At 72.1% G+C, this 56480-nt stretch carries 53 protein-coding genes (2 of these 53 only partly in view); 36 read left to right on the top strand and 17 right to left on the bottom strand.

What is annotated here, in order from left to right:
• The 4 genes from AB0H37_RS19580 to AB0H37_RS19565 form a co-directional block, all read right to left on the bottom strand.
• Positions 1–2791, bottom strand: partial view of a BTAD domain-containing putative transcriptional regulator gene (locus AB0H37_RS19580; RefSeq protein WP_360614152.1) — the 5' portion only. 380 nt of this gene lie to the left of the window's left edge; the window shows 2791 of its 3171 coding nt (coding positions 1–2791); the start codon lies at positions 2789–2791; its stop codon lies off the left edge, out of view.
• A gap of 89 nt (positions 2792–2880) precedes the next feature.
• On the bottom strand, positions 2881–3771 hold the full coding sequence (locus tag AB0H37_RS19575) for an HAD-IB family hydrolase (RefSeq protein WP_179837815.1): 891 nt from the start codon (positions 3769–3771) through the stop codon (positions 2881–2883).
• A 10-nt stretch (positions 3772–3781) separates the two neighbouring features.
• Entirely contained in the window at positions 3782–3970 is a 189-nt protein-coding gene (locus tag AB0H37_RS19570) for a hypothetical protein (RefSeq protein ID WP_179837814.1), read from the bottom strand.
• A 184-nt stretch (positions 3971–4154) separates the two neighbouring features.
• Positions 4155–4832, bottom strand: coding sequence for a sigma-70 family RNA polymerase sigma factor (locus tag AB0H37_RS19565; RefSeq protein WP_179837813.1), 678 nt, complete (start codon positions 4830–4832; stop codon positions 4155–4157).
• A gap of 134 nt (positions 4833–4966) precedes the next feature.
• Between AB0H37_RS19565 and AB0H37_RS19560 the strand changes: the two genes are divergently transcribed.
• From AB0H37_RS19560 to AB0H37_RS19525, 8 genes are all read left to right on the top strand, one after another.
• Positions 4967–6298 (top strand): antibiotic biosynthesis monooxygenase, encoded by a 1332-nt coding sequence (locus AB0H37_RS19560; protein WP_360614149.1) that lies wholly within the window; start codon positions 4967–4969, stop codon positions 6296–6298.
• A gap of 1 nt (position 6299) precedes the next feature.
• Positions 6300–6551: a glutaredoxin family protein gene (locus AB0H37_RS19555; protein ID WP_329084942.1), complete on the top strand. Its 252-nt coding sequence runs from the start codon at positions 6300–6302 to the stop codon at positions 6549–6551.
• 236 nt (positions 6552–6787) lie between these two features.
• The gene (locus tag AB0H37_RS19550; protein WP_179837810.1) at positions 6788–7528 is read left to right on the top strand and encodes a redox-sensing transcriptional repressor Rex; all 741 of its coding nucleotides are present in this window, start codon (positions 6788–6790) and stop codon (positions 7526–7528) included.
• A 148-nt stretch (positions 7529–7676) separates the two neighbouring features.
• Positions 7677–9242 carry a glutamyl-tRNA reductase gene (locus AB0H37_RS19545; RefSeq protein ID WP_360614146.1) on the top strand — a complete coding sequence of 522 codons (1566 nt, stop codon included), beginning with the start codon at positions 7677–7679 and terminating at the stop codon, positions 9240–9242.
• Positions 9239–10159 carry a hydroxymethylbilane synthase gene (hemC, locus tag AB0H37_RS19540; RefSeq protein ID WP_179837809.1) on the top strand — a complete coding sequence of 307 codons (921 nt, stop codon included), beginning with the start codon at positions 9239–9241 and terminating at the stop codon, positions 10157–10159. The genes AB0H37_RS19545 and hemC overlap by 4 nt, the downstream gene beginning before the upstream one ends.
• Positions 10160–10365: 206 nt before the next feature.
• On the top strand, positions 10366–11895 hold the full coding sequence (locus tag AB0H37_RS19535; protein ID WP_329098514.1) for a bifunctional uroporphyrinogen-III C-methyltransferase/uroporphyrinogen-III synthase: 1530 nt from the start codon (positions 10366–10368) through the stop codon (positions 11893–11895).
• 31 nt (positions 11896–11926) lie between these two features.
• The gene (hemB, locus tag AB0H37_RS19530; protein ID WP_179837808.1) at positions 11927–12910 is read left to right on the top strand and encodes a porphobilinogen synthase; all 984 of its coding nucleotides are present in this window, start codon (positions 11927–11929) and stop codon (positions 12908–12910) included.
• 132 nt (positions 12911–13042) lie between these two features.
• On the top strand, positions 13043–13687 hold the full coding sequence (locus tag AB0H37_RS19525; protein ID WP_329098516.1) for a bifunctional DNA primase/polymerase: 645 nt from the start codon (positions 13043–13045) through the stop codon (positions 13685–13687).
• A gap of 67 nt (positions 13688–13754) precedes the next feature.
• Here AB0H37_RS19525 and AB0H37_RS19520 read toward each other — a convergent pair whose 3' ends face one another.
• Positions 13755–15458 carry a serine/threonine-protein kinase gene (locus tag AB0H37_RS19520; RefSeq protein ID WP_360614143.1) on the bottom strand — a complete coding sequence of 568 codons (1704 nt, stop codon included), beginning with the start codon at positions 15456–15458 and terminating at the stop codon, positions 13755–13757.
• A gap of 87 nt (positions 15459–15545) precedes the next feature.
• Here AB0H37_RS19520 and hemL point away from each other — a divergent pair, with 87 nt between their 5' ends.
• Positions 15546–16844 carry a glutamate-1-semialdehyde 2,1-aminomutase gene (gene hemL / locus AB0H37_RS19515; protein ID WP_360614141.1) on the top strand — a complete coding sequence of 433 codons (1299 nt, stop codon included), beginning with the start codon at positions 15546–15548 and terminating at the stop codon, positions 16842–16844.
• On the opposite strand, the gene AB0H37_RS19510 is transcribed toward hemL, so the two are convergent.
• Complete coding sequence (locus AB0H37_RS19510; protein WP_179837805.1) at positions 16841–17713, bottom strand: dihydrodipicolinate synthase family protein; 873 nt, start codon at positions 17711–17713, stop codon at positions 16841–16843. The two genes, hemL and AB0H37_RS19510, sit on opposite strands and share 4 nt — an antisense overlap.
• A gap of 5 nt (positions 17714–17718) precedes the next feature.
• Positions 17719–18651 carry an EamA family transporter gene (locus tag AB0H37_RS19505; protein WP_360614139.1) on the bottom strand — a complete coding sequence of 311 codons (933 nt, stop codon included), beginning with the start codon at positions 18649–18651 and terminating at the stop codon, positions 17719–17721.
• Positions 18652–18723: 72 nt separating this feature from the next.
• Between AB0H37_RS19505 and AB0H37_RS19500 the strand changes: the two genes are divergently transcribed.
• The 8 genes from AB0H37_RS19500 to AB0H37_RS19465 all read left to right on the top strand — a co-directional run bounded on the left by AB0H37_RS19500 (position 18724) and on the right by AB0H37_RS19465 (position 25856).
• Positions 18724–19653: a LysR substrate-binding domain-containing protein gene (locus AB0H37_RS19500; protein WP_329084955.1), complete on the top strand. Its 930-nt coding sequence runs from the start codon at positions 18724–18726 to the stop codon at positions 19651–19653.
• 7 nt (positions 19654–19660) lie between these two features.
• Positions 19661–20299 carry a histidine phosphatase family protein gene (locus AB0H37_RS19495; RefSeq protein ID WP_329084957.1) on the top strand — a complete coding sequence of 213 codons (639 nt, stop codon included), beginning with the start codon at positions 19661–19663 and terminating at the stop codon, positions 20297–20299.
• An 80-nt stretch (positions 20300–20379) separates the two neighbouring features.
• On the top strand, positions 20380–20982 hold the full coding sequence (locus AB0H37_RS19490) for a TlpA disulfide reductase family protein (protein ID WP_329084959.1): 603 nt from the start codon (positions 20380–20382) through the stop codon (positions 20980–20982).
• Positions 20979–21722, top strand: a complete 744-nt coding sequence (locus AB0H37_RS19485; protein ID WP_179837801.1) for a cytochrome c biogenesis protein CcdA — start codon at positions 20979–20981, stop codon at positions 21720–21722. The genes AB0H37_RS19490 and AB0H37_RS19485 overlap by 4 nt, the downstream gene beginning before the upstream one ends.
• Position 21723: 1 nt before the next feature.
• Entirely contained in the window at positions 21724–23415 is a 1692-nt protein-coding gene (locus AB0H37_RS19480; protein WP_329084961.1) for a cytochrome c biogenesis protein ResB, read from the top strand.
• Positions 23416–23419: 4 nt separating this feature from the next.
• Entirely contained in the window at positions 23420–24427 is a 1008-nt protein-coding gene (gene ccsB, locus AB0H37_RS19475) for a c-type cytochrome biogenesis protein CcsB (RefSeq protein ID WP_329084963.1), read from the top strand.
• Between the two features lie 137 nt (positions 24428–24564).
• Entirely contained in the window at positions 24565–25536 is a 972-nt protein-coding gene (locus tag AB0H37_RS19470) for a hypothetical protein (RefSeq protein WP_179837798.1), read from the top strand.
• Positions 25537–25586: 50 nt separating this feature from the next.
• Positions 25587–25856 (top strand): hypothetical protein, encoded by a 270-nt coding sequence (locus AB0H37_RS19465; protein WP_360614135.1) that lies wholly within the window; start codon positions 25587–25589, stop codon positions 25854–25856.
• A gap of 215 nt (positions 25857–26071) precedes the next feature.
• Here AB0H37_RS19465 and AB0H37_RS19460 read toward each other — a convergent pair whose 3' ends face one another.
• Positions 26072–26275 (bottom strand): BldC family transcriptional regulator, encoded by a 204-nt coding sequence (locus tag AB0H37_RS19460; protein WP_141580358.1) that lies wholly within the window; start codon positions 26273–26275, stop codon positions 26072–26074.
• 236 nt (positions 26276–26511) lie between these two features.
• Between AB0H37_RS19460 and AB0H37_RS19455 the strand changes: the two genes are divergently transcribed.
• From AB0H37_RS19455 to AB0H37_RS19365, 19 genes are all read left to right on the top strand, one after another.
• Positions 26512–27525 (top strand): threonine/serine dehydratase, encoded by a 1014-nt coding sequence (locus AB0H37_RS19455; RefSeq protein ID WP_360614133.1) that lies wholly within the window; start codon positions 26512–26514, stop codon positions 27523–27525.
• A gap of 12 nt (positions 27526–27537) precedes the next feature.
• Positions 27538–27795, top strand: coding sequence for a DUF4229 domain-containing protein (locus AB0H37_RS19450; protein WP_179837795.1), 258 nt, complete (start codon positions 27538–27540; stop codon positions 27793–27795).
• A gap of 70 nt (positions 27796–27865) precedes the next feature.
• Positions 27866–28579, top strand: a complete 714-nt coding sequence (locus tag AB0H37_RS19445) for a demethylmenaquinone methyltransferase (protein WP_258944556.1) — start codon at positions 27866–27868, stop codon at positions 28577–28579.
• A gap of 135 nt (positions 28580–28714) precedes the next feature.
• Positions 28715–29971, top strand: coding sequence for a geranylgeranyl reductase family protein (locus tag AB0H37_RS19440; RefSeq protein ID WP_179837793.1), 1257 nt, complete (start codon positions 28715–28717; stop codon positions 29969–29971).
• 157 nt (positions 29972–30128) lie between these two features.
• Positions 30129–30488 carry an NADH-quinone oxidoreductase subunit A gene (locus AB0H37_RS19435; RefSeq protein WP_089315506.1) on the top strand — a complete coding sequence of 120 codons (360 nt, stop codon included), beginning with the start codon at positions 30129–30131 and terminating at the stop codon, positions 30486–30488.
• A 1-nt stretch (position 30489) separates the two neighbouring features.
• Positions 30490–31035 (top strand): NADH-quinone oxidoreductase subunit B, encoded by a 546-nt coding sequence (locus tag AB0H37_RS19430; RefSeq protein ID WP_179837792.1) that lies wholly within the window; start codon positions 30490–30492, stop codon positions 31033–31035.
• Between the two features lies 1 nt (position 31036).
• Complete coding sequence (locus tag AB0H37_RS19425; RefSeq protein ID WP_179837791.1) at positions 31037–31783, top strand: NADH-quinone oxidoreductase subunit C; 747 nt, start codon at positions 31037–31039, stop codon at positions 31781–31783.
• Positions 31780–33126, top strand: a complete 1347-nt coding sequence (locus AB0H37_RS19420; RefSeq protein ID WP_179837790.1) for an NADH-quinone oxidoreductase subunit D — start codon at positions 31780–31782, stop codon at positions 33124–33126. Before AB0H37_RS19425 ends, AB0H37_RS19420 begins: the two co-directional genes overlap by 4 nt.
• Complete coding sequence (gene nuoE / locus AB0H37_RS19415; RefSeq protein ID WP_179837789.1) at positions 33123–33902, top strand: NADH-quinone oxidoreductase subunit NuoE; 780 nt, start codon at positions 33123–33125, stop codon at positions 33900–33902. The genes AB0H37_RS19420 and nuoE overlap by 4 nt, the downstream gene beginning before the upstream one ends.
• Entirely contained in the window at positions 33899–35197 is a 1299-nt protein-coding gene (gene nuoF, locus AB0H37_RS19410) for an NADH-quinone oxidoreductase subunit NuoF (protein WP_329084981.1), read from the top strand. Before nuoE ends, nuoF begins: the two co-directional genes overlap by 4 nt.
• Positions 35194–37695: an NADH-quinone oxidoreductase subunit G gene (locus AB0H37_RS19405; RefSeq protein ID WP_360614127.1), complete on the top strand. Its 2502-nt coding sequence runs from the start codon at positions 35194–35196 to the stop codon at positions 37693–37695. The genes nuoF and AB0H37_RS19405 overlap by 4 nt, the downstream gene beginning before the upstream one ends.
• Positions 37692–39032, top strand: coding sequence for an NADH-quinone oxidoreductase subunit NuoH (gene nuoH / locus AB0H37_RS19400; RefSeq protein WP_329084985.1), 1341 nt, complete (start codon positions 37692–37694; stop codon positions 39030–39032). The genes AB0H37_RS19405 and nuoH overlap by 4 nt, the downstream gene beginning before the upstream one ends.
• A gap of 43 nt (positions 39033–39075) precedes the next feature.
• Positions 39076–39669 (top strand): NADH-quinone oxidoreductase subunit NuoI, encoded by a 594-nt coding sequence (gene nuoI / locus AB0H37_RS19395; RefSeq protein WP_360614197.1) that lies wholly within the window; start codon positions 39076–39078, stop codon positions 39667–39669.
• Positions 39666–40586 carry an NADH-quinone oxidoreductase subunit J gene (locus AB0H37_RS19390; RefSeq protein ID WP_360614125.1) on the top strand — a complete coding sequence of 307 codons (921 nt, stop codon included), beginning with the start codon at positions 39666–39668 and terminating at the stop codon, positions 40584–40586. Before nuoI ends, AB0H37_RS19390 begins: the two co-directional genes overlap by 4 nt.
• Positions 40583–40882 carry an NADH-quinone oxidoreductase subunit NuoK gene (nuoK, locus tag AB0H37_RS19385; RefSeq protein WP_021593191.1) on the top strand — a complete coding sequence of 100 codons (300 nt, stop codon included), beginning with the start codon at positions 40583–40585 and terminating at the stop codon, positions 40880–40882. Before AB0H37_RS19390 ends, nuoK begins: the two co-directional genes overlap by 4 nt.
• A 10-nt stretch (positions 40883–40892) precedes the next feature.
• On the top strand, positions 40893–42809 hold the full coding sequence (gene nuoL / locus AB0H37_RS19380; RefSeq protein WP_360614122.1) for an NADH-quinone oxidoreductase subunit L: 1917 nt from the start codon (positions 40893–40895) through the stop codon (positions 42807–42809).
• Positions 42806–44422 carry an NADH-quinone oxidoreductase subunit M gene (locus AB0H37_RS19375; RefSeq protein WP_179837782.1) on the top strand — a complete coding sequence of 539 codons (1617 nt, stop codon included), beginning with the start codon at positions 42806–42808 and terminating at the stop codon, positions 44420–44422. The genes nuoL and AB0H37_RS19375 overlap by 4 nt, the downstream gene beginning before the upstream one ends.
• Positions 44419–46005 carry an NADH-quinone oxidoreductase subunit NuoN gene (nuoN, locus tag AB0H37_RS19370; RefSeq protein ID WP_329084994.1) on the top strand — a complete coding sequence of 529 codons (1587 nt, stop codon included), beginning with the start codon at positions 44419–44421 and terminating at the stop codon, positions 46003–46005. The genes AB0H37_RS19375 and nuoN overlap by 4 nt, the downstream gene beginning before the upstream one ends.
• 49 nt (positions 46006–46054) lie before the next feature.
• Positions 46055–47056 carry a polyprenyl synthetase family protein gene (locus tag AB0H37_RS19365; RefSeq protein WP_360614195.1) on the top strand — a complete coding sequence of 334 codons (1002 nt, stop codon included), beginning with the start codon at positions 46055–46057 and terminating at the stop codon, positions 47054–47056.
• 308 nt (positions 47057–47364) lie between these two features.
• Here AB0H37_RS19365 and AB0H37_RS19360 read toward each other — a convergent pair whose 3' ends face one another.
• From AB0H37_RS19360 to rarD, 9 genes are all read right to left on the bottom strand, one after another.
• A complete protein-coding gene (locus tag AB0H37_RS19360) occupies positions 47365–47979 on the bottom strand; it encodes an ATP/GTP-binding protein (RefSeq protein WP_179837780.1) in 615 nt (204 codons plus the stop codon).
• The gene (locus AB0H37_RS19355; protein ID WP_179837779.1) at positions 47960–48388 is read right to left on the bottom strand and encodes a DUF742 domain-containing protein; all 429 of its coding nucleotides are present in this window, start codon (positions 48386–48388) and stop codon (positions 47960–47962) included. Before AB0H37_RS19355 ends, AB0H37_RS19360 begins: the two co-directional genes overlap by 20 nt.
• A complete protein-coding gene (locus tag AB0H37_RS19350; protein ID WP_179837778.1) occupies positions 48385–48810 on the bottom strand; it encodes a roadblock/LC7 domain-containing protein in 426 nt (141 codons plus the stop codon). Before AB0H37_RS19350 ends, AB0H37_RS19355 begins: the two co-directional genes overlap by 4 nt.
• Complete coding sequence (locus tag AB0H37_RS19345) at positions 48807–51242, bottom strand: nitrate- and nitrite sensing domain-containing protein (RefSeq protein WP_329085000.1); 2436 nt, start codon at positions 51240–51242, stop codon at positions 48807–48809. Before AB0H37_RS19345 ends, AB0H37_RS19350 begins: the two co-directional genes overlap by 4 nt.
• A 209-nt stretch (positions 51243–51451) precedes the next feature.
• On the bottom strand, positions 51452–53206 hold the full coding sequence (locus AB0H37_RS19340) for a prenyltransferase/squalene oxidase repeat-containing protein (RefSeq protein ID WP_360614119.1): 1755 nt from the start codon (positions 53204–53206) through the stop codon (positions 51452–51454).
• Positions 53203–54123: a terpene synthase family protein gene (locus tag AB0H37_RS19335; RefSeq protein ID WP_360614118.1), complete on the bottom strand. Its 921-nt coding sequence runs from the start codon at positions 54121–54123 to the stop codon at positions 53203–53205. Before AB0H37_RS19335 ends, AB0H37_RS19340 begins: the two co-directional genes overlap by 4 nt.
• Positions 54120–55490: a cytochrome P450 gene (locus AB0H37_RS19330; RefSeq protein ID WP_329085007.1), complete on the bottom strand. Its 1371-nt coding sequence runs from the start codon at positions 55488–55490 to the stop codon at positions 54120–54122. Before AB0H37_RS19330 ends, AB0H37_RS19335 begins: the two co-directional genes overlap by 4 nt.
• A gap of 380 nt (positions 55491–55870) precedes the next feature.
• The gene (locus tag AB0H37_RS19325; RefSeq protein WP_179837774.1) at positions 55871–56230 is read right to left on the bottom strand and encodes a hypothetical protein; all 360 of its coding nucleotides are present in this window, start codon (positions 56228–56230) and stop codon (positions 55871–55873) included.
• A 37-nt stretch (positions 56231–56267) separates the two neighbouring features.
• Positions 56268–56480: the end of an EamA family transporter RarD gene (gene rarD / locus AB0H37_RS19320; protein WP_360614115.1), read on the bottom strand. Its footprint extends 678 nt past the window's final position; the window shows 213 of its 891 coding nt (coding positions 679–891); the start codon falls outside the window, past its right edge — the gene reads right to left on this strand; the stop codon is at positions 56268–56270.

The raw sequence follows: 56480 nt of genomic DNA, 5'->3' as shown, positions 1-56480 counted from the left end.
CGACGCGGCCGTGCCGGGCGTGCGCGACGGTGGTGACGCACTGGGCCTCCAGCGTCCACGGGTCGAGGCCGGTGTGCGGCATCGGGCCGTCCTCGGCGGCGAGCCGCTCCACAGCCTCCCGCCAGAGGCGCAGGCCGGTGTCGACGTCACCGCGACCGAGGGCGATCTCCGCGCGCGCTCCGAGATTGAAGGCGGCCGTGCCGAAGGACTCGTCCGGCCCGTGGACCAGTGACTGGTCGAGCCACTGCTCGGCCTCGTCGTACTCGCCGAGCGACAGGTGGCCTGACGCGAGCGCCCACATCAGCCCGAACATGTCGGGCCACTGGTACCGCTCCAGCAGCCCCAGCGATATCCGCAGATGGTGCAGGGCCCGGTCGTGCTGGTCGAGCTGGATCAGCAGTTCGCTCAGGCGCGAGTGGGCGAGCAGCCGGCACCACGGGATGTCCGGCGCGCCGGACATCCCGATCATCGACTCGGTCGCCGCGAGCGCCCCCGCCACGTCGCCGTCGCGTTCGCGCAGGTATCCGGTGACGCAGTTCGCGATGGCGGCGACGAGCGGTTCGTCGCGGGCGCACAGCTCGTCCAGGGAGGAGCCGCCGGGGGCGAGGATCTCCGGCAGGGCGGCCAGGACCGTCGCCATCGCCGGGACGAGACCGTCCGGCGGCGCGGGCGGGAGGCGGCGCAGCGCGACGAGCGCGCGGGTCGCCTGCGGCCCCTGGAAAAGGCTGGTCGCGAGCACGCTGAGGGCCAGTGCGGTCCGCGTGGTCTCGACGTCCCCGGGACCGGGGCGGTGGCGGCTCAGGAGCCCGGCGGTCTCCTCCGCCAGGGCGAGCAGCCGGCTGTAGGCCGCCTCCAGCGTCCACACCCCGCCGAGGACGGCGGTCACCGCCGCGACGGCCGGGCCGTCGCGGCGGGCGAGGCCGTGGCGGAGCGCCTGCTGGAGGTTGTCCTGCTCGACCCGCACGCGCTCCACGGGAGCGAACGGCTCGGCGCCGAACAGCGCCTCGTGGTGCGCCGCGCCGAACTCCCGCGCCCAGGCGAGCAGGCCGCCCACCGCGCGGTCCGTCTCGCCCTCGGCCTCCCGGTGGGCCGCGCTGAACTCGCGGACGCTCTCCAGCATCCGGAAGCGGGTCCCGGGGCCGCCCTCCGCGGGTTCCAGGAGGGACTGGTCGACGAGGTCCTCCAGGATCTCCAGCGCGTCGCCGCGCTGGACGCCGTCGCCCAGGACGTGGCGTGCCGCGTCCGCGGTGAAACCCGCCGGGAAGACCGACAGCGACCGCATGGCCGCCCGGCCGGACGGGGAGAGCAGGTTCCAGCTCCAGTCCACGACCGCGTGCATGGTCCGGTGCCGGGACGGCGCGTCGCGCGCGTTCCCGCGCAGCAGGGCGAACCGGTCGTCGAGGCCGCGGGCGATCTCGGGCACGGACATGACGCGGACGCGCGCCGCCGCCAGCTCGATCGCGAGCGGCAGCCCGTCCAGGTGGCGGCACAGCTCCTCCACCGCGCCGGGGGGCAGGCCGGCGCCGGGACGCGCCGCCTGCGCCCGCTGGCGGAACAGCTCGGCCGACGTCGGCAGGTCCAGCGCGGGCAGCGGGTACACCGACTCCGACGACAGCCCGAGCGGCGCGCGGCTCGTGGTCAGGATCCGCAGGTCGCGGGTCATCGACACCAGCGCGCCGGCGAGGCCGGCGGCGCCCTCGACGACGTGCTCGCAGTTGTCCAGCACGAGCAGGACGGAGCCGGGCCCGAGCACCTCCGCGATCGCCGAGACGAGGTCGGCGGGCCCGCCGACGCGTCCGTGGACGCGCGACGACTCGCCGACCCCGAGGACGGACGCGACCTCGCCCGCCACGTCCTTGTCCCGCGCGACGCCGGCGAGGGGGACGTAGTGCACCGCCCGCTGCGGCGCCTCCCGCGCGACGGTGTTCGCGAGCCGCGTCTTGCCCAGCCCGCCCGCGCCGACGATCGAGGTGACGCGGGACGTGCGCAGCAGGTCGAGGACGGCGGCGAGGTCCCCGGTCCGGCCGAGCAGCGGGTTCGGCTCGTGCGCCACGCCGCGCCGGACCACCGGCGCCTCGTCCTGGAGCAGCTCCTGCTGGACGCGCTGGAGCGCGCCTCCCGGATCGGTGCCCAGCTCGTCGCGCAGCGAGCGCCGGTAGGACTCGTACCGCGCCAGCGCCGCCGACGGCCCGGCAGTCGCGGCCTCGCACCGCAGCAGCTCCGCGAGCACCTCCTCGTCGCGCGGGTACTCCCGCGCGGCGCGGGTGAGCGCCTCGCGGCCCTCCGCGTGCCGGCCGAGCCGCGAAAGGGCCAGGGCGCGGGCTCGCGTCAGCGTCCAGTAGGTCGGGATCCGGTCCGCGCGCAGGGCGGCCACCGGATCGTCCGCGCCGTCCGGTTCGGGCGGCCCGTCCCAGAGCGCCAGTCCCGCCTCGGCGTGCGAGAGGGCGCCCGCGTGGTCGCCGTCGCGGGAGCAGCGCGCGCTCGCCGAGGCGGCGAGCACCACCGCGGAGGCGTCGACCGCGGACTCGTCCAGGCCGATGCGGTACCCGGTCGGTGTGCTGGCGACGACGTCCGCGCCCAGTTGCGACCTCGCCCGGGACACGACCACCTGGAGCGCCTTGGCGGGGTTCTCCGGGCGCTCCTCGGGCCAGAGCCCCTCCACCAGCCGGACGACGGACACGCCCGCCCGCGGCTCGCCCGCGAGGAGCGCGAGGAGGCCGCGCAGGCGCGGGCTCGTGACGTCCCGCCCGCGGCAGGCGACCCCGGACAGCACCCTCAGCTCGACGGTCACGGGGACAGGGTAGGACGTGTCCCGGCAAACGCGATAGGTCGCGTTTGCCGGACGGCGGTCCGGAGGGCGGCGGTCCGGAGGGGCGGCGGTCAGTTCGCCCGGTAGTGGCGGCGCAGCGCGATGCCCGCCGCGACACCGCCCGCGAGGGCCCCGGCGCCCGCGGCGGCGGGCAGCGCGACCATCGTGACCTTGCGGCCCGTGCGGAAGTCGTGGATCGGCCAGCCGTGGTCCCGGGCGTGGGCCCGCAGCTCGGCGTCCGGGTTCACGGCGTGCGGGTGGCCGACGACGGTCAGCATCGGCAGGTCGTTGATCGAGTCGCTGTAGGCCGAGCAGCGCGCGAGGTCGAGCCCCTCGCGCTGCGCCAGGGCCCGCACGGCCTCCGCCTTCGCCGGTCCGTGCAGCAGGTTCCCGACGAGCCGTCCGGTGTAGACGCCCTCACGGGTCTCGGCGACCGTGCCGAGCGCGCCGGTGAGGCCGAGCCGGTGCGCGATCGTCCGGGCGACCTCGACGGGCGTGGCGGTGACGAGCCACACCTGCTGCCCGGAGTCGAGGTGCTGGAGGGCGAGGGTGCGGGTGCCGTGCCAGATGCGGTCGGCCATCACCTCGTCGTAGATCTCCTCGCTCAGCTTGACGATCCCGCTGACCTTCTGCCCGGCGACGAAGGCGAGCGCGGCCTCCTTGGCGCTGCCGATGTGCTCGGAGTTCTCGCTGCCGCGCAGCCGGAACGCGGCCTGCCCCCAGGCGAACATGGCGAGGTCGCGCATGGTGAACAGTTTGCGGGCCGCGAGCCCGCGCGCGAAGTAGTAGATCGACGCGCCGCGCATCATCGTGTTGTCGACGTCGAAGAACGCCGCCGCGGCGGGGTCGGGGGTCGGGAGCGGCGCGAACTCGGCCGCCGCGGCCGCGGCCACCTGGCCCGCGCTCTTGTGGTCCTCGTCCCTGCCGCGTCCCCAGAATTCGGACTGCCAGAATCGCCGCATGAGGCGAAGCCTAGTCAACCGCCTCCCCGCCGCCGTCCTCACGGCCGTGATTGCGACAGTCCTCACTCCTGTCGCTCGCGGCCGCCATCAGCCGCTCGCGCAGCACCGCGCGGAACCGCGGGTCCGGCCCCGCCGCGCTCTCCCGCAGCCGGGCCAGCGCGTTCCCCTGCTCTGCGATCTTCTCTCGCCTCGTCAACACCGGGCTCTCACTGGCCGCTCCCTTGCGGACTCGTGGCGCGGACGCCCTCCTGCCCGCTTGAACGATCGGAAGGTGGGCCGGGTTACGGCCCGAAAGTTCATTAATAAACTATCCAACGGGCTCGTGGCGCCGTCGACCGGCGCGGCGGGGTGGTTCGGCGGCAGGGTGATCGGTCGCGGCTCGGTCAGCCGCGCAGGTCGTCCGGGAGCATACGGGCCAGCGAGCGGACCGCTCGATACTGCAGCGCCTTGATCGCGCCCGGCTTCTTGTCCATGATCAGCGCGGTCTCGGCGACCGACAGCCCGTGCAGGAAGCGCAGCACGACGCATTCCTGCTGCTCGGAGTTCAGCCGCTGGACGGCCCGCAGCAGGGTCCGGTTGGTCATCGCGTCCAGGACGGCCCGCTCCGGCCCCTCCTGCGGGCGGTCCGGCTCGACCAGCTCGGCGGTGCAGACCTCCAGCCGGTAGCGGCCGGACTTGAAGTGGTCGGCGACCAGGTTGCGGGCGATCGTCACCAGCCAGGCCCCGAAGTCCTTGCCCTGCCAGTGGAAGTCGCACATGCGGCGGAGGGCCCGCAGGAACGTCTCGCTGGTGAGGTCCTCGGTGAGCGGGTGCGTCCCGACCCGGTAGTAGACGTACCGGTAGACGAGCTCGACGTAGTGGTCGTAGAGGGATCCGAACGCCTCGGCGTCGCCGTCCCGCGCCCGCAGCACCAGCGCCTTGAGCATCTCGGCCCGCTCGGAGGCCTGGTCGGCGGCGCGGTCGGAGGTACGGTCCCCGGCGCGGCCGCCCGGACGTGCGAGAGGGCCTCGGGAATGGCGAGGAAGCGGGACGAGCCCGGCATCGAGGGTCAAGCTGCTCATGCAGTTCTCCTCGGGGCGTACGCGACCTCCGACGTGAAGTGCCACCTTAGATAACGAAAGGTGCGCGAGGCAATGGTGCGTTCCTCGGCCGCGGTTACCCGTCGGCCCCCCGGATCGGGCACCATGGGTGCGCGATGGTCGATGCTCTTCTCGCGTTGCTGGCGACCCTTGGTGCCCTGGCGGCCACCGGGTTGCTGGTTCAGCGCGCCTACAAGGACCGGCTGCTCTATCTGATCGCCTGGTCGTTCACGCAGGTCGGACTCACGCTCGCGCTGCTGTCCATGAGCCTCGCCTTCATGATGGGGTTCAACGGCGCGTTCTTCCGCGTCATGGAACTCGGCGCCGCGCTGATCGGGCCGGTCTGGCTCGCGCTCGGCATGATCGAACTGATCGCGCGGTACGTGCAGGTCCGGTTCGGCGCCTGGCTGTTCACGATCTCCTACACGGTCGTCGCGATCGTGATCCTGATCCTGGACCCGCTGAAGGGCTCGCTCGGCAAGAGCCTGCCGAAGCCGAGCGCCACCTACGACGCGCTGCCGCTGCTGCTGATCGACGGCGCGCACGTCGTCGCCGTGCTCGCGCTGGCGGGGTGCACCGGCGTGACCGCGTGGCTGGCCAGCAAGCGCGACCAGGAGGCCGCCGAGCTGCTCATCCCGGTGGCGCTGGTCGCCCTCGCGGGCGTCCTGGTGGTCAGCGGGACCCGCGGGTTCCTGCCCGCGCCGCTCGCGGTGATCGCGCTCGGCGCCGCCGCCGGCCTCGTCTGGTACGGCTCGATGCGCACGATCCCCGTGTACGACGAGGACGGCGAGGGCTACGACGAGTACGGGGACGAACCCGCGACGGGGTACGAGGAGCAGGGCTACGCGAAGGCCGCCAAGGCCGAGCCCGTCCCGGCGCCGACTCCGCCCGGAGACTCCCGGCGCGGCGAACTGCGCTTCCCCGAGCCGGCCTCCGAGGAACTGCGCTACCCCGAGAACACCAGCATCCCGGAGCGGCCCGCCTACCCCGCACCCGCCGACCCGGCCGGGCCCACGACGGTGGACGGTCCGCTCGGCGGCCCGCTCGACCGGTCCCCGCTCGACCGGTCCCCGCTCGCCGGCCTCGCCAAGCCGGGCGCGCTCGGCGGCGAACTGGCGAGGGCGTGCGGCCAGATCACCGTCTACACGCTGCTGGACGGACGTGAGGACGCCTTCGACCGGCTCGCCGCCGACCTGGTGAAGGCCGCGCTGGCGACCGAGCCCGAGACGCTGATCTTCGCCTGCCACGAGGTGGTCGGCGCCCCCACGCAGCGCATCTTCTACCAGCTGTTCCGGGACGAGGCCGCGTTCGCCGCGCACCGCCGCCAGCCGCACCTCCAGCGCTTCCTGGGCGAGTCGCGCACCCACGTGATCAGCACGAACGTGATCGAGCTGAAGCTCGGCCCCGCCAAGGTGCCGCTCCCGGCGCCGGAGTTCCCCGGGAGGTGACATGGCGCGCGACATCATGATCACGCTGCTCGGCAAGCCCGGCTGCCACCTGTGCGAGGACGCCCGCGCGGTGATCGAGCGCGTCGCCCGCGACCTGGACGTGCCGTGGGAGGAGCGCGACATCACGCGGTCCGAGCAGGACACCGAGCAGTACTGGGAGCAGATCCCCGTCACGTTGATCAACGGGGTCCAGCACGACTTCTGGCGCGTCGACGAGGACCGCCTGCGCGCGGCCATCGCGGACCTGCGCTAGCCGCCCGCACCGGACCGGCCCTCCGCCGTCGGTCCGGCCGCCTGCCAGGGCATGTCTGGTCGGTCACACCCTGACCGCTCCCTAGCACTTCGCCCATATGCTGAAAAGCCCTTGATGGACGCCCTTTCGGGACATCATCCGGAGCGCGCGCGATCCGCCGAACCGGGGGGCGACTTTGTGCGCGTATTCACAAGGGCTTAACCTGGGGGACACACCGTCGAGCCGAAGAGCAGGCCGTGACACCTCGACAGAACCGCCACCGCGATCGCGCGGGCCGCGGCATCCCCGAAGCCACCGTGGCGCGGCTCCCGGTCTACCTGCGAGCCCTCACCGGGCTCCAGGAGCGCGGCGTCGCGACCGTCTCCTCCGAGGAGCTCGCGGCCGCGGCCGGCGTCAACTCGGCCAAGCTCCGCAAGGACCTGTCCCACCTCGGCTCCTACGGGACCCGCGGCGTCGGCTACGAGGTGGAGTACCTCGTCTACCAGATCTCCCGCGAGCTCGGCCTCACCCAGGACTGGGTCGTCGCCATCATCGGCGTCGGCAACCTCGGCCGGGCCCTGGCCGGCTACGGCGGTTTCGCGTCCCGCGGCTTCCGCGTGGCGGGCCTGCTCGACGCCGACGAGTCCATCGTCGGGCAGGAGATCTCCGGCATGACGGTGGAGCACACCGACCGCCTGGAGGACATGATCGCCGGGCACGGGGTGTCCATCGCCGTGATCGCGACTCCGGCCGGCGCCGCCCAGGGGGTGTGCGACCGCGTGGTGGCCGCCGGTGTGACGAGCGTGCTGAACTTCGCACCCGTGGTGCTGTCGGTGCCCGACGGGGTGGACGTTCGCAAGGTCGATCTGTCCATCGAGCTGCAGATTCTCGCGTTCCACGAGCAGCGCAAGGCGGGCGGGCCGGACGGCTTCGCCCCGCTGGCGGCCGCCGATGCGCCGGCCGGCGCTGCGCAGTACGTGGAAACGGTGGAAGCATGAGGGGGACAATTCGGGGGGCGTGGAGGATCGCCCCCTTTCCAACGACCGGCATGAGTGGAGCGGACCAAGGGGCAGTGGACGGCCCCTTCTCGGCAGGAGCTCGCACGGCGCGGGTGGGCGGAGACTCGGAAGATGCTGGAGACGGCAAATGAGCATTCTGGTCGTAGGCCTCAGCCACCGAAGCGCGCCCGTGGCGGTGCTGGAGAGGGCCGCGGTCGCCGGTGACGATCTCGTCAAACTGCTGCACGCCGTGCACGCGTCCCCGAACGTCGCCGAGGCCGCCATCGTCTCGACCTGCAACCGGGTCGAGATCTACGCGGTCGTCGGCAAGTTCCACGGCGGCGTCTCGGCGATCTCGGAGCTGCTGGCCCTGCACTCCGGCGTCCCGATGGACGACCTGTCGCGGCACCTGTACGTCCACTACGAGGAGCGGGCCGTCCAGCACGTGTTCGCGGTGGCGTGCGGGCTGGAGTCGATGGTCGTCGGCGAGGGGCAGATCCTCGGGCAGATCCGGCAGGCGTTCCGGCTGGCCCAGGAGGAGGGCACGCTCGGCCGCGACCTGCACGACGTCCTGCAGCAGTCGCTGCGGGTCGGCAAGCGCGCCCACCACGAGACGGGGATCGACAAGGCCGGCGCGTCGCTGGTCAGCGTGGGCCTGGAGGTCGCCGCCCGGCACCTCGGCCCCCTGCGGGACGCCCGCGCGCTGGTGGTCGGCGCCGGCTCGATGAGCTCGCTGGCCGCCGCGACGCTGAGCCGCGCCGGGGCGCGCGAGATCGTGGTCGCCAACCGGACCCCCGCGCGGGCGGCGCGCCTCGCCGAGTCGCTGGACGTCCCGTCCCGCGCGGTCGGGCTGTCCGAGCTGGACGCGGCCCTCGGCGAGGCGGACCTCGTGGTGTCGTGCACCGGCGCCACCGGCCTGGTGATCACCGCCGAGCAGCTCGCGGCCCAGGGGATCGGGACGGACGGACGGCGCCGCTTCCTCCTCGACCTGGCGCTCCCGCACGACGTGGAGCGCGCCGTCCGGAACCTGCCGGACGTCGAGCTGGCCGGTCTGGACGACCTGCGGACCGCGCAGGAGGCCGCGCAGGCCATCGGCCCGGAGGCGGTCGAGGCCGCGCGGCGGATCGTGTGCACGGAGGTCGAGGCGTTCCTCGGCGCCGCCCGCGCCGCCGCCGTCGCGCCCACCGTCGTCGCGCTGCGCAGCAAGGCGGCCGGGGTGGTGGAGGCCGAGCTGACCCGGCTGAGCGGGCGGATGCCGCAGATGGACGTCCGGGCCCGCAAGGAGATCGAGCAGACCGTGCGGCGCGTGGTGGACAAGCTGCTCCACGCGCCGACCGTCAAGGTCAAGGAGCTGGCGGCGGCGCCGGGCGGCGACTCCTACGCCGACGCGCTGCGCGAGCTCTTCGACCTGGACCCGAAGGCCCCCGAGGCGGTGGCCCGCGCGGACATGGGAGACGCCGACGTCCGCGACGGCGCCGCCTGGGATCCGAGCCCGGAATGCGCGGAGGCCGACTGCGTCAGCCCCGCGTCAGGGCAGGGGCAGGACGCGGTGTCCGACGCCATGTCCGAGGCGATGTCCGACGCCATGTCCGAGGCGATGTCCGAGCCGCCGTCGGACGGCGTGAACGTCGAGACGGTGAACGCGCGGGCCGCGAGCGTGCGGGCGGTCAGCGCCCGCGACGCCGTCCCGGCGCACGAAGGAGACGAAGCGTGAGTACCGGGAGCAGGGGCCCGCTCCGGCTGGGCACCCGCAAGAGCCTGATGGCGACGACCCAGTCGCAGGGCGTCGCCGACGCGTTGTCGCGGCTCACGGGGCATGCGGTGGAGCTTGTCGGGGTAACGACGCAGGGTGATGTCTCCAAGGCCCTGCTCGCCCAGATCGGCGGGACGGGCGTGTTCGTCAACGCGCTCCGCGACAGGGTGCTGTCCGGCGAGGTGGACTTCGCGGTGCACTCGCTGAAGGACCTGCCGACGTCCGAGACGCCCGGGATCGCCCTCGCGGCCACCCCGGCCCGCGACGACGCCCGCGACGCCCTGTGCGGCCCCGCGAAACTCGCCGACCTGCCGCGCGGCGCCCGGATCGGCACCGGCTCGCCGCGCCGCGTCGCGCAGTTGCGCGCGCTCCGCCCGGACCTGGAGATCGTCCCCATCCGCGGCAACGCCGACACCCGGCTGCGCAAGGTCACCGACGGTGAGCTGGACGCCGTGGTCCTGGCGCACGCGGGTCTGAGGAGGATCGGCCGGCTGGACGCGGTGAGCGAGGTCTTCGACCCCGACCAGATGCTGCCCGCCCCCGGGCAGGGTTCGCTCGCGCTCGAATGCCGCGCCGACCGCGACGATCTGCGCGCCCTGCTCGGGACGATCGACGACGCCCCGACCCGGCGCGCCGTCACCGCCGAGCGGACGGTGCTGGCGGTGCTGGAGGCGGGCTGCTCCGCGCCCGTGGGAACATACGCTGCCGAAGTAGATGAAAGGTTGCATCTGACGGCTGCCGTCGCGGCGTACGACGGCAGCAGGCAGGTGCGGCTGTCCGCAAGCGGCCACCCGGATGCCGCGGAGCAGCTCGGACGCGATCTCGCGAACCGGCTGCTCGCGCAGGGGGCCGACCAGTTGATGGGGGAACGCGAGTGAGCCCCGCCGCGAAGAGCGCCACAGCGAAGACCGATCCGACCGCCGCCGACGAGCCCGCCGCCGACGAGACCACCCACGAGACCACGGCCGACGAGGCCACCGCCGACACGACCGTCAGGTCCGTGAAGGCCGCGAAGAGCGGCGGGCCCGCCAGGAGCGCGGCTCGCGCCGCGCCGCGCCGGACGGCCGGGCCGGGGACGGTCGCGATCGTCGGGATGGGGCCGGGCGACCCCGGCCTGCTGACCCTGCGTGCCGCCGCCGAGTTGGAGCGCGCCGACACCGTCGTCGTGAGCCGCGCCCACTGCCCGGCCGAGATCCTGACCCACTGCCGCCCGGACGCCGAGATCCTCGACACGGCGGACGGCGACCCGGTGAAGCTCGCCGCGCGGGCCGCCAAGGCGGGGCGCCGGGTCGTCCGGCTGTTCCGCGGCGACCCGGGGGTGGCCTGCAACTACGCCGCCGAGGGCGGTGCGCTGGCCAAGGCGGGCGTCCCGTTCGAGGTGGTGCCCGGCGTGTCCTCCGTGACCGCCGTGCCCGGCTACGCGGGCATCCCGCTGACCGACGCCGCGAACCGCGAGATCCGCGTCGTCGACGCCTCCGAGGGCGGCGTCGACTGGGAGCGGTTCGCCGCCCCGGACACCACCCTGGTCGTCCTCGGCGCCGAGGGCGCGGTCGCCGAGGTGGCCAAGGGCCTGGTCGCGGCGGGACGGCCCGACTCCACCCCCGCCGCGATGACGAGCCTCGGCACCACCACCGAGCAGGAGACCGTCGTCTCCACGCTGAGCAGGCTGGCGTCCGACACCAAGGGCATGGACGCGCCCGCCCTGATCATCGTCGGGGACGTGGTGAACTGGCGCGACAGGCTCTCCTGGTTCGAGACCAAGGCGCTGTTCGGCTGGCGGGTCCTCGTGCCGCGCACCAAGGAGCAGGCCGCCTCGCTGTCGGACCAGCTCCGGGGGTACGGGGCCGTCCCGGACGAGGTCCCGACGATCTCCGTCGAGCCGCCGCGCACGCCCCAGCAGATGGAGCGGGCCGTGAAGGGCCTGGTCACCGGCCGGTACGAGTGGGTGGTGTTCACCTCCACGAACGCGGTGAAGGCGATCCGGGAGAAGTTCACCGACTACGGCCTGGACGCCCGCGCGTTCGCCGGGCTGAAGGTCGCCGCCGTCGGCGAGCAGACCACCGCCGCGCTGGTGGAGTTCGGCGTCCACCCGGACCTGACCCCGTCCGGGGAGCAGTCCGGCGAGGGCCTGGCCCAGGAGTGGCCGCCCTACGACGAGGACCTCGACCCCATCAACCGGGTCCTGCTGCCGCGCGCCGACATCGCCACCGACGTGCTCATCGCCCGGCTCACCGAGCTCGGCTGGGAGTGCGAGGACGTGACCGCCTACCGGACGGTCCGGGCCGCGCCGCCGCCCGCGCCGATCCGCGAGGCGATCAAGGGCGGCGGGTTCGACGCCGTGCTGTTCACCTCGTCCTCCACGGTCAAGAACCTGATCGGGATCGCGGGCAAGCCCCACAACGTGACCGTGATCGCCGTGATCGGGCCGCAGACCGCCAAGACGGCCGAGGAGTACGGGCTGCGCGTCGACGTCATGGCGGAGAAGCCCTCGGTATCGGCTCTCGCGGAGGCTCTCGCGGAGTACGGTGCGAAGCGGAGGGCGGCCCAGATCGAGGCGGGCGACCCGCTCCGCAAGCCCAGCCAGATGCGCCGGGGCGCCCGGCGCCGGAAGTAGACCCGCACCCGGAAACACACACCGAGGGATCATGTCTGCACAGTTTCCCGCCGCACGCCCGCGGCGGTTGCGGCGCACCCCCGCGCTGCGCCGGCTCGTCGCCGAGACCCGGCTCAGCCCCGCGGAGCTGGTGCTGCCCGTGTTCGTCAAGGAGGGCATCTCCGAGGCGCAGCCGATCGCGTCCATGCCGGGCGTGTTCCAGCACACCCGCGACAGCCTGCGCAAGGCCGCCCACGAGGCGGCCGAGGCCGGCGTCGGCGGCCTCATCCTGTTCGGCATCCCGGCCGTGAAGGACGGCGTGGGTTCCGCCGCCGACGCCCCGGACGGCATCGTCCAGCAGGCGCTCGGCGACCTCAGGTCGGACCTGGGCGACGCGATCGTGGTCATGAGCGACCTGTGCCTGGACGAGTACACCGACCACGGGCACTGCGGCATCCTCACCGCGTCCGGCGAGATCGACAACGACGCCACGCTGGAGCGGTACGCCTCCATCGCCCTCGCCCAGGCCGAGGCGGGCTCGGCGGTCGTCGGCCCGTCCGGGATGATGGACGGCCAGGTCGGCGCGATCCGCGAGGCCCTGGACGGCGCGGGCCACTCCGACATCGCGATCATGGGGTACTCGGTGAAGTACGCCTCCGCCTACTACGGCCCGTTCCGCGACGCCGCCGAGTGCGCCCCGCAGTTCGGCGACCGGTCCACCCACCAGCAGGACCCGGCCAACGCCGACGAGTCGCTCCGCGAGGTCTTCCTCGACCTCGACGAGGGCGCCGACATGGTCATGGTCAAGCCGGCGGGCGCCTACCTCGACATCGTGCGCCGCGTCCGCGACGCCGTCGACGTCCCCGTGGTCGCCTACCAGGTGAGCGGTGAGTACGCGATGATCGAGGCCGCGGCCGAGAAGGGCTGGCTCGACCGCGAGCGCACGATCATGGAGTCGCTGGTGGCGATCCGCCGCGCCGGCGCCGACATCGTCCTCACCTACTGGGCCACCGAGGTCGCCCGCCGACTGGCCTAGTTCGCCTTCGACCACCCCGCCCTCTAGTCACTTAGGGTCGTTTTCCCGGGGTTGCCGTGTCCGGGGTTCATCCCGGCGGGCATCATCGTTAACCAGGAACCCATGTGCGACCTTGGGTATTGGGGGGCGGAGATGCTGGCGGTCTCGGGGAGCAGACGGCAGCGGGCGGCGCGCGACCGGATGGCCGCGGCGGCGCGGGAGTACGCCGATCTGGGGTGGCCCTGCTATCCCGGAGCCCACCCCCCGTCGGGCGGTGACCGGGCGTGTTCGTGCGACCGGCTCGGCTGTCCCGACCCGGGCGCGCATCCGGTGTCGGCGGCCTGGGCGCACCAGGCGAGCGTCGACGCGGCCGTGATCAAACGCTGGTGGGCCGAGCGGCCGCAGGCCAACATCATCCTGCCGACGGGCCGGGTGTTCGACGTGTTCGACGTACCGGCCGCGGCCGGGACGATCGCCCTCGACCGGATCGCACGGGACGACCTCCCCGTCGGTCCGGTCGCGTCTTTCGGGGGCGACCGGCACCTGTTCTTCGTCGCCACGCGCGGCGCGCCCGTCGACGAGGACGAGTGGTGGTCCTGCCAACTGGACTGCTCCCCGGAGGACGTCGCCGAGACGCCGGGCATGCGGTGGCACTGCCGCGACAGCTACGTCGTCGCACCGCCGTCCGTCCTGCCGAACGGCCGCGAGGCGGCCTGGCTGCGCCCGCCGTCCCGCGGCCCGTTGCCCGACCCGCTGCGCCTCCTGGAGGTCCTCTCGGACGCCTGTGAGAGCGCCTAGCCGCTCGGGCGGATGCCTCCGGTGAGCGGGGCACCCCTCAGCGGGGCGCCCCTCAGCGGGGCACCCCTCAGTGGGGCGCCTTGATGGGGGCCTTGCGGCCCCAGCCGCTGTAGGAGCCGCGCTGCATCTGGTTGCGGCCCTTCTCGGGCCCGGCGCGCACCCAGAACTTCACGGGCCGGTAGCCGGCGTCGAGCCTGACGGCGAACGCGATCTGCTGCGCGCCCGTGGCCTGCGCCATCTGCGCGTACAGCGGGCCGACGCCGGGCGCCTGGGCCAGTTTCGCGGCGGGCGCCTCGCCCTCGTAGATCGCTCCAGATCTGCTGAGCTTCGTCGCCGACCGCAGCAGCGTCGTCAGGTTCGCGACCGAGCCGCCCTGGCGCACCTGGTCGCCGGCGGCCGGGTAGCCGCGGCCTCCGAGCGGCGACTGCCGCCACTTCTTGCCCGCGCGGACGTACAGGCGGTCCTGGACGATGACGGCCCGGACCGGCTTGCGCGCCCCGCCCGTCCCCGCCAGCGTCAGGGCGTAGGACGGCGTCGCGCCCTGCACCAGCCCGATCGTCCCCTGGCCGGTGGCGGTGAAGCCGCAGCAGCCGGTCTGGCGGTAGCTGAACGCGGCGCCGGGCGTCCTGGCGACGGCCTGGTCGATGCGGGCGACGAGCGGCGCGGGGTCGACGCCGCCGACGGGCAGCGTCGGCTGCGGGCTGCTGCTCTGCGCGGGCTTCGGCTCGGGCGGCTGCTTGTCACCGCCGAGCGAGGTGCCGCCCTTGAGCAGGACCGCCGCGCCCGCCCCGGCGGCGACGAGCACGACGGCGACGGCGACGGCCACCCAGCGCATCCGGGACCGCCCGCCGCCCTTCGGGCCGGCGACGACCGGCGTGCGGCCGCTGCTGCGGGACGGCTTCGCCTTCGGCGGCTCGGGCTGCTGCGCGGCCTGCGTGGCGAGCTCGGTGAGGCGGCCGCGGCCCTGCGCCTCCCAGGACGGCCCGTAGGCGGAGACGGCGGCGTCCTCCAGCGCGCCGAGGAAGTCGGCGGCGGACTTCGGGCGCTTCTCCGGCTCCTTGGCCAGGCCCTGGTGGATCAGGTCGCGCAGCGGCCCCGGGACCTCCTCGGCGGGGATCGGCGCCTCGCGGTGCTGCCGCGCCATGTTGCGGCCCGCGTACGGGGGCCGCCCGGTGAGGCACTCGTAGAAGATCGCGGTGGCGGCGTACAGGTCGGTGGCGACGGTGGCGGGCGCGCCGTCCCACAGCTCGGGCGCCGCGTACGGCGGGCCGTGCTGCGCCTCGGTGCCCGCGGGCGCCGTCGCGAAGTCGGTGAGGCGGGCGTTGCCCTCGGCGTCGACCAGGACGTTCGCCGGGCGCATCGAGCCGTGGACGAGGTCGTGGTCGTGCGCGGCGGCGAGGCCGAGGAGCGTCCCGCCGAGCATCGACAGGGCCGCGAGGGGGCCGCTCGGGCCCTGCGCCGCGAGCATCCGCCGCAGGCTCACGCCCTCGACGTGCTGCATCACGATCGCGGTGCCGTCGGCGGTCTCCACGAAGTCGTAGAGGTCGACCACGTTCGGGTCTTCCATCTGGGACAGGCCTCGTGACGCCACGCGGTAGCGCGCGAGAAACGCCTCGTCGGCGCCGAGCGCCGGGTCGAGGTATTTGATCGCGACCCGCGTGCCGGTCATGTCGTCGACCGCCAGCACTACCCGGCCCGAGGTTCCGCCGCCCAGTTCGCGTTCATGGGTGAACCCCGGGACCGTCCAGCCGTTGACCACGGTGAAAGCCATCCCTCCGATGTCGTACTTGGTGGAATATCGGCCCATACGCCACCGGGTCAAGGCAAGTCGCCGAACTGCAACTGAGAGACTGCAACCGTGACTGACTTCGATCGCTCCCGGCAGTTGTTCGACCGTTCCGCCGCCGTTGTTCCCGGCGGCGTCAACTCCCCGGTCCGGGCCTTCGGCGCCGTAGGCGGGACGCCCCGTTTCATGGCGTCCGGGCGTGGTCCGTACCTTACCGACGTCGACGGGACCTCATACGTCGACCTCGTGTGCTCGTGGGGCCCAATGATCCTCGGGCACGCGCATCCGGCCGTGGTGGAGGCGGTGCGGGACGCGGCCGGACGCGGCACGTCCTACGGCGCGCCGACCCAGGGCGAGGTGGAGCTCGCCGAGGAGATCGTGTCCCGCACGGCGGCGGCGAAGGTCCGGCTGGTCAACTCGGGGACCGAGGCGACGATGTCGGCGATCCGGCTGGCCCGCGGGTTCACCGGCCGCACCAAGATCGTGAAGTTCGCGGGCTGCTACCACGGGCACGTGGACTCGCTGCTCGCCGCGGCGGGCTCCGGCGTCGCCACGTTCGGGCTCCCCGACACGCCGGGCGTGACCGGCGCGACCACCGCCGACACGCTGATCCTGCCGTACAACGACGTCGCGGCCGTGGAGACGGCCTTCCACGACCACGGCAACGACATCGCCTGCTTGATCACCGAGGCGGTGCCGTGCAACATGGGCGTGGTCCCGCCGCTGGCCGGGTTCAACGCGCTGCTCAAGCGGCTGTGCGAGCGGTACGGCGCGCTGCTGGTGATCGACGAGGTGCTCACCGGGTTCCGGGCGTCGCGGTCCGGGTGGTTCGGGATCGAGGGCGTGCCGGGCGACCTGATGACGTTCGGCAAGGTGATGGGCGGCGGGCTGCCCGCCGCCGCGTTCGGCGGGCGCGCCGACGTCATGGACCACCTCGCCCCCGCCGGGCCCGTCTACCAGGCCGGGACCCTCTCGGGGAACCCGCTGGCCACCGCCGCCGGGCTCGCCACGCTGCGCGGCGCCACGGACGAGGTGTACGCCGCGATCGACCGCTCGGCGCAGATCGTGTCGAAGGCCGCGTCCGAGGCGCTGGAGCGCGAGGGCGTCCCGCACTCGCTGCAGACCGCCGGGAACCTCTTCTCGATCTTCTTCATCGACGGCGTGGTGGGCGACTTCACCGCGGCGCAGCGCCAGGACCCCAAGGCGTACGCGGCCTTCTTCCACGCCGCGCTGGAGCGTGGCGTGTACCTGCCGCCTTCGGCGTACGAGGTGTGGTTCCTGTCCGCCGCGCACGACGACGAGGCTCTGGGACGCGTCCTGGAGGCCCTCCCGCACGCCGCCCGCGCCGCCGCGCGCGCGGCGGAGTCCTAGAACGGCAGAGCGCGGAACGCCCTCAGGGCGGCGACGACCGGTTCGTGGCGCGGTGCGTGCAGGGGAGCGCGCACCGCGGGGTCGTCGATCAGCCCCTCGTCGGCCAGGCACGCCTTGAGGACGGCCGGGGAAGGTTCGCTGAACAGCGCCTCCGCCATCGGCAGCAGGGCGTTGTGGAACGTCAGCGCCCGCGCCGCGTTGCCCTCCCGTGTAGCCCGCGCCATGGCGGCGTAGGCGGCCGGGGCGAGGCACGCGCACGCGGCGACGCCGCCCGCCGCGCCGAGCTGGAGCATGGGGTAGATGAAGGCGTCGTCCCCGGACAGGATCGCCTTGCCGGGGTTGGCCGCGAGCATGGCGAGGGTGTCCTGGTCGACGGCGCCCGCGCAGTGCTTCATGCCGGCGACGCAGTCGAGCGCGAGGATCGCCAGGAGGGCGTCGGCGGACAGGGGCCTGGCCGTCCGGTACGGCACGTTGTACGGGATCAGCGGGACGTCCACGGCCGCGCCGACGGCGGCGAAGTGGTCGATGACGCCCTCCTCCGACGGCCGCAGGTAGTACGGGACGACGACGAGCAGCGCGTCGGCGAGCGGGGCGCGCTCGCGGGCCTGCCGGATCGAGTCCTCGGTGCCCATCGTCCCGGCGCCCACCGTCAGCGGCGTCCCGTGCTCGATCGAGACGGCCCGGCACACCTCCAGCACCGTCCGCTGCTCGGCGGCGCTCAGCAGCGCGGCCTCGCCGGTGGTGCCGAGCGCGACCAGGCCGTCCGCGCCGTTCTCCAGGCAGTGCCGGGCGAGGCGTTCGAGGGACTTGGCGTCCACCTCGCCGGAGCCGCTGAACGGCGTGACGAGCGACGCGTGGATTCCGTGCATGGATCTCATCTCGTTCGGGCGGCCGGCGCGGCGGGCGCGGGCGGTGCGGGCAGGCTGCGGGTGCGGGACCGCGGCCGGACGCTGCCGGCGGCGACCCCCGCGATGATCAGCGCGGCGCCGGCGAGCCGGACCGCGTCCACGTGCTCGCCCAGCAGCAGGGCCGCCGAGACGAGCCCGAACGGCGGGACGAGCAGCGAGTACATGGCGACCGTGCCGACCTCGTACCGGCGGATCAGCCACGCCCATCCGCCGAAGCAGAACAGCGTGGCGACGTAGGCGATGAACGCCACCGAGGCCACCCCGGCGAGCGAGAGGTGGTGCGCCGCCTCCGGCAGGGCCCCCGGCCCCTCGAAGATCAGCGACAGGGCGAGCAGGGGGAGCGGCGGCACCAGCGACATCCACACCATGAACGCGAACGCGTCGACCGGCTCCTCGGTGGACCGGTTCATCCCCCGCATGGCGACGTTCGCCAGACCCCAGGCGGCCGCGCCGCCGAGGCAGACCAGGAACGCCCCCACCGGGCTCCCGCCCTCGCCCTGCGCGACGCCGAGCAGCGTGATCCCGGCGAACGCGACGGCCATCCCGGCGATCTGGCGGCCTCCGACGCGCTCGCCCAGCAGCAGGCCCGCGAACAGCGCCGTGAAGACCGCCTGCACCTGGAGCACGACCGACGCCAGGCCGGCGGGCATGCCCATGCTCATGCCGAGGAACAGCAGGCCGAACTGCCCCACGCCGAGCGGGACGCCGACCAGGACGAACCAGCGCGCGGCGACCGGCGGGCGGCGGACGAGGAAGACCGCGGGCACCGCCGCGGCCGTGAACCGCAGCGCGGCCATCAGCAGCGGCGGGAAGTCGTCCAGGGCCACCTTGATGGGCACGAAGTTGAAGCCCCACAGCGCGGCGATCAGGGTGGCCAGCAGGACGTGGCGCGATCTCATGCCTCGATGGTGAGGAAACACTTGCTTTAGGACAAGCGAGAACTTCTTGACACCTCGCTTTAGTATTGCTTCATGCTTGATCTGGAACGGCTGCGCGCTCTGCACTCGGTCGCGACGTACGGCTCGGTCAGCGCCGCCGCGGACGTCCTGCACGTCACCACGTCCGCCGTGTCCCAGCAGCTCGCGAAGCTGGAGCGGGAGACCGGGCAGAAGCTCCTGGAGCGCAACGGCCGCGGCGTCCGCCTCACCGACGCCGCCGAACTGCTCGTCGCGCACGCCGAGCGGATCCTGTCGCTCGTCGAGCAGGCGCAGGCCGACCTGGAGGCGCACCGCGGCTCCGTCGTGGGCCAGCTCACCGTCGCCTCGTTCCCGACCGCGATCCGCGGGCTGATGCCCGCCGCGCTGCGCGCCCTGCGCGCCGACCACCCCGATCTGCGCGTCCTGCTCCGCGAGGAGGACCCCATGCGCAGCATGCCGCTCGTCCAGCGCGGGGACCTCGACATGGCCGTCGTCCAGGACTGGAACAACGAGCCCCTCCCGCTGCCCGAGGGCCTGCACAAGGGCGTCATCTGCGAGGACGTCGCGGACGCGGCACTGCCCGCGGGCCACGACCTGGCCGGGCGCGAAACGATCGACCTCAAGGAGCTCGCGGGGGACCCGTGGATCAGCTCCTCGCCCGACAGCATCTGCTGCGACTGGCTGCTGCGCACGCTGCGCGCCATCGACAGCGAACCCAGGATCGACCACATGGCCTACGAGTTCGCCACCCAGCTCTCCCTGGTGGCCGCCGGGCTCGGCAACGTCATCCTGCCCCGCCTCGGCCGCTGCGACGTCCCGCCGGGCGTCGCGATCGTCCCGCTCTCGGCCCCGCTGTCGCGCCGCGTCTACGCCGTCTGGCGCGAGGAGGCGGCCCGCCGCCCCGCGATCCGCGCCGCCGTGACCGCCCTGCGCGCCGCCGTCCCGGCCGGTGGCGGGGAGGAGGCGGGGGCGCGGGTAATCTGACGACGCCATGACTGACACGACGATCGTTCACCTCCTGCGGCACGGCGAGGTGCACAACCCCGAGCGCATCCTCTACGGGCGGCTGCCCGGTTACCGCCTCAGCGAGGACGGCGTCCTCATGGCGAAGGCCGCCTCCCGGTGGTTCGCCGACAGGGACGTCACCGCGCTGTTCTCCTCGCCCATGCAGCGGGCGCTGGAGACGGCCGCGCCGCTGGCCGACGCGCTCGGCCTGCCCGTCACGGTGGACGACCGCCTGATCGAGGCCGGCAACCACTTCGAGGGGCTCACGTTCGGGGTGGGGACCGGCTCGCTGCGCCGCCCCGAGCACTGGCGCCACCTCGTCAACCCGTTCCGGCCGTCCTGGGGCGAGCCGTACAAGCTGCTCGTCGCCCGGATGCGCGCCGCCGTCATCAGGGCACGGGAGACGGCCCTCGGTCACGAGGCCGTCTGCGTCAGCCACCAGCTGCCGATCTGGATCCTGCGGCTGCACGCCGAGCACCGCCGGCTCTGGCACCACCCGGCCCGCCGGGAGTGCTCGCTCGCCAGCCTCACGAGCCTGACGTTCGAGGGCAGCCGGCTGGTGGAGGTCGCCTACAGCGAGCCCGCCGCCGGGATCGCGACGGGCCCCGATGTCGCGGGCGCCTGACCGCACCGCTAAGTTTGTACTACATCCTGTAGTACTCCACGTCTCGCACTGAACGCCCTGTAGTACCGAGGAGGGGCACCGTGAACCCCCGCCGTATCTCGCCCTCGCGCGCTCCTTTCCGCGCGGGTGCCGCCGTCGCGCTCTGCGGCCTGCTCGCGGGCTGCGCCGGCACCGGCGCCGCGGAGGGCGGGCCCGACGGCGGCGACAACCGCTTCATCTCGGGCAACGGCAACGTGACCGAGTACAAGGCGGCGCAGCGCAAGAGCCTCGCGAACGTCACCGGGCAACGGCTCGACGGCGAATCCTTCAAGCTGGCCGACCTCAAGGGCAAGGTCGTCGTCGTCAACTTCTGGGCGTCGTGGTGCGCGCCCTGCCGGGGCGAGGCGCCGTCCCTCCAGCACGTCTACGACGGGAAGAAGGCGCAGGGCGTGGAGTTCCTCGGCGTCAACTTCAAGGACTCCAAGCCCAACGCGCAGGCCTTCGAGCGCAAGTTCAAGGTCACCTACCCCAGCCTCTTCGACGCCGACGGCCGCGTGACGCTGGCGTTCCGGGAGGTCCCGCCGAGCGCGATCCCGAGCACGCTCGTCCTGGACCGGCAGGGCCGCGTCGCCGCCCGCATCATCGGCGCGACGACGTTCACCAAGCTCGACCCCCTGGTCGGCAAGGTCCTCGCGGAGAAGTGAGCTCCCTGGACGAGACGGTCGTGAGCGGGTCGTTGGTGGCGGCGGCGCCGCTGGCCGCCCTCGCCGGGCTCGTCTCGTTCGCCTCGCCGTGCGTCCTGCCCCTCGTGCCGGGCTACCTGTCGTACGTGACGGGCATGACCGGCGCCGACCTCGCCGAGCAGCGGCGGGGACGGCTCCTCGCCGGGGTCCTGCTGTTCGTCGCCGGGTTCAGCGTCGTCTTCGTCAGCTACGGCGCGCTCTTCGGCGGGCTCGGACGGTGGCTGCTGGAGTACCAGGACACGATCACCCGCGTCCTCGGCGTCATCACGATCGTGTTCGGCCTGGCGTTCATGGGCTTGGTCCCCGGGCTCCAGCGGACGGTGAAGTCGGGGCGCCTCCCGGCGGCCGGGCTCGCCGGGGCGCCGCTCCTCGGCGTCCTGTTCGGGCTGGGCTGGACGCCGTGCATCGGCCCGACGCTCGGCGCGGTGCAGGGCCTGGCGATCACCGAGGCCAGCGCCGGGCGGGGCGCGCTGCTGTCGCTGGCGTACTGCGCGGGCCTCGGGCTGCCGTTCGTGGCCACCGCGATCGCCTACCGTAGGGCCCTCGGCGCGTTCGGCGCCGTGAAGCGCCACTACCCCCTGGTCATGCGGATCGGCGGGGGGATGCTCGTCCTCATCGGGGTGCTGCTCGTGAGCGGCCTGTGGGGTGACCTGACCATCGAGCTGAGGTCGTGGATCAGCGGCTTCGAACCGGTGATGTGAGATGACTGACACCAACACCGACCACCCCGGCACCGACCACGCCGCAGACGACGCGGAGGAGACCGGCACCGAGGCGCCCGCCGCGCGGCAGGCGCCGGAGGAGGTGCCGCGCCCCTCCGGCATCGGCCCGCTCGGCTGGCTGCGGTGGGGCTGGCGGCAGCTCACCACCATGCGGACCGCCCTGATCCTGCTGTTCCTGGTGGCGCTCGGCGCGGTGCCGGGCTCGATCCTGCCGCAGCGGGGCCAGGCACCCGAGAAGGTCGCCGCCTACCTGGAGAAGCACGAGACGCTCGGGCCCTGGCTCGACAAGTTCTCCATGTTCGACGTGTTCGCGGCCCCCTGGTTCGCGGCCATCTACATCCTGCTGTTCGTCTCGCTCGCCGGCTGCGTCATCCCGCGCGCCGTCAAGCACTACAGGTCGATGCGGGCGCGCCCGCCGGCGGCCCCCCGCAACCTGGCGCGACTGCCGCAGTCGGCCACGTACGAGACCGACGCGTCCCCTGAGGACGTCCTCGCCGAGGCCCGCACGGCCCTGCGCGCCCGCCGCTTCCGCGTGGACGTGTCCGGCGGCGCCGCGTCCGCCGAGAAGGGCTACCTGGGCGAGACGGGCAACCTGCTCTTCCACCTCGCGCTGCTGGCGCTGCTGTTCGCGCTCGGCCTCGGGAACCTGTTCGGCTACCGGGGCAACGTCCTGCTGACCGAGGGCAAGACGTTCGCCAACTCGCTCGGCCTCTACGACCAGTTCCAGCCCGGCCGCGCCTTCAGCGGCGGCGAGCTCGCCCCGTTCACGGTCACGCTGGACGACTTCAAGGCCGAGTACGAGGCCAAGGGCGCCAAGCGGGGCCAGGCCACCGAGTTCAACGCCAAGATCCATTACCGGTCGAGCCCGGACGCCCCGAACAAGCCCTACGACCTGCAGATCAACCATCCGCTCAAGGTCGGCGGCGCGAAGGTGTACCTGCTCGGCCACGGGTACGCGCCGGTGTTCACCGTCCGGGACGCCAAGGGGAACGTCGCCTTCCAGGATTCGGTGCCGTTCCTGGAGATGGAGCCGCGGAACCTGACGTCCGAGGGCGTCATCAAGGTCCCCGACGCCGAGCCCGACCAGCTCGCCTTCTACGCCATCCTGTGGCCGACCGCGGTGGCGAGCGAGGACGGCAAGCAGATCGTCTCGGCGTTCCCCGCGCCGCTGCGCCCGGTCGTCACGATCACCGCCTTCAAGGGCGACCTCGGCCTGGACTCCGGCAGCCCGCAGTCGGTCTACAAGCTGGAGGGCGTCGGCAGGACGATCCAGCCGATCAAGGGCGGCCAGAAGCTCCTGGAGCCGGGGGAGTCCTTCGCGCTGCCCGGCGACGCCGGCACGGTGACCTTCGACGGGCTCAAGGAGTGGACGAGCCTGTCGGTCAACCGCGACCCCGGCCGCATCCCCGCGCTCATCGCCGCCGTCCTCGCGGTGCTCGGCGTGGCGACCTCGTTCATGGTCCGCCGGCGCAGGGTGTGGGTCCGTGCGAGCGCCGGAGAGGGCGGGCGTACGGTGGTGGAGGTCGGCGGTCTCACGCTGGGGAACCCGACCTCGGAGTTCGACGACATCGTGACCGCGCTGCGCGGTCCGCAGGACGGGCCCGCTTCCGAGCCCGGCGAGACCCCCGCCGCCGACGGCCCCTCGGGTGCGGCGACCGAACCGAAGGAGTGACGAGGTGAGCAACGCCGACCTCGCGAACCTGAGCGACAAGCTCATGCTGACCACCGTGATGATGTACATCATCGCGCTGGTCGCCTACGCCGCCGACCTGGGCTTCGGCCGCCGCCGCGCGGTGGAGGCCGCCCCGGCGAAGAGCGGGGCGAAGGTGCTGGTGGGCGCCGCCGGGGCCGAGAGCGCGGCCGGCACCTCGGACACGGCCGGTGACACCGCCTCCGCCTCCGACGAGGCCGCGGACGCGGACGCGGGGGCCGAGCGTCCCCGGGTCGACTGGATCCGGCTCGCCGTCCTGCTGAACGTGCTCGGCTGGGGCGCGCAGCTCGGCGTCCTCGTGACCCGCGGGCTCGCCGCGAACCGGTGGCCGTGGGGGAACATGTACGAGTTCCTCACCGCCATCGCGTTCGCCGCCGTCACCGCGTTCATGGTCGTCATGTTCCGCTACAAGGCGCGGTTCCTCGGCGCGTTCGTCATGGCCGCCGCGGTGATCGCCCTCGGCGTCGCCAACATCTGGCTGTACGACTCGGTGGGCCCGGTCAGCCCGGCGCTGAACTCCTACTGGATCGCCATCCACGTGACCGCCGCGATCATCGCGACCGGCGCGTTCACCGTCGCGGGCGCCGCGACGATCCTGTACCTGCTGAAGGAGCGCGCCGAGTCGCGCGGCGGGGTCGCGGCGGGCGGCGTGCTGTCGCGCCTCCCGTCGGTGGAGGCCCTGGACCGCCTCTCCATGCGGGTCACGATGTTCGCGTTCCCGATCTGGACGGCCGCGATCATCATGGGCGCCATCTGGGCCGACCAGGCGTGGGGCCGCTACTGGGGCTGGGACCCCAAGGAGGTCTGGTCCTTCGTCACCTGGGTCATCTACGCGGCCTACCTGCACGCGCGCGCCACCGCCGGCTGGAAGGGCCGCAAGGCCGCCTTCCTGTCACTGCTCGCGTTCGCGGCGCTGCTGTTCAACTTCTTCGGCGTGAACTACATGTTCTCCGGCCTGCACTCCTACGCCTGACGCGCGGCGGAGCGCCGCGGCCGCGTGACTCCATGGGATGACGGAGAGTCGGGTTCCGGCTTACCCTTCCTCAGGGACCCGGTCCAGCGGCGGTCGCCGCTCGATACCCCCGCGGGTCCGGCTGACAGAGGAGCCCGATGCGCTTCAAAGGCGTGCACCGCAAGCCCCGGGAGACGTTCCGAGGCGGACGGTTCCGCGCGGACGCGGCCGGCGACGAGGTCCCCTACGCGCCGTCCCCGCCCGACTCGGGGCAGGTGCGGCCGCGCAGCAACCAGCCGCGCGACCGGTTCGGCCGCTTCCGCAAGGCGGGCCGCGACGACGACTACGCGCTCGGGCCCGAACGCCCGGAGGCGGGCCCCGTCGACACGGCGGGCGGCCTGCGCGGGATGACCGGCCGGCTCGGGCGGCGGGGGCAGGGCCGGCCGCGTTCGGGCGACTACTCCTGGAGCGACTTCGAGCTGGAGGACGACCGGCCGCGCGTGGAGCCCCATCCGCCGGGCACGCCGCACGCCGCCGACGGCCGTCGTGACTGCGGCGTGCTGGAGGGCGTCCTGCACCGGCAGTGGGACGTCCGGGAGGGGCCGCCGCCCGAGGTGATCGGGGCCGTGGAGAGCCTGGCGTCGCTCCCGGAGCCGCTGAAGGAGAAGCTGGCGAGCGGCCTCGACGGCATCTACGTCGGCCCCGGCGGCGTCCCCCAGCTCGACGACATGGGCCACCTGCGCGACCGGCCGCTGCCGTCGGGCCGCGCCACCTGGGACATCTGCGCCGGCGCGTACGGCGACCGCAAGATCGTCGTGGGGGACCGGCCGTCCCCGACTCCGGACGTGATGCTGCACGAGGTCGGGCACGCGCTCGACGACATCGACGGCGACGAGGGCGAGTGGACCTCCGACAGCCCCGCCTTCCGGCAGCTGTACGAGGAGTGCCTGCCGTATCTGGCGAGCGAGTTCCACAAGCAGCCGAACGCGCTCGGCCGCCGCGAGTTCTTCGCCGACGCGTTCGCCGCGATCTCCTCCCGGCAGCGCCCCGCCCTGGTGGATATGCTCGCCGGCAACATCCGCACGGCCCTTGAGGTCATGCTCTTCTTCAACCGCAGGTACGGGATCTAGGACACCGAGATGACAGGCCGCGCGACGACAGACGGCGAAGGTGATCGACGATGTACGTGATCCGGCTTCCCGACGGCACGCTCCGGGTCCCCCACAGCGTTCTCGCCGACGGCGGCGAGCCCGGGCCCGAGGCGAGCGAGGGACGGATCATCGCCGACGCCTACGTCGAGATCGGCCCGGACGATCCCGACTACGACCGGTTGCTGAGCGAGTCGCTCACCGAGGAGGAACTGGCGGAACGGCGGCGCCGCTGGCGGGACGAGGACGCGGACCTGCTCCGCCGGTTCGAGGAATGGAAGGCGGACGGCGCCGAAGAGTGAGCACGGGGAAAGGCGAGCACTGGGGAAGCGAGCACTGGGGAGTGAGCGCGAAATCGGTGGGCGCGAGCCCGAGCCTTGAAAGGCGAGTGCTGGAGAGTGAGCGGGGGCGGGGCGGGGAGCGCCCCGGCCGCCCGGCGAGGACTGCCTTCGGCCAAGGACTGCCTCGGCGGGCGGTCCGGGCGGCTCAGGACCGGGGTCCGGGCGATGGGCCCAGGTCAGTGGGCCGAATGCTCGGCGACGGGCTCCTCGCCGCGCAGCAGCGCGTGCACCTCGGACTCGCGGAAGCGCCGGTGGCCCCCCGGAGTGCGGATGCTGCTGATCCGGCCCGCGGCGGCCCACCGGGTGACCGTCTTCGGGTCGACCCGGAAGAGGGCGGCGACCTCTCCTGGAGTCAGCAGGCGCTCGCTCGTGCTTTCCACGTCTTCTCTCCCCCTTTGTCCCGCTCTCGGCGCGGGTGGACTGTTTAACAGTGTGGCGGGTCAAGACCGATTTCTCCCTTGTTTTCGGAAAAGATCACCGAACGTAGTCCGCCGAACAGCGGCGATGACGGACGGTGATTCCGGCATGGGTCACAGTGATCACCCTGACCCCCGCTGACCTGCCATGTCACGCGGCCGAGGCCCCCGCGACCACCCGGGAGAAGTAGTCTCCGGGCATGTCCGACCTCGTATCGCTGCCGGAGATCGAACGGGCCGCCGAGCGCATCGCGGGCGTCGCCGTCCGGACGCCGCTCGTCCCGTTCTCGCGCGACCCCGCCCCGTCCGCCGCCGGCGCGCCCGCGCTGCTGGTGAAGGCCGAGTCGCTGCAGCCGATCGGCGCCTTCAAGCTGCGCGGCGCCTACTCCGCCATCGCCTCCCTCGCCCCGGGGGAGCGCGAGCGCGGCGTGGTCACGCACTCCAGCGGCAACCACGCGCAGGCCGTCGCCTACGCGGCCCGCGCGCTCGGCACCAGGGCCGTCCTGGTCATGCCGCACACCACCCCGGGCGTGAAGGTCGACGCGTGCATCGCGCTCGGCGCCGAGGTCGTGTACGTGGAGCCGACCTCCCAGGCCCGCACCGAGACCGCGGGCAAGCTCGCCGCCGCACACGGCTTCGCCCTGGTCCCGCCCTACGACGACGCCCGGATCATCGCCGGCCAGGGCACCGCCGGGCTGGAGATCGTCCAGGACCGCCCGGACGTGGACGTCGTGCTCGTCCCGGTCAGCGGCGGAGGTCTGATCGCCGGCGTGTCCGCCGCGATCAAGGCGCTGCGCCCGGAGGCGAAGATCGTCGGGGTCGAGCCGGAGCTCGCCGCGGACGCCCGCGACTCGATGGCGGCGGGGCGTCCCGTCGAGTGGGCGGCGGAGGAGACCGGCCGCACCATCGCCGACGCGCTGCGCGTCCAGCGGGTCGGCGACCTGCCGTACGCGCACATGCGCGCCCACGTGGACGGCGTCGTCACGGTCACCGAGGACGAGATCCGGCAGGCGATGCGCCGCCTCGCCCGCGAGGCCCGGCTCATCGCCGAGCCGGCGGGCGCCGTCGCCACGGCCGCCTACCTCTACCACCGCGCGGAGCTCCCCGAGGGACGCACCTACGTCTCGATCCTGTCCGGCGGCAACGTCGACCCGGCCCTCTTCCTGGACGTGCTGAGCCGACCCCGGGGCGAGGACGCTCAGGACCGGGGATAGCCTCGAAGTGCCATGCGTTCCGTCATCCTCTACACCCTGGCCCGGGCCGTGATCTTCGCGGTCACCGCGGGGGTGCTCGCGCTCTTCGGGGCCCGCGGGTTCCTGCTCCTGCTGCTGGCGCTGCTGATCAGCGGCGTCGTCAGCTACGTCCTGCTGTCCGCGCAGCGGGACCGGATGTCCGCCGTCGTCACGCGGGGCGTGCGCTCGCAGCGCGAGAAGTTCGAGAGATCGGTCGCCAAGGAGGACGCCCCGCGCCCCCGCGCGGATTGAACCGGGCGCCCCCCGTGCGGACCGACCCCCGCCCCCGCGCGCAGGGCCTTGTGCGGCCTAGGCTGGAGCCATGACCCGCGCTTCACTCGACAAGCAGCCCGCCGACGTCGCGGCGATGTTCGACGGCACCGCCGAGCGGTACGACCTGATGAACTCGCTGATGACCGGCGGCCAGGACCGGCGGTGGCGGCGGGAGGTCGTCCGTGCGCTGGAGGCGCGGCCGGGTGAGCGGGTGCTCGACCTCGCGGCGGGGACGGGGACGTCGTCGGTGCCGTTCGCCGAGGCCGGGGCCGACACGGTCGCGTGCGACTTCTCGCTCGGGATGCTGCGCGTCGGGGTGCGCCGCCAGGCGGACGTCACGGGCCTGCGCTTCGTCGCCGGGGACGCCCTGCGGCTGCCCTTCGCGGACGGCTCCTTCGACGCCGTCACCATCTCCTTCGGGCTGCGCAACGTCGCCGACACGGGGCTCGCGCTGCGCGAGCTGCGCCGGGTCGCGAGGCCCGGCGGGCGGCTGGTGATCTGCGAGGTGAGCCACCCCCCGAACGCGCTGCTGGCGCTCGGCCACAAGGCGCACCTGCGTTACGGGCTGCCGCTGCTGGCGCGGGTCAGCTCCAACCCCGACTCCTACCGCTACCTCGCCGAGTCGACCCTCGCCTGGCCCGACCAGGCGGGGCTGGCGCGGCTCATCCAGGACGCGGGCTGGGGCGAGGTGCGCTGGCGCGATCTCACGTTCGGCGTGGTCGCCCTGCACCATGCCGTCAACCCGTCCGTCAAGCCTGCTTGACAGACGGCGGCCGGTGGTTCGGACCGGTCCAAACTTGGACCGGCCCAGAAGTACCCACCAGTCGTGATAAAGGAATAGACTCCCCACCGGATCCTTGTGAAGTACTTCACAAGCGAACGAGCGAAGAGGACCATCGTGACCGACTCCACCCGACACGCGGATGCCATCGTCGTCGGGGCGGGCCCCGCCGGATCGTCGACCGCCTATTGGCTCGCGCAGGCCGGCCTGGACGTCTTCCTGCTGGAGAAGGCCACCTTCCCGCGCGACAAGATCTGCGGCGACGGCCTCACCCCGCGGGCCGTCCGCGCCCTCATCGGCATGGGCGTCGACATCAACGATCCCGGCTGGGGGCGCAACAAGGGCCTGCGCATCTACGGCGGCGGCGTCAAGGTCGAGCTGCCCTGGCCGGAGCTCGCGTCCTTCCCCGACTTCGGCCTCGTCCGCAAGCGCACCGACCTCGACCAGCTCCTCGCCGAGCACGCCGCCAAGGCCGGCGCGCAGCTCCTGCAGGGCTGCAACGTGACCGGCCCGATCGTCGACGAGCGCACCGACCGCATCACCGGCGTCACCGCCGAGTACGAGGGCGAGGAGATCGAGTTCCACGCGCCCCTGGTCGTCGCCGCCGACGGCAACTCGACCCGGCTGTCGCTCGCCATGGGGCTGCGGCGCCGCGAGGACCGTCCGATGGGCGTCGCGGTCCGCCGCTACTTCCAGACCCCGCGCCACGACGATGAGTTCATGGAGGCGTGGCTGGAGCTGTGGGACGGCCAGCGCCTGCTGCCCGGCTACGGGTGGGTGTTCGGCGTCGGCGACGGCACGTCCAACGTCGGCCTCGGCCTGCTCAACACCAGCAAGGCGTTCCAGAACGTCGACTACCGCGGCATGCTCAAGCGCTGGTGCGCGCAGATGCCGGAGGACTGGCAGTTCGACGAGGAGCACGCGACCTCCAAGATCCGCGGCGCGGCGCTGCCGATGGGCTTCAACCGGCAGCCGCACTACACCCGCGGGATGCTGCTCGTCGGCGACGCCGGCGGCATGATCAACCCGTTCAACGGCGAGGGCATCGACTACGCCCTGGAGTCCGGCCGGCTGGCCGCCGACATCATGGTGCAGGCGCTCGCCCGCCGCACCGCCGCGCAGCGCGAGCGGACCCTGTACGAGTACCCGCGCATCCTCAAGGACGAGCACGGCGGCTACTTCACCCTGGCCCGCGTTTTCGTCCAGGCGATCGGCGACCCGCGGATCATGAAGTTCCTGACCGCGCACGGCCTGCCGCACCCGACGCTGATGCGCTTCACGCTGAAGCTCCTCGCGAACCTCACCGACCCCAAGGGCGGGGACGCGATGGACCGTGTCATCAACGCGATGCAGAAGGTGGCGCCGGCCGCATGAACGCGCGCGTGGAATTCAAACTTCCGCAGGTGAGCGGACTAAAGTGCAGTACCCGACCCCCTGAGGGGAGCGCTATTGATCACCTTGGCTAGGGTGGCGGGTCGCAGGCGGCCCGTCCCGTACAACGTCGTACGTCCCGAGGAGAGGCTGTAGAGATATGGATCTCTATATTCCGATCATCGTGCTGGGTGTGCTCGCCTTCGCGTTCGCCGGCGGCTCGGTGGCGATGGCCGCGCTCACGGGGCCCAAGCGCTGGAACCGCGCCCGGCTGGACGCCTACGAGTGCGGCATCGAGCCCACTCCGCAGCCGGTCGGCGGCGGGCGCTTCCCGATCAAGTACTACCTGACGGCGATGCTGTTCATCGTCTTCGACATTGAGATCATCTTCCTTTACCCCTGGGCGGTCGCGTTCGACCGGATGGGGCTCTTCGGCCTTGTCGAGATGGTTCTTTTCATCGTCACCGTCCTCGTGGCGTACGCCTACATCTGGCGGCGCGGCGGTCTGGAGTGGGACTGACATGGGTCTAGAGGAGAAACTTCCCAGCGGCTTTCTGCTGACCACGGTCGAGCAGGTCGCGGGGTGGGCGCGCAGCAGCTCGATGTGGCCGGCGACGTTCGGCCTCGCGTGCTGCGCGATCGAGATGATGGCGACCGGCGACCCCCGGCACGACTTCTCCCGGTGGGGGATGGAGCGCGCCTCGGCGACGCCGCGCCAGGCCGACCTGATGATCGTCGCGGGCCGGGTGAGCCAGAAGATGGCGCCGGTGCTGCGGCAGATCTACGACCAGATGACCGAGCCGAAGTGGGTCATCGCGATGGGCGTGTGCGCCTCGTCCGGCGGCATGTTCAACAACTACGCGATCGTGCAGGGCGTGGACCACATCGTCCCGGTGGACATCTACCTCCCCGGCTGCCCGCCGCGGCCGGAGATGCTGCTGGACGCGATCCTCAAGCTGCACGACAAGGTCCAGAACACCAAGCTCGGGCCGCAGCGCGCGAAGCAGGTCGCCGAGCTGGAAGAGGCCAAGCGCCGCCAGCTCCCGTTGCTGGGACAGGGGGCCTGACATGAGTTCGGAGAACCCTGAGCAGCGGGCCGAGCAGGGCGCCGACAAGCTCCCCGCGCAGACCGAGGAGGAGCGCCGCGAGCAGCCGGTCGTCCGCAAGGGCATGTTCGGCGCGCGGACCACCGGCGACACCTCCGGCTACGGCGGGCTCGTCATCCGGCAGAGCCCGAAGGTGTCCGCGCAGCGCCCCTACGGCGGGCCCGGCGGCGCCGCCGAGGCCGGCGAGTTCGACGAGGTCGCCGACGAGTTGGAGCGCGCCTACCCGCACTTCGGGGACGCCGTCGACCGGGTCGTGGTCGACCGCGGCGAGATCACTTTCTTCGTGAAGCGCGAGCACCTCCTGGAGGTCGCGCGGACCATGCGGGACGAGCCGTCCCTGCGCTTCGAGATGTGCTCGGGCGTGTCGGGCGTGCACTACCCGAAGGACGAGGGCGCCGAGCTGCACTCGGTCGTGCACCTGCTGTCGATCACGCACAACCGGCGCGTCCGGCTGGAAGCGACCTGCCCGGACGCCGACCCGCACGTCCCGTCGCTGGTGCCGGTCTACCCGACGAGCGACTGGCACGAGCGGGAGACCTACGACTTCTTCGGGATCGTCTACGACGGCCACCCGGCGCTCACGCGCATCGAGATGCCCGACGACTGGGTCGGCCATCCGCAGCGCAAGGACTACCCCCTCGGCGGTGTTCCCGTCGAGTACCGCGGAGCGGAGATCCCCCCGCCCGACGAGCGGAGGTCGTACGTATGAGTTCCACGAAGTACACCGAGTACGACGCCTACGCCGCGGAGGAGGCGGCCGAGGGCAAGGTCTTCGACGTCAACGGGCAGGACTGGGACCAGGTCGTCGCCGGCGCGGAGGACCTCGGCGACGAGCGGCTCGTCGTCAACATGGGCCCGCAGCACCCGTCCACGCACGGGGTGCTCCGGCTCATCCTGACGCTCGACGGTGAGACGGTGAACGAGGCCCGGGTGGGCATCGGCTACCTGCACACCGGCATCGAGAAGAACATGGAGTTCCGCACCTGGACGCAGGGCACCACGTTCTGCACCCGGATGGACTACCTCGCGCCGATCTTCAACGAGACGGCGTACTGCCTGAGCGTGGAGAAGCTGCTCGGCGTCACCGAGCAGGTCCCGGAGCGGGCCCAGATCATCCGCGTGATGATGATGGAGCTGAACCGGATCTCCTCGCACCTGGTCGCGATCGCCACGTTCGGCCTGGAGCTCGGCGCGACGACGGTGATGCTGAACGGCTTCGTCGAGCGCGAGTACACCCTCGACCTGTTCGAGGAGATCACCGGCCTGCGGATGAACATGGCCTACGTCCGTCCGGGCGGGGTCGCGCAGGACCTGCCGAGCGGCGCGACCAGCAAGATCCGCGACTACCTGGACCGGATGCCGAAGCGGATCCAGGCGCTGCGCAAGCTGATGGACGCCAACCCGGTCTACCTGGCCCGCACGCAGAACATCGCGTACCTGGACCTGACCGGCTGCATGGCGCTCGGCATCACCGGCCCGGTGCTGCGCTCGACCGGCCTCCCGTGGGACCTGCGCAAGTCGCAGCCCTACTGCGGCTACGAGACCTACGACTTCGAGGTCGCGACGCAGGACACCTGCGACGTCTACGGCCGCTACCTCGTCCGGATGGACGAGATGGAGGAGTCGCTGAAGATCGTCGAGCAGTGCCTGGACCGGCTCCAGTCGGTCAAGGGCCCGGTGATGATCGAGGACAAGAAGATCGGCTGGCCGGCTCAGCTGGCGATCGGCGCGGACGGCATGGGCAACTCGCCCCGGCACATCGCGCACATCATGGGCACCTCGATGGAGGCCCTGATCCATCACTTCAAGCTGGTGACGGAGGGGTTCCGGGTGCCCGCCGGGCAGGCGTACGCGCCCATCGAGTCGCCGCGCGGCGAGCTCGGCGCCCATGTGGTCAGCGACGGCGGCACCCGGCCGTACCGCGTCCACTTCCGCGAGCCGTCCTTCGTCAACCTGCAGGCGGCCCCGGCGATGGCGGAGGGCGGCATGGTCGCCGACGTCATCGCGGCGGTGGCCAGCATCGACCCGGTCATGGGGGGAGTGGACCGATGACATACGGACCTGAGGTCCGCGAACGGCTGGAGCGCGACGCCAAGGAGATCATCGGCCGGTACCCCCGGCCGCGCTCGGCGCTGCTGCCCATGCTGCACCTGGTGCAGTCGGTGGAGGGCCACGTCACCGAGGACGGGATCGAGTTCTGCGCGGAGCAGCTCGGCATCACCCCGGCGCAGGTGACGGGCGTCGCGACCTTCTACACGCAGTACAAGCACGCGCCGGTCGGCGAGTTCCACGTCGGCGTCTGCATCAACACGCTGTGCGCGGTCATGGGCGGCGACCAGATCTGGAACGAGCTGAGCGAGCACGCGGGGGTGGGCCACGACGAGGCCACCCCGGACGGCAAGGTCAGCCTGGAGCGGATCGAGTGCAACGCGGCCTGCGACTTCGCGCCGGTGATGATGGTCAACTGGGAGTTCTTCGACAACATGACTCCTGAGAAGGCCAAGCAGCTCGTCGACGACCTGCGCTCGGGTAAGCAAGTGCTTCCTTCGCGCGGGCCGGAGAGCCTGGCCACCTGGAAGGAGGCGTCCCGCGTGCTCGCCGGGTTCCCGGACGGGCGCGCCGGCGAGGGCGTCCAGGCCGGGCCGGAGTCGCTGCGCGGGCTGAAGCTGGCGCAGGAGCGCGGCTGGGAGGCGCCCCGTACGGACGTCGACCGCGAGCGTCCCGAGGAGCCGGTGAAGGCCGAGGAGATCGCCGAGCCGCCGCAGGAGCCGGGCAAGCCCATGGGCGGCAAGGCCAAGCCGGGATCGCAGGAGGGGCGGAACAAGTGACCACGCTGACCCCCATCCTCACGAAGAACTGGGACCGGGCCGACTCGTTCACCCGCGCGGGCTACGAGCGCGACGGCGGGTACGAGGCGCTGCGCGCGGCGTTCCGGATGGAGCCGGACGAGATCGTCCAGGCGGTCAAGGACTCCGGACTGCGCGGCCGCGGCGGCGCGGGCTTCCCCACCGGGATGAAGTGGGGCTTCCTGCCCCCGACCAGCCCGAACCCGCGCTACCTCGTCGTCAACGCCGACGAGTCCGAGCCGGGCACGTGCAAGGACATCCCGCTGATGATGGCCAACCCGCACGTGCTCGTCGAGGGCGTCGTCATCAGCTCGTACGCGATCAAGTCGAACCTCGCGTTCATCTACGTGCGCGGCGAGGTGCTGCACGTGATCCGCCGCCTGCACCAGGCGGTGGCGGAGGCGTACGAGGCCGGCTACCTCGGCAAGGACATCCTCGGCTCCGGCTACGACCTGGACGTGGTCGTGCACAGCGGCGCCGGGGCCTACATCTGCGGCGAGGAGACGGCGCTGCTGGACTCCCTCGAAGGGTTCCGCGGTCAGCCCAGGCTCAAGCCCCCCTTCCCGGCGGTCGCGGGCCTCTACGGCGGACCCACCGTCATCAACAACGTCGAGTCGATCTCCTCGGTTCCCTCGATCATCGCCAACGGGCCGGAATGGTTCGCCTCGATGGGCACCGAGAAGTCCCAGGGCTTCGGGATCTTCTCGCTGTCCGGGCACGTCACGCGGCCCGGGCAGTACGAGGCGCCGCTTGGCATCACGCTGCGCGAACTGCTCGACATGGCGGGCGGCGTCCGCGAGGGCCACCGGCTGAAGTTCTGGACGCCCGGCGGGTCGTCCACCCCGATCTTCACCGACGAGCACCTGGACGTGCCGCTGGACTTCGAGTCCGTCGGCGCCGCCGGATCCATGCTCGGTACCCGGGCCCTGCAGATCTTCGACGAGACGACCTGCGTCGTCCGCGCCGTGCTGCGCTGGTCGGAGTTCTACGCGCACGAGTCGTGCGGCAAGTGCACGCCGTGCCGCGAGGGCACCTACTGGTACAAGCAGATGCTGAAGCGGCTGGAGGCGGGCCAGGGCTCCGAGGAGGACCTGGAGACCCTGCTGGACCTGTCCGACAACATCCTGGGCCGGTCGTTCTGCGCCCTCGGCGACGGCGCCACGAGCCCGGTCGTCTCGTCCATCAAGCTGTTCCGGGACGAGTACCTCCGGCACTTCGAGCTCGGGGCCTGCCCGTTCGACCCGGCCAAGTCCACCCTCTGGGGAGGTGCCAAGTGACCGTCACCGACGACAAGTCGGCGGTGGAGAAGCCGGTGGAGATGGTCGCCTGCACCATCGACGGCTTCGAGATCGAGGTGCCCAAGGGCACGCTGATCATCCGGGCCGCCGAGCTGCTCGGCATCCAGATCCCCCGGTTCTGCGACCACCCGCTGCTGGACCCCGTCGGGGCCTGCCGGCAGTGCCTGGTGGAGATCCCCGACGCCGGCAACGGCCGCGGCATGCCGAAGCCGCAGGCGTCCTGCACCACCGCGGTGATGCCGGGCATGGTGGTCAAGACCCAGCTCACCTCGCCGGTCGCCGACAAGGCGCAGCACGGCGTGATGGAGCTGCTGCTGATCAACCACCCGCTGGACTGCCCGATCTGCGACAAGGGCGGCGAGTGCCCGCTGCAGAACCAGGCGATGTCCAACGGCCGCGGCGAGTCCCGGTTCGTGGAGGCCAAGCGGACCTTCCCCAAGCCGATCCCGCTGTCCAGCCAGGTGCTGCTCGACCGGGAGCGGTGCATCCAGTGCGCCCGCTGCACCCGGTTCTCCGACCAGATCGCCGGCGACGCGTTCATCGACCTGTTCGAGCGCGGCGCGAAGGAGCAGGTCGGGGCGGCGGACGGCAAGCCGTTCCAGTCCTACTTCTCCGGCAACACCGTGCAGATCTGCCCGGTGGGCGCGCTGACCGGCGCCGCGTACCGGTTCCGGTCCCGCCCGTTCGACCTGGTCTCGCAGCCGAGCGTCTGCGAGCACTGCGCGTCCGGCTGCGCGCTGCGCACCGACCACCGGCGCGGGAAGATCACGCGGCGGCTGGCCGGGGACGACCCGCAGGTCAACGAGGAGTGGAACTGCGACAAGGGCCGCTGGGCGTTCACCTACGGGACGCAGCCCGAGCGCCTCGCCCAGCCGCTCGTGCGGGGCGAGGACGGCGAGCTGGAGCCGGCGTCCTGGCCCGAGGCGCTCACCATCGCGGCGCGCGGCCTGGCGGCGGCGCGCGGCTCGGCCGGCGTCCTGACCGGCGGCCGCGTCACCCTTGAGGACGCCTACGCCTACGCCAAGTTCGCCCGGATCGCGCTCGGCACCAACGACGTCGACTTCCGGGCCCGGCCGCTGTCGGAGGAGGAGTCGCGGTTCCTCGCCTCGTCCGTCGCGGGCCACCCCATCGAGGTGACCTACGCCGACCTGGAGAAGGCGCCGGTCGTCCTGCTCGCGGGGTTCGAGCCCGAGGAGGAGTCGCCGATCGTCTTCCTGCGGCTCCGCAAGGCGCACCGCAAGAACGGCCTGAAGGTGTTCGCGGCGGCCCCGTTCATGACGCGCGGGCTGGCGAAGGTCGGCGGCACGCTGCTGCCGACGCTTCCCGGCTCGGAGGGCGAGGTCCTCGGCTCCCTCATCGGGGACGCCGCCGGCATCGGGGATGACGCCAGCATCGGGGATGACGCCAGGCAAGACATCCGCACGCTGCTGGAGACCCCCGGCGCCGTCATCCTCGTCGGCGAGCGGCTCGCCACCAGCCCGGGCGCGCTGACGTCGGCGACCCGGGTGGCGCAGGCGACCGGCGCCCGGCTGGCCTGGGTGCCGCGCCGGGCCGGGGAGCGCGGTGCGATCGAGGCCGGGGCGCTGCCCGGGCTGCTGCCGATCGGCCGTCCGGTCACCGACGCGGACGCGCGCGCCGAGGTCGCCCGCACGTGGGGCGTCGCCGACCTGCCCGCCGGTCCCGGCGAGGACACGGCCGGCATCATCGCGGCGGCGGCCGCGGGGCGGCGCGGCGCGCTGCTGGTCGGCGGTGTCGACCCCTACGACCTGGCCGACCCGGAGGCGATGCTGCGGGCGCTGGAGGCCACCCCGTTCGTGGTGAGCCTGGAGCAGCGGCCGAGCGCGGTCACCGACCGCGCCGACGTCGTCCTGCCGGTCGCGGCGGTGGCGGAGAAGGCCGGGACGTTCGTCGACTGGGAGGGCCGCGGCCGCCCGTTCGACGTCGTGCTCAAGTCCGCCGGGCGGATGTCCGACCTGCGGGTGCTGGACGCGCTGGCCGACGAGATGGACGTCCACCTGGGCCTGCCGAGCCCGGAGGCCGCCCGCCGCGAGATGGCCGGCCTCGGCGCCCACAGGGGCGAGCGCCCGGACGCGCCGAGCGTCGCGCAGGGCCTGGCGCCGCACCCCGAGCAGGGCGAGGCCCTCCTCGCGACCTGGCGCCTGCTCCTCGACCGGGGCCGCCTCCAGGACGGCGAGCCGTTCCTCGCGGGCACCGCCAAGCCCGCCGCCGCCCGGCTGTCGCCCGCGACGGCCGCGGAGATCGGCGCCACCGGCGCGGTGACGGTGTCGGGCCCGCGCGGCGAGGTCACGCTCCCGCTGGAGATCACCCCCGACCTGCCCGACCGGGTGGTGTGGCTGCCGACGAACTCGGCGGGCTGCGCCCTGCACCGGGACCTCGGCGCGGTCGCGGGAGGCGTCGTCAAGATCGCGGGCGCGGTGCCCGCGACCGCGACCGAGAACGCTGGAGGCATCGAATGAGCTCCCTGGCCGCGGCGCCGGCGCCCGACCCGCGACTGCAGGACTTCGGGTCGGACCCGTGGTGGCTGATCGGCGGCAAGGTCCTCGCCATCTTCGTGTTCCTCGTCGTCACCGTGCTGATGACGATGTGGATCGAGCGGCGCGTCATCGGCCGGATGCAGCTGCGCGTCGGTCCCAACCGCGCCGGGCCCTTCGGCCTGCTGCAGGGTCTCGCCGACGGCGTCAAGCTGGCGCTGAAGGAGGACATCGTCCCCCGCCAGGTCGACAAGATCGTGTTCGTCCTGGCGCCGGTGATGGCGGCGGTGCCCGCGTTCATCTCCTTCATCATCATCCCGTTCGGGCCGACGGTCTCGATCTTCGGGCACCAGACGGCGCTGCAGGGCACCGACCTTCCGGTCGCGGTGCTGCTCGTCCTCGCGATGTCCTCGATGGCGATCTACGGCATCGTGCTGGCCGGCTGGTCCTCGATGTCGCCGTACTCGCTGCTCGGCGGGCTGCGCTCGTCCGCGCAGATGATCTCCTACGAGATCGCGATGGGCCTGTCGTTCGTGGCCGTGTTCATGTTCGCGGGCTCGATGTCCACCTCGGAGATCGTCGCGGCGCAGCACGACAAGTGGTTCGTGGTGCTGCTCGCGCCGTCGTTCGTCGTGTACGTCATCACGATGATGGGCGAGTCGAACCGCATCCCGTTCGACCTCCCCGAGGGCGAGGGCGAACTGGTCGGCGGCTTCCACACCGAGTACTCGTCGCTGAAGTTCGCGATGTTCTTCCTCGCGGAGTACATCAACCTCGCGACGCTGTCGGCCCTGGCCACCACCCTGTTCCTCGGCGGCTGGCGCGCCCCCGCTCCGATCTCCACGGTGTGGGCGGGCGCCAACTCCGGCTGGTGGCCGGTGCTGTGGTTCCTGATCAAGATCTTCCTGTTCATCTTCTTCTTCATCTGGCTGCGCGGCACGCTGCCGCGCGTGCGCTACGACCAGCTGATGAAGCTCGGCTGGAAGGTGCTGATGCCCTTCTCGCTCGGCTGGATCCTGCTGGTCGCGACGATCCGCGCCCTGCGCAACGACGGCTACGAGATGCGGCAGCTGTTCATCGCCGCCGCCGTGGTCGCCGCGATCGTGCTGGTCGCCACGGTGATCTGGGAGATGGCCCGCGGCCGCGAGGACGACAAGGAGATCGTCCCGGGGGCGACGCCGGGGCCGCGCACCGACCCGTCGGCGGGCGGGTTCCCGGTACCGCCGATGGACGCGCCCCACTACCACGGCCGCGCCCGCGAGCCGGACCGGCCGGCCACGATCGAAACCCCCTCCGAGGAGGTCACCAGTGGGACTCACTGATTTCCTGAACCCAGTCAAGGGGTTCGGGGTCTCGTTCCACCAGATGTTCACGAAGAGCGAGACCGTCCAGTACCCCGAGGTGAAGAAGCCGACGGCTCCTCGCTTCCACGGGCGGCACCAGCTGAACCGGTGGCCGGACGGCCTGGAGAAGTGCATCGGCTGCGAGCTGTGCGCGTGGGCGTGCCCCGCGGACGCCATCTTCGTCGAGGGCGCCGACAACACGGCGGAGGAGCGGTACTCGCCCGGCGAGCGCTACGGCCGCACCTACCAGATCAACTATCTGCGGTGCATCCTGTGCGGGCTGTGCATCGAGGCGTGCCCGACCCGGGCGCTCACGATGACCAACGAGTACGAGCTCGCCGACGACAGCCGCGAGAGCCTCATCTACACCAAGGAGATGCTGCTGGCGCCGCTGCGCGAGGGCATGGAGACGCCCCCGCACGAGATGCGGCTCGGCGACACCGAGGAGGACTACTACCGCCTCGGCCTCCAGGAGAGCGAGCAGTCGCCGTCCTCCGGAACGCCGTCGGCTCCGAAGGTCCCCGCCGAGGGCGGCGGGCGCGCCGGCGCCGACCAGGCCGCCGAGCGCGAGAAGGCCAGGCGCGAGAAGGCGCGCAAGGGCGGTGAGGGCAAGTGACCGGCTCCGTCGCGAGCGCGCACGTGCTCGCCGCCGAGGTCGCCGACAAGCAGTCCGGCGAGCCGTTCTTCTTCTGGCTGCTGGCGGTCGTCTCGGTGGTCGCCGCGCTCGGCATGATCTTCATGCGGAAGGCGGTGCACTCGGCGCTGCTGCTGGCGACCGTGATGCTCTGCCTGGCCGCGCTGTACGCGATCCAGAACGCGCCCTTCCTGGCGTTCGTGCAGGTGATCGTCTACACCGGCGCGGTGCTGATGCTGTTCCTGTTCGTGCTGATGCTCGTCGGGGTCAGTTCCACCGACTCGCTGGTGGAGACGATCCGGGGCCAGCGGTTCTGGGCGGTGCTCGCCGCGATCGGCTTCCTCGTCCTGCTGTCGGTCGGGGTCGGCAACGCCGCGCTCGGCGGCTCGGCCGGGCTGACCCAGGCCAACTCCGAGGGCAACATCGTCGGGCTGGCCCGGCTGCTGTTCTCCAAGTACGTGTTCGCGTTCGAGGCGACCAGCGCCCTGCTGATCACCGCGGCGCTGGGCGCGATGGTGCTGGCGCACCGGGAGCGCACCGAGCCGAAGCCGACGCAGAAGGACCTGTCGCGGCAGCGGTTCCTGTCCGGCTCCCACCCGGGCCCGCTGCCGGGTCCCGGCACCTACGCCCGGCACAACGCCGTCGACATGCCGGCGCTGCTGCCCGACGGGACGCCCTCGGAGCTGTCGGTCAACCCGGTCATCGCGGCCCGCACCGACACCGCGGAGCGGCACGCCGACCTGTACGGCGGCTCCGAGGAGGAGGCCCTCGAACGGGACGTGGCCGCGGTCAAGGCGGTCACCGAGGACGTTCGCGACACCGACGCCGAGGCGCGCTCGGTCAAGTCGGGGACGCCCGCCGCCGGCGGCGGCGCGAGTGAAGGCGAGGCAGGAGAATGAGCCCAGGGCACTACCTGGCGCTCTCGGCGATCCTGTTCACCATCGGAGCGCTGGGCGTCCTCGTGCGCCGCAACGCCATCGTGGTGTTCATGTGCGTCGAGCTGATGCTGAACGCGACGAACCTGGCGTTCGTCTCGTTCTCCCGTATGCACGGCAACCTGGACGGCCAGATCATCGCCTTCTTCGTGATGGTGGTGGCCGCGGCGGAGGTCGTGGTGGGTCTGGCGATCATCATGACCATCTTCCGGACCCGCAGGTCCTCGTCGGTCGACGACGCGAACCTGCTGAAGTACTGAGAGGCCAGGGATGAAAGCGGAAGGCATCCAGGCCGCGTCCTGGCTCCTCGTCGCGCTCCCGCTCGCGGGCGCCGCGATCCTCCTGCTGGGGGGACGGCGAACCGACAAGTGGGGCCACCTGCTCGGCGCCGCGATGTCGGTGGCGTCGTTCGCGGTGGGCGCCGCGATGTTCGCCCAGATGATCGGGTACGACGCCGAGACCCGGCGCCGCACCCTGCACCTGTGGGACTTCATCGACGTCGGCACGTTCAAGGTCGGCATGGACCTGCTGGTGGACCCGCTGTCCATCACCTTCGTCCTGCTGATCACCGGGGTGGGCTCGCTCATCCACATCTACTCCATCGGCTACATGGCCGAGGACCCCGACCGGCGCCGGTTCTTCGCCTACCTGAACCTGTTCCTGGCGGCGATGCTGCTGCTGGTGCTGGGAGGCAACTTCCTGATCCTGTTCCTCGGCTGGGAGGGCGTCGGACTCGCCTCCTACCTGCTGATCGGGTTCTGGCAGCACAAGCCGACCGCCGCGACCGCCGCGAAGAAGGCGTTCGTCGTCAACCGCGTCGGCGACATGGGGCTGATCATCGCGATCGCGCTGATCTTCGCCTCGTTCGGCACCATCGACTTCGGCTCGGTCCTCGGCACCGGCGCCGAGCACGTGGGGCTCGCCTCCAAGCTCGGCACCGGCACCGCGACGGCCATCGGGCTGCTGCTCCTGGTCGGCGCGTGCGGCAAGTCCGCGCAGCTCCCGCTGCAGTCGTGGCTGCTGGACGCGATGGAGGGCCCGACCCCGGTGTCGGCCCTGATCCACGCCGCCACGATGGTGACCGCGGGCGTCTACCTGATCGTCCGGTCCGGGCCGATCTTCGAGATGTCCGAGACCGCGCAGCTGGTGGTGACGATCGTCGGCGCGGCCACGCTGCTCGCCGGTGCGATCATCGGTTGCGGCAAGGACGACATCAAGAAGGCCCTCGCCGGGTCGACGATGTCGCAGATCGGCTACATGGTGCTGGCCGCCGGGCTCGGCCCGGCGGGCTACGTGTTCGCCATCGCGCACCTCGTCGCGCACGGCTTCTTCAAGGCCGGCCTTTTCCTCGGCGCCGGCTCCGTCATGCACGGCATGAAGGACGACGTGAACATGCGCCACTACGGCGCGCTGCGCGCGGTCATGATGATCACCTACGTGACGTTCGGGCTCGGGTACCTCGCCATCATCGGGTTCCCCGGCCTGTCCGGCTGGTTCACGAAGGACGGCATCATCGAGGCCGCCTACGACAAGGGCGGCACGTCCGGGCTGATCCTCGGCTCCTGCGCGCTGATCGGCGCCGGGATCACCGCCTACTACATGTCGCGGGTCATGTTCATGACGTTCTTCGGCGAGAAGCGCTGGGAGGACGACGTCCACCCGCACGAGTCGCCGGCCGTCATGACCTGGCCGCTGATGCTGCTCGCGGTCGGCTCCGTCTTCGCGGGCGGGTTCCTGGTCCTCGGCAGCTTCCCCGAGTTCCTCGAACCGGTCGTCGGGGCGCCCGAGCACGCGCACGAGTTCAAGTGGCTGACCGCGCCCGGCGCCGCCACCTTCGTCCTGATGATCGTCGGCGCCGGGATCGCCTGGATGCAGTACGGCGCCCGCAAGGTGCCGCGCGAGGCGCCCAAGGGCTCGTTCGTCACCGTCGCGGCCCGCAAGGACCTCTACGGCGACGCGCTCAACGAGTCGCTGCTGATGCGTCCCGGCCAGTGGCTGACCCGGCTCGCGGTCTGGTTCGACGGGCGCGGCGTCGACGGCGCCGTCAACGGGACGGCCGCCGGTGTCGGCGGCAGTTCCGGCCGGCTCCGGCGGGTCCAGACCGGCTTCGCCCGCTCCTACGCCCTCTCGATGCTGGGCGGCGCGGCCCTCGTGGTCGCGGCGCTCCTGGTGGTGAACGTGTCATGAGCGACTTTCCCTGGCTGAGCGTCCTCATCGCGCTGCCACTGGCGGGCGCGGTGCTGCTCACCGCCATCCCGCGCGAGCGGGAGGCGCTGGCCAAGCAGTTCTCGCTCGGCGTCTCCCTCGTCGTCGCGGTCCTCACCGGGGTCATGGCGGCGGGCTTCGACGCGGGCGGTGCGCGGTTCCAGTTCACCGAGAAGTACTGGTGGATCAAGGAGTTCGGGGTCCACTGGGCGGTGGGCGTCGACGGCGTCGCGCTGGTGCTGATCCTGCTGTCGGTGATCCTCGTCCCGCTGGTCATGCTGGCGTCGTGGAACGAGGCCGACCGGTCCGGCGGCGTGGACGCCCCGGCCCGGGACGAGGCGGGGCGTGGCCACGGGGGCGGAACGCAGCGGTCGGTGAAGACCTACTTCGCGCTGCTGCTGACGATGGAAGCGGCCATGATCGGCGTGTTCGCCGCGACGGACGTGTTCCTGTTCTACGTCTTCTTCGAGGCGATGCTCATCCCGGTGTACTTCATCATCGGGTACTACGGCGGCGCGCAGCGCTCCTACGCCGCGGTGAAGTTCCTGCTGTACTCGCTGTTCGGCGGGCTGCTGATGCTCGTCGCCGTCATCTGGCTGTACCCGCTGTCGAGCCGGTCGGTCGACGAGGGCGGCCTCGGGCACGGCACGTTCATGTTCGACGAACTGTCGAAGATGAACATCGACCCGACGACGGCCAAGTGGCTGTTCCTCGGCTTCTTCGTCGCCTTCGCGATCAAGGCGCCGATGGTGCCGGTGCACACCTGGCTGCCGGACGCGGCGCAGCAGTCCCCGGCGGGCGCGCTGGTGCTGATCGTCGGCGTCCTGGACAAGGTCGGCACCTACGGCATGCTCCGGTTCTGCCTGGAGCTGTTCCCCGGCGCGGCCAAGTGGGCGACCCCGGTCGTGCTGGCGTTCGCGGTGCTCAGCATCATCTACGGCGCGGTCCTCGCGATCGGCCAGGTCGACATGAAGCGCCTCATCGCCTACACGTCGGTGTCGCACTTCGGGTTCATCGTCCTCGGCATCTTCGCGATGACGTCGCAGGGCCAGTCCGGCGCCGCGCTCTACATGGTGAACCACGGGTTCTCCACCGGCGCGCTGTTCCTCGTCGTCGGCTTCATGATCGTCCGGCGGCGGTCGGCGCGGATCTCCGACTTCGGCGGGGTTCAGAAGGTCGCACCCGTCCTCGCGGGGATGTTCCTGGTCGCCGGCCTGTCCGCGCTGTCGCTGCCCGGCCTGTCCACGTTCGTATCGGAGTTCCTGGTCATCGTCGGGACGTTCAGCCGGTACGAGTGGGCGGGCGCGCTCGCGGTGAGCGGCGTCGTGCTCGCCGCGATCTACGTCCTGTGGATGTACCAGCGGACCATGGGCGGCCCCAAGACGCCCGCGGTCGAGGGCATGAAGGACCTGTCCGCCCGGGAGAAGTGGGCCCTCGCGCCGATCATCGCGATCATCGTGGCGATGGGCCTGTTCCCGCAGCCGGTGCTGCACGTGATCAACCCGTCGGTGGGCCACACGCTGGCCCGGGTCGGCGAGCACGACCCGGCGCCGGACATCACCGGTAACGTCGCCGAGAACGGAGCCCGTCCATGAGCACCACCAGTCAGGTGAGCGCGGTCCTCGCGCAGGGGGGTGACATCCCCGCGCCGCACATCGAGTACGGGCAGATCGCCCCGCTGCTCCTGGTCCTCGGCGTCGCCGTCGTGGGCGTGCTCGTCGAGGCGTTCGTCGGCCGGAGCGCGCGCTACTACGTGCAGGTGCCGCTCGCGTTCCTCGGCCTCGCGGGCGCGTTCGGCTGGACGATCGCGCTGGCATGGCGCGACAACCCGCACCACGTCGCCGCCGAGGGCGCCCTGGGCGTGGACGGCCCCACGCTGTTCATCCAGGGCACCATCCTGGTGCTGGCCCTGGTCAGCCTCCTGCTCATCGCCGAACGGGGGGAGGGCAGGGCCGGCGGCCACTTCGCCGCGCAGGCGTCCGCCCTGCCCGGCAGCGAGGCCGAGCAGCGCACCGCCGAGGCGGGGTTCACCCAGACCGAGGTGTTCCCGCTGATGATGTTCGCCGTCGGCGGCATGGTGATGTTCCCGGCGGCCAACGACCTGCTCACCATGTTCGTGGCGCTGGAGGTCATGTCGCTGCCGCTGTACCTGCTGTGCGGCCTCGCCCGCCGGCGGCGCCTCCTCTCGCAGGAGGCGGCGGTCAAGTACTTCCTGCTCGGCGCGTTCTCCTCGGCGTTCTTCCTGTACGGGGCGGCGCTGCTGTACGGGTACGCCGGGTCCGTCCGGCTGTCGGACATCTCCGTACAGATCGGCAAGGACGCGGGCAGCGAGACCCTGCTCCTCGCGGGCGTCGCGCTGCTGTCGGTCGGGCTGCTGTTCAAGCTCGGCGGCGTCCCGTTCCACATGTGGAAGCCGGACGTCTACCAGGGCGCCCCCACCCCGATCACGGCGCTGATGGCGTCCTGCACCGTCGTCGCCGCGTTCGGCGGGATCCTGCGCGTCTACTACGTCGCGTTCGAGACGCTGAAGTGGGACTGGCGGCCCCTCATGTGGGGTGTGGCCATTCTCACCATGGTCGCCGGGTCGATCATCGCGATCACGCAGACCGACATCAAGCGGATGCTGGCCTACTCCTCGATCGCGCACGCGGGCTTCCTGCTCATGGGCGTGATCGCCAGCTCGGCGGACGGCCTGTCCAGCACGATGTTCTACCTGGTCGCCTACGGCTTCACCTCGATCGGCGCGTTCGCCGTCGTGACGATGGTGCGGGACGCGGGCGGCGAGGCCGGCCACCTGTCGCGGTGGGCGGGCCTCGGCAAGCGGTCCCCGGTGGTCGCGGGCGTCTTCGCCTTCTTCCTCCTGGGCTTCGCGGGCATTCCGCTGACCAGCGGTTTCACCGGGAAGTTCGCGGTGTTCAAGGCTGCCGTCGAGAGCGGTGCGACACCCCTGGTGATCGTCGCCGTGCTCTCCTCCGCGGTCGCCGCGTTCTTCTACGTCCGTGTGATCGTCGTCATGTTCTTCAGTGAGCCGGACGCCGAGGGCCCGGTCGTGGTGGCCGGCCCGGCGACCGCGGTCGCGGTCGCGCTCGGAGTGACGGCTACTGTGGTACTCGGCGTGATCCCGCAGCCCGTTCTGGACCTCGCGGGGCAGGCCACGACCCACATGTTCGTCCGGTAGGGAGTCTTGGGTGAGCAACCCATTCGCTGAGAAGTCCGGCGGGCCGGCCATCCAGGAGACCGGCCCGTTCGGGCTTCCCGTCGACGCCGCGCTCGCGTCCGACGCCAAGGAGCGCCTCGCCGCCGTCGAGTCCCTGCTGCTCGACTGCGTCCGGGGCGAGGACCCGCTGCTGACCGAGGCCTCGCGGCACCTCGTCGAGGCGGGCGGCAAGCGGTTCCGGCCGATGCTGGTGCTGCTGGCCTCCCACTTCGGCGACCCGGCGGCGCCCGGCGTCGTCCCGGCCGCCGTCGTCGTCGAGCTCACCCACCTCGGCACCCTCTACCACGACGACGTCATGGACGAGGCCACCGTCCGCCGCGGCCAGCAGTCCGCCAACTCCCGCTGGACGAACACCGTCGCCATCCTCACCGGCGACTACCTGTTCGCCCGCGCGTCCGACCTGCTCGCCGACCTCGGCCCCGAGGCCGTCCGCATCCAGGCCCGCGCGTTCGCCCGCCTGGTCCGCGGCCAGATCCAGGAGACCGTCGGCCCCGGCGAGGACGCCGACCACCTCAAGCACTACCTCCAGGTCGTCGCCGACAAGACCGCGTCCCTGATCGCCGTCTCCGGCCAGTTCGGCGCCCTGCTCTCGGGCGCCCCCGCCCACGTCGTCGACACGGTCACCTCCGCCTGCGAGAAGATCGGCATCGCCTTCCAGCTGTCCGACGACATCCTCGACATCGACTCCGAGACCGAGGAGTCCGGCAAGACCCCCGGCACCGACCTGCGCGAGGGCATCCGCACCCTCCCCATGCACCACGTCCTCGCCGGCATCGGCTCCGGCCCCGACGACGCCCGCCTCCGCGAGCTCCTCACCCAGGACCTCACGGACGACGCCCTCCACGCCGAGGCCCTCACCCTCCTGCGCGCCCACCCCGCCATGGACCGCGCCCGCGCCGACCTCCGCCGCTGGGCCGAGGACGCCCGCACCGAACTCCTCACCCTCCCCGAGATCCCCGCCCGCGACGCCTTCACCAACCTCTGCGACTACGTCATGCGCCGTACCGGCTAGCTTTTATCTCCTCCTTCGGGCCTGGCGGCCCTCCATCGTCGACAAAAGCGGCGATCGCTGGCATCGCTCCGGCTCGCCTAGCGGCTCGCTGCGCGATCAGATTCTTGCTTCGCTCGAATCTGCCTTCGGACGCGATCGCGGCCATTGAGGTCGTTGCGTGGTTGCGGCGGTGGCTGGGGCCGGTGCGCCCGTGGGTGCGGCGGGTGCGAAGTCGCGCGGCTCCTGTCACTGCGTGGGGGCGCGGGAATCGAAGCGGGGCCGTGTGCCGCCGGCTCAGCGCCGGTGGCACACGGCCCCGCTTCGGTGTCTCAGGCTTTTTGGGGTTCTGGTTCTTCTGTGAGGCCGCGGGTTTTCATGGCGTGGAGGACGAGGTCGATGAGGACCTCTTTGCAGGAGCCCAGGCTGCGGGCGTCGCAGAGCATGACGGGGACCTTGGGGCCCAGGTTGAGGGCCATCTGGATCTCCGTCAGGTCGTAGCGCTGGGCGCCCTCGAAGCAGTTCACGGCGACGATGAACGGGGTGCCGCGGCGCTCGAAGTAGTCGACGGACGGGAAGCAGTCCGACAGGCGGCGGGTGTCGGCGAGGACGACGGCGCCGAGCGCGCCGAGCGAGACCTCGTCCCACATGAACCAGAAGCGCTCCTGGCCGGGGGTGCCGAACAGGTAGAGGACGTACTCGTTCCGCATCGTGATGCGGCCGAAGTCCATCGCGACCGTGGTGGTCTGCTTGCGTTCCACCCCGGAGATGTCGTCGATGCCGACGCTCTCGTCGGTCAGCAACTCCTCGGTGCGCAGGGGGCGGGTCTCCGAGACCGTGCCCACCATCGTGGTCTTGCCGACCCCGAATCCGCCCGCGATCACGATCTTGACCGCGGTGGGGAGCCGGCGGGCGCGGACGTCGCGCCTAGAGGGCCCGGAGACCATCGATCACCGCCTTGTAGAGCCTGATGTCGTGCATGTCCGCCTCCGGTTCGGGTTCCTGCAGGGAGACGAAGCCCTTGTCGAGCAGGTCGCCGAGCATCACCCGCACGGTCGCCACGGGGAGGTCGAGATGGCCGGTGATCTCGGCCACCGACATCACCGACTGGCAGAGCCGGATGATGGACAGGTGCTCGGGTCCGAGGGCGATCGCGCCCTCCGGCTCCGCTCCGACCGCCACCACCAGGGTGATGAGGTCGAACTTGCCGCGGGTCGGCTCGATGCGGCCGCTGGTCATCACGTACGGCCGCACCATCGGGCCCGCGTGCTCGTCCAGGAACCGGTCGCTGAGGGGCGGGCGCGTCACGGCCTCGTCCGCCCAGGGCTCCTGGGCTGGATCCTCGGGGGGCATCATGCCGGGCGCCCCTCCTGCGCGGACTCCGAACGCGACGGCGAGGTGAGGTGGTGGCCCATGGCCGTGACGAGCATCGCCATCTCGTAGGCGGTGAGGCCGACGTCGACCTCCTCGCTGGCCAGGACGGCGAGGCAGGCGCCCTTGCCGGCGACCGTGACCAGCAGGAACGCCGAGGCCATCTCGACGATCGTCTGGCGGACGGGCCCGCCGCCGAAGCGGGTCCCGGCGCCCTTGGCGAGGCTCTGGATGCCGGCGGCGACGGCGGCGAGGTGCTCGCCGTCGTCCTGCGTCATGCCCTCGGAGGACGCCATGAGCAGGCCGTCCGCCGAGAGCACGACCGCGCTGCGGGCGTGCGGCAGCCGGTGGACCAGGTCGTCCAGCAGCCAGCCCAGATCGGAGGAGGAACCGGTCTTCTGCGTCACTGCTCTGCCTCGCCTTCCGCTGCGTTGGTGCCGAGGGCCTCCGCCGCGTCGACGCGGCCCCGCTGGGTGCCGCGCTGGTAGGAACCCATGATCCGCTGGATCTCCTCGGGGGAGCGGCCCGGGTCCTCCTGCTCGTCCTGCTCGTCGGCGGCGACGGGCTCATCGGTGCGCAGGGGTTCGGCCAGGTTCGCCTGCGGCACTCGGACGGGGAGACCGGACGGTGTGGTGGAGATGTCGGGCACGGGTGGCAGGTCCTCCGGCTCGATGGGGTCGGGACGTGCGCCGTCCGCGGGGTCGCCGTGCCCCGCGGGCGTGGCGGCCTCGGGCTCTGGTTCGGGGGAGGTGCCGCCGGCGGGCCGGACGGGCAGCGGCTCCGCGGCCGGCGGGGGGACCGCCACGAGGGCGGGGCCGACGGGCTGCGGTCCGGTGCCCGCCGGGGGGAGCGTCACCGTGGGGGAGGCGGAGCGGATCGCGGCGCCGGACGCGGCGCCGACGGCGGCCGGGCGCCGGACCTCCAGGCCGTTCGTGGTGGTGGTGCCGGCCGGGACCTGCGCCGGGCCCTGCTCGACGATCAGGTCCCTGGGGATCACGACGACCGCGGTCGTGCCGCCGTAGGCGGACCGCTTCAGCGAGACCTGCAGGTTGTAGCGCTCGGCGAGCTTGCTGACCACGAACAGGCCGAGCTGGACCGAGCTCTGCAGGTTGAAGTCGGGCGGGTCGGCGATCCGCCCGTTGATCTCGGCGAGCTTCTCGTCGGTCATGCCGAGCCCGCGGTCCTCGATGTCGATGGCGAAGCCGCTGGCGACCAGGTGTCCGCCGACCTGCACGATGGTGTCGGGCGGGGAGAACGACACGGCGTTCTCGATCAGCTCGGCCAGCAGGTGGGTGACGTCGCCGACCGAGCGTCCGGCCAGCTCGACCGGGCCGAACGGCAGGACGGTGACGCGGGTGTAGTCCTCGACCTCGCCGACGGCGGCGCGTACGACGTCCACCATCGGGACGGAGTTGCGCCACCCGCGGGCCGGGAGGGCGCCGGACAGCACGATGAGGTTCTCGGCGTTGCGCCGCATGCGGGTCGCGAGGTGGTCGAGCCGGAACAGCTCCTCCAGCTCCTTGGTCTCGATGTCGCGGCGGCGCTCCATCGTGTCCAGCATGGTGAGCTGCCGGTGCACCAGCGTCTGGGTGCGGCGGGCCAGGCTCAGCAGGACGTCCCGGATGCCGCGGCGCAGTTCCGCCTGCTCGACGGCGGTGCGGATCGCGGTCTCCTGGACGGCGTTGAACGCGCGGCCCACCTGACCGATCTCGTCGTTGCCGAACCGCAGCGGCGGCGCCTCGACCTCGACGTCCACCTTCTCGCCGTGCCCGAGCCGCTCCACGACGCCGGGCAGCCGCTGCTCGGCCAGCTCCCACGCGGCGCCGCGCAGCCGCTCCAGCTGCCGGACGAGGGCGCGCGCCGTGGTGATCGACACGACGATGGACGCGATGACCGCGAGGAGGCCGAGTCCACCGGCGAGCAGCAGCCGGATGATGACCCAGGTGGCGATGGGAGTGGCGCGCTCCACCAGCCGGTCTCCGGCGTCCTGGATGGTCTTGCGCATCTGGGCGAGCGCGGGATCGGTCGCGCCGCGCCACTGCTCGGCGCTCATGCGGGGGCCGTGCGTCTTCGTCCGCTGGAGGAGCACGTCCTCCAGGGCGCTGACGGTGGTGAGCCGCTTGTTGGCGTTCAGCTCGTTCCAGGCCTGCCGGTCCGCGCCCTCCAGGTCGACCAGGGCGCGCTCGTAGTTGAGGCGCCGGGCGCCGACGGCCTTGGCGATGTCCATCTGGTCGACCGGGGTGATCCGGCCGGACGCCAGGACGCCGGCGACGAGCGCGTCCTCCTGGGACAGCAGCTCCCAGGACCGGTTGACGGCGATCTCCGCGCGCAGGTCGGAGGTGAAGCCCCTGTCGTCGAGCGTCGTCGTCCCGTCGTACATGTGGAAGATCGACTCGATGGTGTCGGAGTAGACGTCGATGATGTGCCGGCGGTCGAAGGCGCCCGCGTCGATCGAACGGCGGTCGCCGTCGAGCCGGCCGAGCAGCCGGACCATCGCGTCGAGCCGCTGGTCCATCTCGTCGTCGGCGGCGCGGCGGACCGAGCCGCTGCCGGCCTTCTCGACGACGATGGCCCGCTCCTTGTCGGTGCGGGCGCGCTGGGCGGCGAGGACGTCGGGCCGCCGTTGGCCGGACGCGAGCATGGTCACGGTGAGGCGGCGCTCTTGCTGCAGTTCGACGAGCAGCGGGTCGCTCGGGGCCACGACGCTGTCCAGGGTGCTCACGAAGAGCAGGTTCACGCCTTCGCGCAACGTCACCCAGGCGGCGAAGGCCCACAGCGCTGTCAACGAGACCAGCAGGGCCGCAATCTTGGTCCGCAGCCGTGAGTTGCGGAAACGCATTATGATCGCCCCAACAATTGTCAAGGTGCCTGCAATGCGAGGTCTTGGGGCCCGGCTGCGAGACACTGGTGGCGGTGAGTGCGGGTAGCGCTATGCCGTGTGATCGGCAACGCACCGGTGAACCTTACCAACGCCACCAAACCCACTCAAGGTGAATGGTTTCCGGCTCAGGCGTACAAGCAGGTCACACTCTGACAGGGTGGTGAAATTCACCGCGCTGAAACACTCGTGTCACGCCGTGCCAGATGAAGGGCGCCCAGGACCGCGGCCCGCACGATCGTCGTTGGGCGATATAGGTCTTTATCGTGCCAGAGAGGCGGCTTGCCGGAGTCAACGTCCCCCGGACCGCCGGTCAGGGCGCCGGGCGTGCTCCGCAGGGCCGCTCTGAGGTAGGCGTCGCCCCGCCGGACCGCCCGCTCCACTGCCTTCCGCGCCGCCGAGTCAGGTGCGGCGTCGCCGGACGGGCGGGCCAGGGTCAGGATGTGGACGGCGTAGGCCGTCTCTTCGGCGGTCCCGCACCAGCGTCCCCAGGAGCCGTCCGAACGCTGCTCCCGCAGCACCCACTCGACGGACCGATTCACGGCGTCCGCCGATTCCGGACCCCCGAACTCGTTCAGCGCCAGGGCCGCACAAGCGGTCGCGTAGAGCGGCGACGCATGCCACCGGTCCTCCCAGCGGCCGTCGTCCAACTGCTCGCCGATGAGCCAGGACGCCGCTTTTCGCGCGCTCGCCGCGTAACGGCCGGCCGGTCCCGCGCCGCCGCACTCCAGGTAATGGCCGAACGCCTCAAGGACGTGCGCGTTGGTCGTGACGGACCGGCCGTTCTCACCGGGCCAGCTACAGAAATGCGTGGTCGTTTCGTACTTCCAGAGCAGGTCGGGCGGGTGGGGTTTGCCGAGAAGCGACAACGCGTACAGCACGCCGGAACTGGTGTCGGCGTCCGGGGGCAGGCCGGTCCCGCCCGGCGCGCCGTTCTCACCGAGCGACGCCCGCATCTGGGCGATCAGCTCCGGCGGGACGGCCGGCGCGAGCCCGGCGCGGGCCAGCCAGCCCAGCACCCACCCGCGCTCGAAGTTGGTCACCGGGACGGCGACGGGAACCGGACCGCCGTGCTGCTCGACGGCCGCCTCCAGGTAGCGCCGCGCCGCCTGGTCGCCGGCCCTGTCGACGTCGGGGCCGCCGAGCCACGCGGCGGTGGCGGCGGTGGAGGCGCCGACGGTCGCGAAACGTCCCGGTCCGTTCGCCACGGAGAGCTCGCGGATGGGGCGCGTCGGTGCAGGCAGGGGCACGGGACGGACCGCACCGGCCCGGCGCGCCGACACCCCCGCGACCTCCAGGGCGTGCTGGACCTTCAGCGGCACGGCGCCGCCGTTCTCCAGATGGGCCCTGGCGGCGGTGATGAACGCCCCGTCCATCCCGGCGGGCGGGACCAGCCGTCCGCCCGTCCACCAGGCGGTGAGGACGGGGTCGTCGCGGAGCCGGTCGAGGTGCCCGTTGATCGCCTCGATGAGGGCCGGGGTGATGTGCTCGATGGCCGGCATGTCCGGGAAGTCGGCCGCGGTGGCGCCGCCGAGCCGCCGCGCGAGGGCCCGCAGGGCGCGCCCGGCGCCGCGGACCACCTCGGCGACGGAGAGGCCGGCCGGCCAGCGGCGCCCCTCCGGGGCGAGCACGGACAGCAGCGCCTCGGTCGCGCTCAGGGTCGGGACGAGCGCGTATCCCGGATCGGGCGGTCCCCAGCCGCCGTCGGGCCGCTGCGTGTCGAGAAGGAAGCGGATCCTCCCGGAGTCCCCGGTCAGCCACGGGGCCAGGCTCACCAGCCGTCCGGTCTCGTAGACGGACGGGGACGACCGCCCCCACGGATGGTTCACGAGATCGGCCACCAGCGCGCCGGCGGCCGCGCGAAGATCGTCGGGGTCGGGATCGGCGGCCTCGGCCGCCTCCGGACCCACCTCCTCGACGGTCACAGCGACCCCCAGTAGTCGCTCAGCTCGTAGAAGCCCGTACTGAAGCCGATCTGCCGTTCGAGGTAGGCCGCCGCCTCGGGGCAGTCGCGCCGCAGCGGCCGGACGCGGTCGCGGCAGCGCGCCACGATCTCGTCGATCCGCGTGGTGATCTGGGCACGTTCCACCCCGAGCATCTGCGCGTTCAGGTCGCCCCAGGTGACGTCCCGCTCGTAGGTGGCGAGATCGTTGAGCAGCCGCAGCACCTGCTGGACGTCCCGGCTCGCGGCCTGCAGCTCGCCGATGTGGTCGAGGACGCCCTGGTCGGCGTGCACGATCCAGTGCGAGACGTTGACCCAGGCCGAGCCGTAGTTGTCGGCGTTTTCCAGGTACTCGTCGAATGTCGGCCACGCGGCCCGGTCGCCCGACTTCCACGCCAGCTCCCGGGCCCCGCACTCCAGCAGCCGCCGGAGCTGCGCCAGCCAGTCGTCGCGCAGCGCCGCGAAGGCGGGCGACCCGGCGGCCTCGTCCCGGATGTCGGCGAGGAACCGGGTGAGCCCGTCCCCCGGCGCCGGCGCGCCCCCCTCCGCGACGGCGAGGCAGCGCCGGTTGATGTCGTCCACCTCGTCCCGGGACGTCGCGACGTGGTCCACCAGCCAGTCCAGGCCGAAGATCCACAGCGAGGTGCGCGCCGCCATCCGGATCCCGGACGCGGTGAGCCACGGCGACCCGAACGCGTTCGCGCAGGCCACGGCGTTGAACAGGGTCTCGTCGATCGGCTTGGCGTCGAACAGGTCGGGATAGGTCTCGGCGCATTTGGCCAGGTCGCGGGCGCACTTCACGGCCTGCGCCATGACGGCTCCGTCGTGCCGCGCGTCCAGGAGGGCGTCGGGCGTCGCGGCGCCTCCGGGATGCGGGGGCGCCGTGTCCGCCCCGGTCACGCGTTCCGCCCGACCGGGGTCAGCGTCATCTCCAGCGACTCCCGCGGCCGCAGTGTCGCGCCGATGCGCGGCATGGCGGGGATCGCGTCGGAAAGCGCCGGGCGGAACCGGCTCAGCAGGCTCGTCAGGATCATCCGCGCCTCGACGTCGAACACGTGGCGGCCGATGCACTGGTGCGGTCCGCCGCCGAACGGGAAGTAGGCGTAGCGGTGCCGCTCGCGGGAGTTCTCCGGCGTGAACCGCTCCGGGTCGAACTCCAGCGGACGCTCCCACACCGACCCCAGCCGGTGCGTGAGGAACGGGCTGATGAGCACCGGGTCGCCCGGCTCGATGTGCACGCCGCCGAGGATCGTCGGTGCGGTCGCCATGCGCGGGAACATCCAGCCGACCGGGTACAGGCGCAGCAGCTCCTGGACGACCTGCGACACGTACGGCAGCCTCGAAAGATGGTCGGGACGGACCGGTTCGCCGCCCACCACGCCCTCGATCTCCTCGACCAGCCTGTCAAGGACGTCCGGGTGGTCGTGCAGCAGCGGCCACAGCCAGGTCAGCGCCAGCGTCGTGGTCTCGGTGCTGGTCGCGAACATCGCGAGCAGGTTGTCGCGGATCCACTTGTCGTCCGGCGGCGCGCCGTCCTCGGTCCGCGCCTGGCAGAGCGCGGTGAAGATGTCGCTGCCGTCGCCCGGATCGTCCCGGTAGCGCGCCACCAGCTCGAACAGGACCTCGTCCATCACCTGCACGGCGTCCTTGAACGCCCGGTCGCCCGGCATCGGGAGCACGCGCGGCAGGAACGGCAGCAGGAACCGGACCGAGATCGAGGTCGCGATCTGGTCGAACGTCGGGATCAGCTTGTTGGCCTCGACCGGGGAGATCTTGTCGCCGAACAGGACCTTGATCACGGTCTCGTTGACGATCCGGCTCATCTCCGGCAGCACGTCGATCGGCCGTCCCGCGCGGGCGGGCTCCTCCAGCTTCCCGACGGCGTCGTTGATCGCATCCGCCATCAGCCCGGTGAGCCGGTTGACGTTGCGGGTGGTGAAGACCGGCTGCAGCACCCGCTTGCTGTGCTCCCACTCGGCGCCCTCGGAGAGGATGCTGTCGCCCATCAGCTCGCGCAGCGGCCGCCAGAACACCCCGTCCCGCTGGAAGATGTCCGACTCGCGCCGCAGGACCTGCTGGATGTGGTCGGGATGGGTGACCAGGTAGGGGTGGGAAGCACCGAGGTCGAGCCGGATGAGCCGGCCGTCCCCCTCCGTGCTGATCCGTTCCAACTGGCGAAGCGGGTCGCGGACGAAGCCGGCGACCGTGCGGTAAAGGGGGAAGTTCTTCGCCTTCTGGACTGGGACGGCGCCGACGTCAACGGACATTTACCGACTGCCCCTCGATGTTGAGTTGGAGTACCAGTGCTCGCGGATGGCCGTCCCGGGGTTCGCGGCCGCCTGGGACGCACGAAGCCCCTCGCGGCGGGACGACGTGAATGAGTGATTCGGGCTTTGTGGGAAGGTTGCGGTGTTATGTAGCTTTCTGTGGGAGTATCACATGATCAATTAACATCGGCAAGGCTTCGGCCGGTAGAAATCTCAACCGTTCCGACGTGACCCTTATCACTTGCCGGTTGTGTTGTCTCATTGTCCGGGTCGGCCTTACAGGCATGCCTGAGAAGCCCGCGATAAGGGCATTTACAAGGCGTGGGGGAACACGGAGAGTGACATCCGATAAATGGAGCCCTCTTCCGGTTTATACCGAATTACTTTGCCGCGCGGTCGATCGGGACCAGTTCGGGCCACGCGACCCGACCCGCCACCTGGACCTCTCCGATCACTTTCCGTGATCCGCAGCGTGCCGCGACCGGATAGGCGCCGGGCGCCGCGTCCCGCCTCACGACGGCCGCGCCGTCCACGGCCCGTCCGGCGAACGCCTCGGAACCCGCGGCCACCCTGCCCGCGCATCCCGGCACCGAGAGCCGGACCCGCTCACCGGGCCGCACCGCGCGGGGCTCCACCGAGACCGGACCGTCCCCGCCCGCCGTCGCCTGCCCCGTCGCCGGAGCCAGCATGCCCGCCGCAACGAGCGCTGTTCCCAACACGGTGATGCTGAGCAGACGCAACGACGACTCCCTCCTCGGGGGTGTGACGTCCGGCACTTTAGCCCCTAAGGGCTGTTTCGGGCATCGCTTCCCGGCGTCCGGCGGTCAACCCGTCCCACGTGAGCGTCACCAAGGCCAGCCAGACCAGCAGGAACCCCGCCCACCGGCTCGGCGGCATCTCCTCGTTCTGCACGAACAGCCCGATGGCGAACTGCAGCACTGGCGCCAGGTACTGCAACATGCCGACGACGCTCAGCGGCAGCCTGATCGC

Source organism: Actinomadura sp. NPDC023710 (genome assembly GCF_040639875.1).
GTDB classification, from domain to species: domain Bacteria; phylum Actinomycetota; class Actinomycetes; order Streptosporangiales; family Streptosporangiaceae; genus Spirillospora; species Spirillospora citrea.
Note: the sequence above shows the minus strand (reverse complement) of the source record. Positions and strands in the feature narration are given on the sequence as shown.

Excerpts from the sequence above, each read along its gene's own strand:
- AB0H37_RS19575 (WP_179837815.1), bottom strand. The coding sequence starts at position 3,771 with ATGCGGCGATTCTGGCAGTCCGAATTCTGGGGACGCGGCAGGGACGAG.
- AB0H37_RS19565 (WP_179837813.1), bottom strand. The coding sequence starts at position 4,832 with ATGAGCAGCTTGACCCTCGATGCCGGGCTCGTCCCGCTTCCTCGCCAT.
- AB0H37_RS19560 (WP_360614149.1), top strand. The coding sequence starts at position 4,967 with ATGGTCGATGCTCTTCTCGCGTTGCTGGCGACCCTTGGTGCCCTGGCG.
- AB0H37_RS19555 (WP_329084942.1), top strand. The coding sequence starts at position 6,300 with ATGGCGCGCGACATCATGATCACGCTGCTCGGCAAGCCCGGCTGCCAC.
- AB0H37_RS19545 (WP_360614146.1), top strand. The coding sequence starts at position 7,677 with ATGAGCATTCTGGTCGTAGGCCTCAGCCACCGAAGCGCGCCCGTGGCG.
- hemB (WP_179837808.1), top strand. The coding sequence starts at position 11,927 with ATGTCTGCACAGTTTCCCGCCGCACGCCCGCGGCGGTTGCGGCGCACC.
- AB0H37_RS19525 (WP_329098516.1), top strand. The coding sequence starts at position 13,043 with ATGCTGGCGGTCTCGGGGAGCAGACGGCAGCGGGCGGCGCGCGACCGG.
- AB0H37_RS19520 (WP_360614143.1), bottom strand. The coding sequence starts at position 15,458 with ATGGCTTTCACCGTGGTCAACGGCTGGACGGTCCCGGGGTTCACCCAT.
- AB0H37_RS19510 (WP_179837805.1), bottom strand. The coding sequence starts at position 17,713 with ATGCACGGAATCCACGCGTCGCTCGTCACGCCGTTCAGCGGCTCCGGC.
- AB0H37_RS19505 (WP_360614139.1), bottom strand. The coding sequence starts at position 18,651 with ATGAGATCGCGCCACGTCCTGCTGGCCACCCTGATCGCCGCGCTGTGG.
- AB0H37_RS19500 (WP_329084955.1), top strand. The coding sequence starts at position 18,724 with ATGCTTGATCTGGAACGGCTGCGCGCTCTGCACTCGGTCGCGACGTAC.
- AB0H37_RS19495 (WP_329084957.1), top strand. The coding sequence starts at position 19,661 with ATGACTGACACGACGATCGTTCACCTCCTGCGGCACGGCGAGGTGCAC.
- AB0H37_RS19480 (WP_329084961.1), top strand. The coding sequence starts at position 21,724 with ATGACTGACACCAACACCGACCACCCCGGCACCGACCACGCCGCAGAC.
- AB0H37_RS19470 (WP_179837798.1), top strand. The coding sequence starts at position 24,565 with ATGCGCTTCAAAGGCGTGCACCGCAAGCCCCGGGAGACGTTCCGAGGC.
- AB0H37_RS19465 (WP_360614135.1), top strand. The coding sequence starts at position 25,587 with ATGTACGTGATCCGGCTTCCCGACGGCACGCTCCGGGTCCCCCACAGC.
- AB0H37_RS19455 (WP_360614133.1), top strand. The coding sequence starts at position 26,512 with ATGTCCGACCTCGTATCGCTGCCGGAGATCGAACGGGCCGCCGAGCGC.
- AB0H37_RS19450 (WP_179837795.1), top strand. The coding sequence starts at position 27,538 with ATGCGTTCCGTCATCCTCTACACCCTGGCCCGGGCCGTGATCTTCGCG.
- AB0H37_RS19445 (WP_258944556.1), top strand. The coding sequence starts at position 27,866 with ATGACCCGCGCTTCACTCGACAAGCAGCCCGCCGACGTCGCGGCGATG.
- AB0H37_RS19435 (WP_089315506.1), top strand. The coding sequence starts at position 30,129 with ATGGATCTCTATATTCCGATCATCGTGCTGGGTGTGCTCGCCTTCGCG.
- AB0H37_RS19430 (WP_179837792.1), top strand. The coding sequence starts at position 30,490 with ATGGGTCTAGAGGAGAAACTTCCCAGCGGCTTTCTGCTGACCACGGTC.
- AB0H37_RS19425 (WP_179837791.1), top strand. The coding sequence starts at position 31,037 with ATGAGTTCGGAGAACCCTGAGCAGCGGGCCGAGCAGGGCGCCGACAAG.
- AB0H37_RS19420 (WP_179837790.1), top strand. The coding sequence starts at position 31,780 with ATGAGTTCCACGAAGTACACCGAGTACGACGCCTACGCCGCGGAGGAG.
- nuoE (WP_179837789.1), top strand. The coding sequence starts at position 33,123 with ATGACATACGGACCTGAGGTCCGCGAACGGCTGGAGCGCGACGCCAAG.
- nuoH (WP_329084985.1), top strand. The coding sequence starts at position 37,692 with ATGAGCTCCCTGGCCGCGGCGCCGGCGCCCGACCCGCGACTGCAGGAC.
- nuoI (WP_360614197.1), top strand. The coding sequence starts at position 39,076 with ATGTTCACGAAGAGCGAGACCGTCCAGTACCCCGAGGTGAAGAAGCCG.
- nuoK (WP_021593191.1), top strand. The coding sequence starts at position 40,583 with ATGAGCCCAGGGCACTACCTGGCGCTCTCGGCGATCCTGTTCACCATC.
- nuoL (WP_360614122.1), top strand. The coding sequence starts at position 40,893 with ATGAAAGCGGAAGGCATCCAGGCCGCGTCCTGGCTCCTCGTCGCGCTC.
- AB0H37_RS19375 (WP_179837782.1), top strand. The coding sequence starts at position 42,806 with ATGAGCGACTTTCCCTGGCTGAGCGTCCTCATCGCGCTGCCACTGGCG.
- nuoN (WP_329084994.1), top strand. The coding sequence starts at position 44,419 with ATGAGCACCACCAGTCAGGTGAGCGCGGTCCTCGCGCAGGGGGGTGAC.
- AB0H37_RS19360 (WP_179837780.1), bottom strand. The coding sequence starts at position 47,979 with ATGGTCTCCGGGCCCTCTAGGCGCGACGTCCGCGCCCGCCGGCTCCCC.
- AB0H37_RS19355 (WP_179837779.1), bottom strand. The coding sequence starts at position 48,388 with ATGATGCCCCCCGAGGATCCAGCCCAGGAGCCCTGGGCGGACGAGGCC.
- AB0H37_RS19345 (WP_329085000.1), bottom strand. The coding sequence starts at position 51,242 with ATGCGTTTCCGCAACTCACGGCTGCGGACCAAGATTGCGGCCCTGCTG.
- AB0H37_RS19330 (WP_329085007.1), bottom strand. The coding sequence starts at position 55,490 with ATGTCCGTTGACGTCGGCGCCGTCCCAGTCCAGAAGGCGAAGAACTTC.